Source organism: Streptomyces thermovulgaris (assembly GCF_002155915.1).
GTDB lineage: Bacteria > Actinomycetota > Actinomycetes > Streptomycetales > Streptomycetaceae > Streptomyces > Streptomyces thermovulgaris.
Window position 1 is genome coordinate 205 of the sequence record NZ_MUME01000021.1, and the last position, 49481, is coordinate 49685.

Sequence of the window (49481 nt, forward strand, 5' to 3'; positions counted from 1 at the left end):
GGCGCCGCCCGGAGACGGTCGGCGAAGCGATCCACTGCCTGGATCAGAGAAGTCGTGTCCACCACACCGCGAGATTACGCGTCGTCGCACGCCTGTTGCCAATGCGCAGGCACTCGGGCACGGTGACGTGAAGGACCGGCTACATCGAATGTGTCCGGAGGCGCCGATGTCCCACGTCTTCTCCGAGGAGACCCATCGCAATCTGCTCGCCCGCATCCCCCGCTGCACCGGTCGTGAGATCTCCGACTGGCTGCGCACCGTCGAAGAAGGTCCCGCCCTCGGCTTCGAGGAGAAGGTCCGCTGGCTCCGTCACGAACACAACCTCGCCTACGGCCACGCCAAGGCGATCATCCACGAGTACGACCTGAGGAGGGCCGCGCGCAGGCTGCGCTAGGAGGTGCCGTACGGATCCGGGCCGGCTCCGGTGCGCGGGGCGCCCCGCGGCCGCGGCGGGATCCGGACGCTCTCCTCCAGCTCCTGAGCACGTCCCCCGTGCCCGAGCGCGTACCGCCGCCCGGCACGACGAAGGGCCCCGGGAACGCTCCCGGGGCCCTTTCGTCCGTATGCGTCACAGGTGCCCGGTGCCTCGTCGAGGAACCGGCCGTGGTTCAGTCGTTCTGGTTGAGGATCGCGATGAGCCGCAGGAACTCCAGGTAGATCCACACCAGCGTCAGCGTGAGACCGAAGGCCGCGAGCCAGGCCTCCTCGCGCGGCGCACCGTAGGCGATGCCGTCCTCGACCTGCTTGAAGTCCAGGGCGAGGAAGCAGGCGCCGAGGATGATGCCGACGACACCGAAGAAGATGCCCAGCGGGCCGCTGCGGAAGCCGAGGCCGTCACCGCCGCCGAACACGGCGAACAGCAGGTTCACCATCATCAGCAGCACGAAGCCGAGCGTCGCCGCCATCACAAAGCCGTAGAACCGGCGGTTGACGCGGATCCAGCCCGCCTTGTACGCCACCAGCACACCGGCGAAGACCGCCATCGTGCCGAGCACGGCCTGCATGGCCGCGCCGCTGGCGACGTGGGTGTCGACAATGCTGGAGACGACACCGAGGAACACGCCCTCGACAGCGGCGTAGGCCAGGATCAGCGCGGGCGAGGCCTTGCGCTTGAAGGACTGCACCAGGGCCAGCACCATGCCGATCAGCGCGGCACCGATCCCGATGGCGTAGGAACGGCCGATGTTGGCGGCGTCGACCGGCAGCAGCGCCCAGGCGAGCGCGGCCGTCACGACCAGGGTGCCGAGCGTGGACGCCGTGCGCAGGACGACGTCGTCCATCGTCATCCGGCCGGCGGTGACCGGGGCCTGCGGCGGTGCGCCGTACTGCAGATCCTGCTGAGCGTAAGGGTTCTGCGCGTAGGGGTTGCCGACCGGCTGGGCGTACGGGTTGCCCTGCGCGTACGGGTTGCCCTGCGTGCCGACTGCGGGGCCCCCGGCCTGCGGCGCGGTGTTGAAGCCCGCGTAGCCGTTGTCGCGGCTGAACCCCCGTCGCGAGAAGACCGGGTTTCTGCTCCTCATCTCACTCCTCCATGGCCACACGGCGCGGCCTTGGTCCAAGAGTAATGGAAAGGCAAAGGACGGACCCTAGTACCTCAGAAGGATCTTTTTTCCTTCCCCTGCTGCCGAACACGCTACGCGACCAGGTGATTCCCGGCCACGGACGATCTCATTCATGACCAAGCCGCTACACGTCCGGAACCGGCCGGAGACACCGAACGGGTGTCCGCGCCGTCGCCCGTTCGCCGGTAGCCCGTCCGGCGGCCCGCCGGTCTGCCGGTCCGTCAGTCGAGCGGGAACCCGGTGTATCCCTCGGCGAAGTCGGCCGCTGCGGCCCGGCAGGAGCCGATGCGGTCCAGGCGGGCCAGTTGCAGACGCCGGTCGAACGGGGTGGCGCCGGGGGCCCGGTGCAGCATCGTCGTCAGGTCGTGGCTGAACCGCTCGGCCTGCCAGACACGCCGCGGGCAGGCCGCCGAGTAGGCGTCGAGCAGCGCGTCGGACCCGGTCTCCCGCCGGTGCACCAGCGCCCGTGCGAAGGTGACGGCGTCCCCGATGGCGAGGTTCAGTCCCTTGGCCCCGGTCGGCGGCACGATGTGGACGGCGTCCCCGGCGAGGAACAGCCGGCCGTGGCGCATGGGCTCATGGACGTAGGAGCGCACGGGGGTCACCGACTTCCGGGTGACCGGCCCGCGCCGCAGGGTCCAGGCGTCGTCCGTCTCGAGCCGCCGCTCGAGCTCGTCCCAGATCCGCTCGTCGCTCCACTCCTCGGCGTCGGTGTCCGCCGGCACCTGGAGGTGGAGACGGGAGACGGACGGGGAGCGCATGGACAGCAGGGCGGACCCGCGGTCGTGGCGGGCGTAGACCAGCTCGTGGTGCGAGGGGGCACGTCCGCGAGGATGCCGAGCCAGCCTAAGGGGTACGTCCGCTCGAACACCCGGGAGACCGAGGCGGGGATCGCCCTGCGGGCCACGCCCCGAAAGCCGTCGCACCCGACGACGTAGTCGCACACGAGGACGTCCTCGCGCCCCTCGTGGCGGAACCGGACGGAGGGCCGGTCGGTCCCGGCCCCCTCCACGGCCAGTGCCTCGGCCTCGAACAGCAGCGGGCCGCCCTCCTTGGGCTGCAGGGCGACGAGGTCCTTGCACACCTCGGTCCGGGCGTAGACCGTCACGGACCGCCCGCCGGTGAGCGCGGGGAAGTCGATGTGCTGCCGGCGCCGGTCGAAGCGCAGCTCGATCCCGTCGTGCCGGAGCCCCTCGCGGTCCATCCGCTCCCCGGCCCCGGCCGCACGCAGCACGTCGACGGTGCCCTGCTCCAGGACCCCGGCCCGCTGGCGCTGCTCGACATGGGCGCGGTCCCGGCTCTCCAGCACGACCGCGTCGATGCCGGCGTTGTGGAGCAGCCGGGCGAGCAGCAGGCCGGCCGGTCCGGCTCCGATGATGCCGACGGTGGTGCGCATCGGTCGTTCCCTTCGGGTGGGCGCCCGTGACCGAGGACGGAATCGAGCGCGTTCGCACGACGGACGGCTTTCGCGGGGGCACCCCCGGGATTCCGCCCGCCCCCACCCGCTGTCACCGGTGCCCGCACCCAGAGCGACCACCGGACGGCGGTGCGGGCCGGCGGGCCTGTCGGCACCGGTGGCCCGATCAGGACACGCGACCACGCACAGCGAAAGCATGCGCACGGCCTGCAAGACCTGACCCGAAGTCATGAATGGCTCTTTGAAGAGGAATTCAGTCCAAATCGGTTCAACACAACTCTCGTCTCGGAGAGTTGACCAGCGGCTTGATCCCGTCCGGGCCGGCTCAGCCCGGGGTCAGCGTTCGGGCCTGGGAGGCCGCTGCATCAGCGCGGCTGCGGCCTCGTCGAGGGCGATCTTCCCCTGGAGCAAGGCGGCCATCACCTCGGTGATGGGCATCTCCACGCCGTGGACACGGGCCAGGTCGAGGATCGCCGTGGCGGACTTCACGCCCTCGGTGGTCTGCCGGGTGGCGGCCGTCGCCTCCGCAACGGTCATGCCCTGGCCGAGGTGAGCGCCGAAGGTGCGGTTCCGGGACAACGGGGACGAGCAGGTGGCCACCAGGTCGCCCATGCCGGACAGCCCAGCCGGCGTCGCGGGACGGGCGCCCATACGGACCGCGAGGCGGGTGGTCTCCGCCAGGCCGCGGGTGATGAGCACCGCTGCGGCGTTGTCGCCCAGGCCCATGCCGGCAGCGATACCGACCGCGAGAGCGATGACGTTCTTCACTGCGCCGCCCAGCTCGCAGCCGATCACGTCGGTGCTGGTGTAGGGGCGGAAGTACGAGGTGCGGCAGGCCTGCTGAAAGCGCCGCGCGACGTCCTCGTCGGGGCAGGCGACGGTCGCGGCAGCGGGCCGGCCGGCCATGATCTCGCGTGCGAGGTTCGGCCCGGACAGCACCGCGATCCGGTCCGCGGGCACACCGGTCACCTGCGCGACGACCTGACTCGCCCGCAGCCCGGTGTCCGTCTCGATGCCCTTCATCAGCGACACGATCACGGTGTCCGGCCCGATGTGCGGCGCCCACACTGCGAGGTTGGCCCGCAGGGTCTGTGCGGGGACGGACAGCACGAGGTAGTCCGCGCCCTCCAGCGCGGCGGCCGGATCGGTGGTGGCCGTCAGAGAAGCGGGCAGGTCGACGTCCGGGAAGTAGTCCGGGTTCCGGTGCCGGGTGTTGATCCCGTCGGCGACCTCGCTGCGGCGGGCGTGCACGATCACATCGCTGCCGGCGTCGGCAAGGATCTTGGCTGCTGCGGTGCCCCAGGAACCGGCCGAGAACACCGCCGCACGGACGGGGCGGGGCCGGCTCACGGGAGGGTCCTTTCGCTGGGGGCAGGCCATGGTCGGGATGCCGACCGGGCCGGGCCATCGTATCGGTCGCGCCGGACACGGCCGGGACATTGCGGGGTGGCGCGGGGGCGGCAGGATCGCCCGGCCCTCGTGCACGACCGCCGAGGCGTGCAGCACCGCCCAGCCGTCACGCAGCAGCATGCCTCGCGGCATCTCGCGGGCCGGGCGGGCGGTCGCCGTGGCGACGGGCTCGACGTCACACCCGATGACCGTCAGGCTCGCCCCGGCAGGCTCGGACCGGTAGGCGAGCGCCTGGTCCGGCGAGACGGCCCGGACGACGCCGCTCTCCTCGCAGCGCGTCACAAGGAGCTGCGCCTTCGCGCAGACGGCGCTGGTGTGCGGGGCCTGTGTGACCGCAAGCGCGGCCTCCCCGTACGCGCCCGGGTCGATCTCGGCCAGCACAAGCGGGCCCGCACACACGCTCTGCGGCTCCACCTCGACCGCCTTCCACCACTGCCCGAAGTACCGGGCGCTCCAGTCGGTGACGGCCCGCTCGACGGACACGACGCTCACCTCGGCGCCGGCGGTCTCCAGACGTACGGCATGGCCGGTCGTCCTCAGTTCCTCCCGGATGGAGGCAGTCGGGCGGAAATACCACGCACAGCCGCATGGACAGCACGGAGCAGGAAGCCCCTCACGCAGCCCGGCGGCCATCGGAACGCCGCCGGCGTCCCGCCCCTTGCGCGCCGGCAGAAGTCCTTCACGGGCTGCTTCCGGCCTTCGCCGAGGGGACCGGGAAAGCGGCACAGGATCAGCGGACCGGAGCGACGCGGCACCCGTGGACGCGTGCCGTGCGCTCCCCGGGAACGCCAGAGCCCGCTCCCAACGGCTCATGTCCGTTCATCAGCGGGCTCTGCGGCCTCGGCTGCCCGGTGGCGTTGCTGGGCGAGCCGGACCACCGCCCACACCAGCCGCGGGTCGCACAGCTCTCCGGGGGAGTCCATGGGAACCGCCCAGTACGCACGCCCCTTCGGCTCCGTGCGGTCCACCGCCGGCACGCCCAGAAAGCAGTCCCGGCCCAGGCACTCCAGGCCGGGAAAGGCCCGGGGCGGACGCCGCCACGCGGTGGAGCCGGGAACCAGGACGTAATAGTGGTCCGCATACCTGCTGTGAATCACCGGACCGCCGTCCAGCGCACGACGGAGAAAGCCGTTCACCTCCGCCTCGTCGGCCGTCTGCGCCGCAGCACGCACCAGGTCCCCCGGCATCCGGACGGCGGAGAAGATCCCACCGCACGCCAGAAGCGCCGCACCGTGCGTCAGCCACTCGCGGCGGGCCACGTCCCGGTCCCGGGCGGCGGACAGAAGCCAGTACGCGACCGCGAGCTGCCGCTCCCACCCCGACACCTGGACGGCGTCCTCCACTGCGTGCTGTTCGTTCGGCGGCGTCGGACGGGTCACCGGTCGCTCACCTCTGCAAGGGCCGCGCAGTAGCTGGCGAGGGAGTGGCGGATCTTCTCGCCGGGGGTCAAGTCCCACGTTTCGTCTGCCTCTTCCTCCCGGGGCAGCGCATCCCCGCGCGTCCCCCGGCCCGGCGGGAGGGCGCCCCAGCCGTCCGGGCCGGTGCGCGCCTCCACCACCTCGTCGGCAAGCGCACACCGGCCGGTCGTCGGCAGAACGGACAGAGTGCGGGTATCCGGCTTGACGGCGTGGCAGGGCAACGGGACCTGCTTGCGGCCGTGCCCGGCCATGGCAGCCGAGCCGACCGGGCGCGGGACGAGGACAGCGCCCGCCGCAGGCGCGCGGGACTGCGGCAGCGGATGCACGCCCGGCACGGCACAGGCGAAGGTGCCGCACGTACGGCCTTGCCCGGGCCGGTACCGGTGGCCCGGAACGACGGACCACTCCAGTGCGGCCCACGCGCACACGACGGCGACCGGGGCGCGGGTGTCGATCGGCACCATCGCCGATACCCCCAGGTGATCAGTCAGACACGAACAGTGGCCACCTCAGGATTACCCGCAAAGGCGTTCCCAACCCTAAGAATTCCTCAGGGGCGCTCATCGGCAGGGATCACGCGCCCGTTGTGCACCCCGTGCCTAACTGACGAGTTCCATGTTCCGGATGAGCCCGGACAGTGTCGCCGCCTGCGAGGGCACCCCGACCCGGGCGAGGTCGGAGACCAGAGCGCGGGCCATCGGGTCGGCGTACACGTAGTAGGGAGCCTGTCCGGCGGCCTCACGCAGTTTGACGACGGCCGAAGCGCTGCGCCCCATGCGGTGCAGTGCCCGTGCTTCGTCGATCGCGAAGTGCGTGCGCCGCTCCTTGCTCGGAACCTTGGTGACGTCCGCGTGGGGCACTCTCTTCAGCCCGGCATCGGGCTGGTCGACCTCGACTCCGGCCTCCACCGCGTGGACGGCGACCGTGCCCCGTCCGAACACTGTCTGGGCTTCCAGGTCGTACCAGTCGGGACCGAGCCGGTCGGCGTCCTCCAGCGCCGCATCGATACGCGCCCACGCGTCATCGGCGCGCCCGCCACGCGCGTGACCGATCGCCGCCCGCAGATGCAGTGCGCCCCGCAGGGACACGGCCCGCTCGTCCGCGCTCCGCCCGCTCGCATACGGCTCCAGGTCCCGCAGCGCGGCATCCGCGACGGCGACCGCCTCCTTGAGCGTGGCCTGGTGCAGCAGTGCTCCGCACCGGTCCCACGCCACCGCGGCTTTCATCACAGGGTCACCGAGCTGCGTCGCCGCACCGGCCGCGACCTCCGCCGACACCCATGCGAGATCCGGGTAGCCGAGCTGGTTGAGACACATGCGCGCCGTACGGGCGGCGTCCGCCAGGAGCCGGAGCGCGTCCTCGCGGCCGGAGCCGTCGAGGAGCAGGAGCGCGGTGTTCAGATCCTCGACGAGCGGCGGCAGCACCATGGCCACACGCGGCAGATTCGCCGCCTGCCGTGCGCTGTTCGCCTCCTGGGTCCGGCGTCGCAACGCCTCCAGGTCGGCCGGCGCCCCCGAGGGACTCATGCCCGGATGCCCGGACAGAATCAGCCCGGACCGGCGCAGAGCCGTCCGCAGGGCGGGGATGTGGGCGTGCGCGAGGCTGCCGCCGTTGTGCTGAAGCCGGTAGGGCTGCCCGAGCAGCCACACCACGTCGACGTCACACCGCTCGGCGATCGCGGTGATGACGGAGAATCGGTCAAGCGCTAAACGACCGTTCTCGACTCCTGCGACCCAGTCGGCTGTGCGACCGAGGAAATCCCCCAGTTCGACCTGAGTCAACCCAGCCGCATTACGGGCGATCCGGACACGAGCACCGATGTGCTCGTCACTGGCGAGAGGCATATGGTGTCCTCCCTTCCGACCTCGACCCCCCGAACGGTACTCCGAGTTGACACCCCGCGACCCTTGAGTTCACGGGAGTTGACGTGTAGCACTCCAGTTCGCGGTCCTGCCGCAGAGCCAGGTTCGCCTCCACCTGGCCCGCCACCCCGCACTGCCCCTCCGGAAAGAGGAAGCCGCCTGCTCCGCCCCCACACCGACACAACCAAGACACGGAACCACCACAACGGGCGTATGCGCGCGGTTCGCAAGAGTTGACCCAGAGTGATGACCGATGCCCGGATTCGGGCTCGAACCGACATCACCCCACTGCAAAACCGCAGGTCAGAGCACTGACCTGCGGGTTCCTTCCCAGCTCACCCCGTCTCAGCCCACGTCTGGTGTTCCCGTGGGAACGCCGTTGCACATGGGCGGGAACACGCAACCCCGCCTCCAAGCAGAGCACATGGCCGAAACCTGTACAGCGCACGGGCATGGCCGTCGATCTGGGGTCAGTGCTCGGGCTTGGGAGGCCGCTGCATAGCGGCTTCACCCTCGTATACGAGGCGCGTATACACCGGCGCGGCCACCCGGGGAAGGTGGCCGCGCCTGTCTTGCTCCACGGGCCGCTGCGTGGCCGTCAGGCACGCGAGGACTCGGTCCCGTAGCGTGCGGGCCGTCGGCGCACATGGGCATCGGCGGTGTGCGGTGCGGTGACGACGCTGTGGTCGGGGATGGTGCGTGCGGCGAGGGTGACGCCGCTGGCGATCCGGCAGTCGCGGCCGACTGCGAGGCCGGGGCCGAGGCTGATGTTGTTGCCGGTCTGGACCCGGTCACCGATCAGAGCGCCGAACCGCGGTGTGCCGCAGCGGTAGAGGCCGTCGGGGGTACGCAGGACGATCTCCCGTTCCGGGGTGCGCATGTGGGGGCTCCACATGCTGATGGCCGCGACGGTCAGGTTGGCGGACAGGTGGGCGTCGGCGCCGACGAGGGTGCGGTTGAGGCCGATACGGTGGCCGAGGACGGTCCGCTCGCCGAGGAACGCGCGGGTGACCTCGCAGTTGAAGCCGACCGACACACCGGCACACAGCACGGAGCCGGCGCGGACGGTGGAGAACTCCCACACCCGTACGCGGGGACCAATGATCACGTCATCGCCGATGATCGCGGTCGGGTGGATCTGCGCGGTGGGGTGGATGCGGTGCGGGAGCCGGGCCAGGGCCTGGCGGTGCCAGTCCTCCCAGAGCGCGAGGAAATCGGCCAGCTCGGCCTTCTCCAGCTGCTCGTACGGGGTGCCGTCCAGCATTCCGCTGGTGGGGGCGGTGAGGTAGTCGCCGAGGCGGATGGTGGGCATGGTGGCCTTCCGGTATGTGGTCGGTGGCCGGCGCCGGACGGTTAGCATCACCGGCACCGGAGTCGAGGACGGGAGTTCATCCGTGCGTCATCCGCGCGTAGGCGTCGCCATCTTGACCATGGGCACGCGGTCCGCCGAGCTGGCCGACCTGCTGGAGTCGGTCGCCGGGCAGGACACGCCTGCCGCGCGGGTGGTGGTCGTCGGCAACGGAGCACCGCTGCCGCCTCTGCCCGAGTGGGTCACCGGTGTGGAGCTGCCGGAGAACCTGGGCGTGACCGGCGGCCGTAACGCCGCCCTGGCCCGGCTGCGGAAGTTCGGGGACGTCGATGTGGTGGTGAACCTGGACGACGACGGCCTGCTGATCAGCCCGGACGTCTTCACCCGGCTGACACAGCTGTACGCGGCGGACGAGCAGCTGGGCATCGTCGGTTTCCGCATCGCCGACGAGCGAGGCCGCACCCAGCGCCGCCACGTCCCGCGCCTGCGCGCATCGGATCCGACGCGGGGCGGGCCGGTGACGACGTTCCTGGGCGGCGGACACGCCCTGTCCATGCGGATGCTGAACCGGATCGGCGGCTGGCCCGAGCCGTTCTTCTACGCGCACGAGGAGACCGACCTGGCCTGGCGGGCGCTGGACGCGGGCTGGAAGGTGCTCTACGCGCCGGAGCTGGTGCTCCAACACCCGTGGACATCGCCGACCCGGCACGCGGTCTTCCATCGCATGGTCGCCCGCAACCGGGTCTGGCTCGCCAAACGACACCTTCCCGCCCCTCTCGTCCCCGCCTATCTGGGTGTCTGGATCGCGCTGACCGTGGCCCGCACCAGATCGGCGGCGGGGCTGCGGGCCTGGTTCGACGGGTTCGCCGAAGGCCTGCGCACACCGTGCCCGCCCCGTCGGCCGATGCGGTGGGCCACGGTGTGGCGGATGACCCGGCTGGGCCGGCCGCCGGTCGTCTGATCAGACGGCCGGGGCCTCGGCCCGCAGCCACGCGGGGATCGCCCCGGGAGTCCCCAGCCAGTCCACATAGCGGGCCACCCCCTCTGTGAGGGTGATCGTCGGCCGCCATCCGAGCACCGCCTCCATGCGGTGGGTGGCCGCGTAGCCGCCGAGCGGATCACCAGGCGGCATCGGCGTCTCCACCAGCCGGGTGCCCGGATACCGCTCGGCGATCAGCTCCGCCACCCTGCGGATGCTGGTGGGAATGCCGGCGCCGATGCTGATCGTCTCGTTGTGGGCTCGCGGGGCGACGAGGGCGCGCACGGTGGCGGCGGCGATGTCGTCGACGTGCACCAGGTCCCGGACCTGGTGGCCACCGCCGTTGAGATGCAGGGGCAGCCCTAAAGCGGCGCGGGTGGCGAACCAGGCCACCACCCACGAGTGGCTGTTCTTCTTGACCACCTGCGGATCGCCGTAGACGGAGAAGTACCGCACAACCGTGTACGAGGTGCCCACGGCGCCCAGGGTGAGAGCGGTCTGCGTCTCGCCCCACGCCTTGGTGTTGGCGTAGACGGACATCGGCCGCAATCGCGTGTGCTCGTGGAACTGCGGCGGCACCCGCCCGTACACGGCTTCCAGCAGCTTCCTGACAGTCCGGTACTCCTCGCACGGGCGGGCCCAGTCCTCCGGGTCGCCGTTGCCGTAGACGCTGGCCGAGGAGACGAAGACCAGCCGGCGGCTCCGCTCGCAGGCGGCTACCGCGTCGAGCAGAACCTGGGTGCCGCTGATGTTGGTGTGAATCGCCGCCATGGGCTTGCGGGTACAGGCGGCGACATCCGCCAGGGCGGCGGCATGGATCACGTAGTCGGACTCGGCCACCACCCTCTTCACCAGGTCCGAGTCCTGAACGCTGCCGACGACGACGTCCGGGTCGGACGGGTCGACACCGAACAGGTCCCGGTAGGTGTGCTGCGGGTAGGCGTCCAGCGTGCACAGAGAGATCGGCCGGGCCCCGACCTGGCGCAGGTAGCCGGCGATCCGGCTGCCGATCAGCCCGGCCCCACCGGTGACCAGCACGGTCCGGCCGGCGAGCTCTTTCAAGAGGGTGTCGTGCACAGTGCCTCCTAGCAGTAGCCCGGCCGCAGGTCCGGCCGGATTGACCATGTACGTGATCAGCAGGCGGCGATGGCAATCAGCCGTGTGACGGCGAACGGCGTGCAGAGGATGCAGCGGCCGGCCGTGCCTGCCCGGCTGACCGGCTTTCAACCCGCCCCAGAGTCGCCCGGGACGCCCTGATGGGCCTGGATGCCCGGCCGCCTTGTGTCTCCGGTCTCGAGGTGACGCCTGTCTCGGGGCGGGGCCATGGGGTCAGGTGGCAGTTCCGACGCGGCCCATTAGAAGGCGACGCCGACCACGAGCATGACGATCAAGAAGCACAGGATCGCCACGTACAGAGCTTGACCGACCGCGCTGTCGGGTCTCCAGTGGCTCATGGCTGCTCACCCGTGATCTCTGCGGCCTCGACGGCCCGTTGGCGTTCCTGGGCGAGCTGGACCACCGCCCACACCAGCCGCGGGTCGCACAGCTCTCCGGGGGAGTCCATGGGAACCGCCCAGTACGCACGCCCCTTCGGCTCCGTACGGTCCACCGCCGGCACGCCCAGAAAGCAGTCCCGGCCCAGGCACTCCAGGCCCGGAAAGGCCCGGGGCGGACGCCGCCACGCGGTGGAGCCGGGAACCAGGGCGTAGTACTGGTCCGAGTACCTGCCGTGGATCACCGGACCGCCATCCAGCGCACGGCGGAGAAAACCGTTCACCTCCGCCTCATCAGCCGTCTGCGCCGCCGCACGCACCAGATCCCCCGGCAACCGCACGGCAGCGAAGATCCCACCGCACGCCAGAAGCGCCGCACCCTGCAACAGCCACTCCCGGCGGGCCGCATCCCGGTCCCGGGCAGCGGACAAGAGCCAGTGCGCGACCGCGAGCTGCCGCTCCCACCCCGGCACCACGACGCCCTCGAGCGCGTGCTGTTCGTTCGTCGCGCCGCTCACTCCGCGGTCCCCCTTTCCGCCGCATGCAACAGCCACTGGTCGGTGCGCAGCGGCATGGTCGGGGCTGCGGACGACAGCCAGTGCTCAATCGGCGTGCGGGATGGTGCCGGCGCCCTATGCGGCCTGTTCACGATGGGAGCTCCCTCCGTGGACCTCCGTTCACATACGAGCCAACTCCCTTCCGCCACGCCGGTGTGGACGCCCGCCCGGACTTTTGGGCGGACTTTTCGCGTGAGTGGACATTCCACGTCTGCCTCTGCCGCTACGGTCGGCAGACAGGGAGCACCGGAGGTACGCCGTGGCCGAGACGCCATCGCTGTTCGAACAGGCATGCATCGCCCATGGCTGGGACACGCCCGCCAAATTCATCCGCGCCTTCGAGGAGACCGCAGTCTTACTCGCCGAGCCGACAACCGTGACCGCTCGTCAAGTCCGCCGCTGGTGGCGGGATGTTCCGCCACCCACACCACGCGCACGTGCCTGGCGTGTCATCCACGCCATGCTGGGCGTGAACCCCGTTGAGTTGGGCTTCCCCAACCCACCGCCCGGTGTCACCGTGGAGAGAGCACCACTCCTCGCACAGGAAGGCAGCAGCGTGGACCGACGGGCATTCCTCGCCGACTCGATCGGCGTCGTTGCAGCCACCGGTCTCCCCGAGCCCGTGGCCCACCTCTCCCCGGCTGGACGGCAGGGCGCCATCGGCACCACCCACCTGCTGGAGTTACAGGAAGGTCTGCGTTCCCTCTACCACCTGGACGACTCGTACGGTGGAGGTGACGTCCGTCCTCTGGCCGTCCGCCACCTCCACCGGATCCGCCGCATCATCAACACGTCGACGTACTCGGATGCCCTGGGTCGGCAGCTCCAGCTCCTCGCCGGCGAGACCGCCGAGCATTGCGCCTGGCTCTACTACGACGCCAACGACCAGGATCAGGCCCGCCGTTACTGGGGTGAGGCCCTGACGACGGCCACCATGCTGCGGGACACGTCCCTCGCAATCCTCGTCCTGGCCTCCCTGAGCTTGCAGGCCAGCAACGAGGGCCGCCCCCGCGATGGCTACGACCTGGCCCGGGCCGCCCAGGATCAAGCAACCCGTTTCGGCTCCCCCACCCTGCAATCCCTGCTTGCTTCCCGAGAGGCATGGGCTCTGTCCCTCATGGGTGATCACACTGGTGCCCGCAGGCGTCTGGCGGAGGCCATGCGCCTGCTGGATCGCTCCGGCCACGGCCGACCCTCCCCTGAGTGGGCGGCGTTCCACAGCGCTGCCGAACTCGACTACACCCAAGGGTTGCTCCACACCGAGAACGGCCACCACGACCGTGCCGTGCACTTCATGCGGGCCGCGCTGGAACACCAGGACCGCGCCTACGGCCGCAACCGTGTCCTGTACCGGCTCACACTCGCCCGCACCCTGATCCAGGCCGGTGACGCGGACGAGGGCGCCGGCCATGCCAGGGATTGCCTCGGGCACCTCGACGAGATCGAGTCAGGGCGCGTCATGCAGCGTCTCTCGGAGGTCGCCGACCTCCTCGACCGGGTGGACGCCGCCGACGTCCGGGACACCGCCCAGCAACTACGCGAGTACGCCCACGCCCGGGGAGCCGCCTGATGCACGAGATCCACTACACCCGGCACGACGGCCAGGCCGCTGCCGGGCAGCTCGACGCATTCCTGTCGGCGTACGAGGAGGTCTACGCAGAGCCGCCCTACTGCGAAGGGCCGCGCGATGTCGCCGAGTTCATCGACCACTACCAGGTCCACGTCCGCCGCCCCGGAATGCGGCTCATCCTGGCCTGGGACGCGGAGGAGGTGGTGGGCTTCACCTACGGCCACCACCTCGCCCCGGAGACCCGCTGGTGGCACAGCCTCCAGGACGTCACGCTGCCGGACAGCTTCGTACGGGAGGACGGCCGCCGCACCTTCGCCGTCATCGAACTCGCCGTGCGCAAGCCCTGGCGCCGCCGCGGCATCGCCGCTGCCCTGCACACGCGGCTGCTCGACGACCTGGATGTCGAGCGCGTCACCCTCGCCGTACGGCCCGAGCCGGAAGCCGCAGCAGCCCGCGCCGCCTATCAGGCATGGGGGTACCGCAAAGTCGGGACGTCCCGCCCCTGGCAGGACGCCCCGCTGTACAACTGCATGATCCGCGAGCTGCGCTGATCCCAGCCCACGCCACCTCACCGCACCAGGTGCACGCAGGTACCGGTACGTCCTGCGGGCGTCCGACAGCGGGGACACCGGACCGCCCGGCCCACCGTCTCCCGTCGGCACGGCGTTGGACACGGCCAAGTTGAAGGAGAACAAGGTCCGTTCACATGCCAGAGCTGCCGCGCGGATGACGGCGCCGCCCTCGGCGTCCACCGCTTCCGTGCGCCGTGCGCACCGCGCCCCGCCCTGCCCTGCGGGGCATGAGGAAGCCGCCTTCCCCGGCTCCCCCACGCCGACGCTTCCAAGACACGCGACCACCACAACGAGCGCATACGCACGGTCAACAAGCATTGACCGTGCGTAATGAGCGGTGCCCGGAGCCGGACTCGAACCGGCACGCCCGCGAAGGGGCAGCGAGGTTTAAGCTCGCCGTGTCTACGTTCCACCATCCGGGCAGGCCATGGGGTCCACGCTGGGGCTCCGAGCCTATCGGGATGCTTTCCCCCGGCAGAGGGCGGGTCGACTCATGTTGTCTTATTTCATTGGTAACTGATGGTGCGTCAGAACCTAGAAGCAGCCATCGGTACTCGCCAATAGCCTTGCCCATCGTGGTCGGCCACATACACGGAATGACGGAATCTCGTCGTCCAAACCGGGGCGCTCCCCCCGTTCTTGGCGCCCCCGCCCGGACGTGCGCCCCGGGGCGACCGTCATCCTCCAGTCCGGGGCGGCCGTCAACCTCCGGTATGACTCGCCCGGGCGCGGTCCGCCCCTGGTCGTCCTCCGGAACCGGAACTGCGGGTGACTCCAGCGGCCCGATCGGCCACGACGATGGTTCACATCCCCGAGAACCTCGTCGTTCCTTCAGGAGCACACCTGTGACCACTTCCTCCATCGCCGGCCGTACCACCACCGTGGCCGCATGCGCCAGGGATCTGTCGAAGATCTACGGAGAGGGCGAGACCCGGGTGGTCGCCCTCGACCGGGTCTCGGTCGACTTCCGGAAGGCCGAGTTCACGGCGATCATGGGGCCGTCCGGATCCGGCAAGTCCACGCTGATGCACTGTGTGGCGGGCCTGGACACCTTCTCCTCCGGTTCGGTGCGCATCGGTGACACCGAGCTCGGCTCACTGAAGGACAAGCAGCTCACCAGGCTGCGCCGGGACAAGATCGGCTTCATCTTCCAGGCGTTCAACCTGCTGCCGACGCTCACGGCCCTGGAGAACATCACCCTCCCGATGGACATCGCCGGCCGCAGGCCGGACCAGGAGTGGCTGAAGTCCGTGATCGACATGGTGGGGCTCGCCGACCGGCTGAACCACCGGCCCTCCCAGCTCTCCGGCGGTCAGCAGCAGCGCGTCGCCGTCGCCCGCGCCCTGGCCTCCCGGCCGGAGATCATCTTCGGTGACGAGCCCACCGGGAACCTCGACTCGCGCGCCGGCGCCGAGGTGCTCGGCTTCCTGCGCAACTCCGTGCGCGACCTCGGCCAGACCGTGGTGATGGTGACCCACGACCCGGTGGCGGCGTCGTACGCGGACCGAGTCGTCTTCCTCGCGGACGGCCGGATCGTGGACGAGGTGTACGACCCCACGGCGGACGCGGTCCTCGACCGGATGCGGCGCCTTCCCGGAGGGACCTCCCGGCCCCTCGAGTCCGACGGCGCCGGCCGCGCCGGCTGATCCCCCACCTTCGCACACGCACCTCTGGACTGAGACAGAACCATGTTCCGCACCGCCTTGCGCAACGTCCTCGCGCACAAGGCCCGGCTCCTCATGACCGTGCTCGCCGTGATGCTCGGCGTCGCCTTCGTGTCCGGGACCCTCGTCTTCACCGACAGCCTCTCGCAGGCGTACCAGAACGGCTCCGCCAAGGGCTACAGCCATGTCGACGTGGCCGTACGGCCCGTGCACCAGCAGAGCAAGGGCGACCGGCTCGGCAAGGAGACCGAACTGACCCGGGCCCTGCTGGACGACAGCGCCCGCGTACCGGGAGCCGCCTCCGCCATCGGCGTCGTCCAGGGCTTCACCGCGATCGCCGACAAGAACGGCAAGCTGATCAGCGAGAACTTCCCGTCCCGGGGCGGCAACTACTGGGGCGGCAAGGACCCCCGGTACCCGCTGAAGTCCGGCACCGCCCCGCGGGGCGAGGACCAGGTCCTCATCGACTCCGAGACCGCCCGCCGCGCCGGCTACAAGGTCGGCGACACCATCCGCATCTCCGTCGACGGCCCCGTCCTCACCCCCACCGTCACCGGCATCTTCACCACCGACGACGGTCATGTCGCCGCCGGCGGCAGCCTCGCCCTGTTCGACACGGCGACCGCGCAGAAGCTGTTCGACAAGCCGGGCACGTACGACGAGATCGCCGTGAAGGCGAAGGCGGGCGTCAGCCAGGCGGAGCTGAAGGCGCAGCTGGACCGGGCGCTGCCCCGTGACCGGGTCGAGACGGTCACCGGCAAGCGGCTCGCCGAGCAGGAGGCGCGGACGATCGAGGCCTCGATGAGCGGAATGAAGCGGGGCCTGCTGGTCTTCGCCGGGATCTCGCTGTTCGTCGGTACGTTCATCATCGCCAACACCTTCACCATGCTGGTCGCCCAGCGCACCAGGGAACTGGCGCTGCTGCGCGCGGTCGGCGCCTCCCGCCGGCAGATCACCCGGTCCGTGCTGATCGAGGCGTTCGTGGTGGGCGCGGTGGCCGCCGTGACCGGTCTGATCGCCGGCATCGGTATCGCCGAGGTGCTGAAGTCCCTGGTGAAGGCGCTGGGTGCCGTCATCCCGGAGGGGCCGGTGGTCATCGCCCCCGGCACCGTCCTCAGTGCCCTGGCGGTCGGTGTCCTGGTGACCATGCTGGCCGCATGGCTGCCCGGCCGGCGGGCCGCCAGGATCCCGCCGGTGGCGGCGATGAGCAGCGTGCACGCGAAGGCCACCACCAAGTCGCTGGTGCTGCGCAACACCGTCGGCGCCCTGTTCTCGGCGGCCGGTGCCACCGCGATCCTGGCGGCCACGACGATGGACACGAACACCGCCCAGACCGTCATGGCGCTCGGCGCCGTGCTCCTCATCACCGGTGTGTTCGTCCTGACGCCGCTGCTGTCCCGCCCGCTGATCGCCGCCGCGGCCCCGGCCCTGCGCGCCTTCGGGGTCGCCGGCAAGCTGGCCCGGCAGAACGCGGTGCGCAACCCGCGCCGTACGGCGGCCACCGCGGCCGCGCTGATGATCGGCCTGACCTTGATCACCGGCATGACGGTGACGGCGCTCAGCCTGCAGCGCGGGATCGACAAGATGGCCTCGTCCGCGCTCCGCGCCGACTACGTGGTGTTCATGGCGAACGGCAACTTCCTCTCCCCGGAGGTCGAGAAGAAGCTGCGCACCGTCGAGGACGTCACCGCCACCAGCCCGCTGCGCAACTCGCCCTCCCGCATCGAGGGCCAGACCGAGTACCTGACCGGTGTCGACGGCGCCGCCTTCGGCAAGCTGACGAACCTGAAGGTCAAGGACGGCTCCTTCACCATCGGCGGCACCCGGGTCGTCGTCGATGAGAAGACCGCCAAGTGGTACGGGTGGAAGGCCGGTTCGCGCTTCACCGTCACCTATGAGGACGGCAAGAAGCAGAAGCTGACGGTCGCCGGGCTCTACGAGGGCAACGAGATGATCCGCGGGATCATGCTGGACAACGCCACCCTCTCCCCGCACCAGTCCGACCCCACCGACATGCAGGTCCTGGTCAAGACCGCCGACGGTCCGTCCGACGCGACCAAGGACAGGCTGGTCAAGGCCCTCGGCTCCAACCCGGGCATCAAGATCCAGGACAAGAAGGGCCTCTCCCAGGAGATCGGCCAGATGTTCAGCCTGATGCTGAACATGCTCTACGGCCTGCTCGCCATGGCGGTGATCGTGGCGGTCCTCGGAGTCATCAACACCCTGGCGATGTCGGTCTTCGAGCGCGCCCAGGAGATCGGCATGCTCCGTGCGATCGGCCTGGACCGCAGGGGCATCAAGCGGATGGTCCGTCTGGAGTCCCTGGTGATCTCCCTGTTCGGCGGGGTCCTCGGCGTCGGGCTCGGTGTGTTCTTCGGCTGGGCCGCCGGAGAGCTGCTCTCCACCAAGCTCGAGACGTACGAGCTGATCCTGCCCTGGGAGAGGCTGGCGGTCTTCCTGCTGCTGGCGGCGACGGTCGGTGTGCTGGCCGCCCTGTGGCCGGCCCGGCGCGCGGCCCGTATGAACATGCTGCAGGCGATCAAGGCGGAGTAATCAAGGCGGGAGTAGCCGCACCCGTACGGCGAAGGGCCCTGTTCCACGTGAAACGGGGCCCTTCGCCCCTGTGTCCGCCCGGCGGTCCGCGCCGGATGATCCGCACGCCTCCTGCACGGGCCGTTACGCGCCCCAGGTACGGGACCGCAGCGGCATCCCCGAGTCGCCGGACTCGGGGGTCCTCACCGCCAGCACCTGGTTGACGCCGATGCGGTTGCGCTCGAAGGCGACGGCCGAGGCCGCCATGTACAGCTTCCAGACGCGGGCACGGCCGGGACCGGCGAGCTGCACCGCGCGGTCCCAGTGCGTCTCCAGGTTGGCGACCCAGCGGCGCAGGGTGAGCGCGTAGTGCTCGCGGAGCGACTCCAGGTCGCGCACCTCGAACCCGGCGCGTTCCAGCTGGGTGACGGTGGTGCCGACGGGGGCGAGTTCACCGTCGGGGAAGACATAGGCGTCGATGAACTCGTCCACCCGGTACGCCGACTCGTCGCGCTGCGGGCGGCGGCCGATCTGATGGTTGAGAAGCCGCCCGCCGGGCCTGAGCAGGGAGTGCAGGACCCGCGCGTACTCCAGATAGGGGGCGGCGCCGACGTGTTCGGCCATGCCGATGGAGGAGATGGCGTCGTACGGCCCGTCGTCCACGTCCCGGTAGTCCTGGACACGGATCTCCACCCGGTCGGTGAGCCCTTCGTCGGCGGCGCGTTTGCGGGCGTAGGTGGCCTGTTCCCGGGACAGGGTGACACCGACGGCGCTCACACCGTGCTCACGGGCCGCGTGCAGGACCAGGGAGCCCCAGCCGCAGCCGACGTCGAGAAGACGCCGACCGGGTTTCAGGTCCAGCTTGCGGCAGACGAGTTCGAGCTTGTCCTGCTGGGCCTGCTCGAGGGTGGCGTCGGATCCGGAGGCGGGCCAGTAGGCGCAGGAGTACACCATGGACGGGCCGAGGACGAGTTCGTAGAAGTCGTTGCCGACGTCGTAGTGGTGGCTGATGGCCCGTCTGTCGCTGCGCCGGGTGTGCACGGGGCCGCGGCGCCGGCGGACCTCCTCGCGGGGCGGGGCGGGCGGCAGCGGGGGCCCGGCCAGCCTCACCAGTCCCCGCACGGCGGTCCGTGCCTCCGGGTCGCGCAGCACCCGGGCGAGCCCGGGGGCGTCCTCCCCGCGCTCCCAGATCAAGCCGGCGAGCAGGTCGAGAGCGGTGAAGAGATCCCCCTCGACCGTCAGGTCCCCGGCCACCCAGGCGCGGGCCAGGCCCAGTTCACCGGGTTTGAACAACAGCCGCCGCAGGGCGCGGCGGTTGCGCACGACGAGCACCGGTGCCCCGGGCGGCCCGGCCTCCGAACCGTCCCAGGCACGCACACGCACCGGGAGCGGAGCCCCCGCCAGCTGTTCGAGGGATCTCGTGAGCCGTGACGCGGCGTCGGGCATGGTGAACACCTCCGTGACGACGAACGCCGGATGTCACCCACCACGTAAACACCGGGACACCCCCGGCGCAGCCCCCGCAACGGCGTCACGCGGGGCAAACACCCCGAAGGGCCCTCCGCACCACGGACGGCGGAGGGCCCTTCGGCCGGTTCGGTGACCGATGGAGAGTCGGATGAGAGTCGGATGGAGGTCAGGACGCCTTGGCCTTCTCCCCGACCTTCTCCTCGGTCTTCTTCTCGGTCGGCACGGCAGCCGGCGCCGGCTTGGCGACCTCGTAGAACCCCTCGCGGGGGTTCTCCACCGCGCCGAGGGAGACGACCTCGCGCTTGAGGAACATGGCGAGGGTCCAGTCGGCGAAGACGCGGATCTTGCGGTTCCAGGTCGGCATGGCCATGCCGTGGTAGATGCGGTGCATGTACCAGGCGAGGCGGCCCTTGAGCCGGATCTTCGCCTTGCCCATGACGATCATCGCCACGCCCTTGTGGAGGCCGAGGCCCGCGACCGCGCCCTTGTTGGCGTGCCGGTAGGGCTTCTGCGGGAAGCCGCGCATACCGGCGATCACGTTGTCGCCGAGGACCTTGGCCTGGCGCAGCGCGTGCTGGGCGTTCGGCGGGCACCAGGCGTTCTCGTTGCCCGCCTCACGGCCGACGAGGTCGGGCACCTGGGCGTTGTCGCCGGCGGCCCAGATGTAGTCGGTGCCGGTGACCTGGAGGGTCGGCTGGGTGTCGATGTGGCCGCGCGGACCGAGCGGCAGGCCGAAGTCGGCCAGCGCCGGGTTGGGCTTGACGCCGGCGGTCCAGACGATCGTGTTGGAGTCGACCTCGAGGCCGTTCTTGAGCACCACGTGGCCGTCGACGCAGGACTCCATGGAGGTGGAGAGGTAGACCTCCACACCGCGGCTCTCCAGGTGCTCCTTGCCGTACTGGCCGAGCTTCGGGCCGACCTCGGGGAGGATCCTGTCGGCGGCGTCGACGAGGATGAAGCGCATGTCCTCGCGGGACACGTTCCGGTAGTACTTGGCCGCGTCCCGGGCCATGTCCTCGACCTCGGCGATGGTCTCGGCCCCGGCGAAGCCGCCACCGATGAAGACGAAGGTGAGCGCCTTGCGGCGGACCTCCTCGTCCTGGGTGGAGTCGGCCTTGTCGAGCTGCTCGAGGACGTGGTTGCGCAGGCCGATGGCCTCCTCGATGCTCTTCATGCCGATGCCCTGCTCGGCGAGGCCGGGGATCGGGAAGGTGCGGGAGACCGCGCCCATCGCGATCACCAGGTAGTCGAAGGGCAGTTCGTAGGAGTCGCCGACCAGCGGGGCGACCGTGGCGACCTTGCGGTCCTGGTCGATGGCAGTGACCCGACCGGTGAGGACCTCCGCCTTGGGCAGGACACGCCGCAGCGGGACGACGACGTGGCGGGGGGAGATGTTGCCGGCGGCGGCTTCGGGCAGGAAGGGCTGGTAGGTCATGTACGACCGGGGGTCGACGACCGTGACGGTCGCCTCGCCGTAGCGCATCTTCTTCAGGATGCGCCGAGCCGCGTACAGGCCTACGTACCCACCGCCCACGATGAGGATCCTGGGACGCTCCGTGGTGCTCATGGCATCGAGTATCCCCCCACCCCAGATGGGGGGCTCGTGCGCCCCTTCACAAGCTTGGGCAAGGCCCGAGTTATAATGCGCGCCCCGTTTTGCGCAGGATCCGCCGCCGAACGGCGGTCACCGTCCGGTTCGGACCGTTGTCAAGACCGCGTGAGCTGCTCCTCTGCAGGGACCGAAGGTCCTACGGGAAAGGGCCGAAGGTCCCTTGTGCACCTCCCGCCGACCCTCTTCCGAGCGCCGTTTCCCGCCCACCGGGCCTCCTGAGGGGCCCTCGGGGGCGCTTTTGCCCGTGCACCGGGCCGACTTCCTTGTGAATAACTTCACGAAGCTTTCCGGAGGGTCGTGCCCAGGGGCGTCCCACAGGCCCCTCTGAGCACCGCCTCTACGGTATCCGACCTGCTCACACAAATGCTACTGACCAGTAGCCTAGGGGCTCGCGCCACCGGCCGTGCGACGCGGCCGAGAGCCGTGCGACGCGGCCGAGGGCCATGGGGCGCCACCGGGGCCACGCGTGAGCGCGGTCCCTGAATTCCGGGCCGTGCGCGCACATGGACGCGTACGTCGGCCGCCCGACCGGGCGCCCCGTGACCGCACGGGAGGCCGGCGCGCATCCCGCCGCCCACGTCGACGGGGCCGGGGAAGGCGCTCCGGCCGTCGTCGCGCGCGGCGGCACTCCGGTGGCGGCGACGGTCCCGGTCGCGGGCTTCGAAGCGCTGGAGGAGGCGGCCGGCCTCATGCCCGCGCGCGAAGCCGAAGCGGTACCGGCCGGGGAGGGCCCGACCGCGACGACGGCGGAACCACTGGCGGCCCTGTTCACCGAGCAGGACGGCGAGAAGGTGTGACGCGCGCCGGCCGCCTCACCGGGCGGTGCAGCGGCACCGCCCGGCCGGCCCCCTCAGCGGACCTCGGCCGCCGTGTGGAAGGCGATGCCGTCGAGGATGTCGTGCTCGCTGACGACGACCTCCCGCGCACCGATGCGCTCCATGATCGCCAGCAGGACCAGGGAGCCCGCGCCGATGACGTCGACACGGCCCGGGTGCAGGGACGGGATGGCCGCGCGCTCGGCGTGCGTGGAGCGGAGCAGCTCCTCCGTGATCTCCCGGACGCGGTCGAGGGAGACACGGGAGTGGTGGATGGCCGCCGAGTCGTACGCGGGCAGGTTCTGGGCGATCGCCGACACCGTCGTCACCGAGCCGGCCAGGCCCACCAGCGTGCGCGCCTCGCGCAGCGGGACCGCCTCCTCGGCGCGGTCGAGCGCGGCCTCGATGTCGGCCCGCATGGCGGCGATCTGCTCCTCGGTGGGCGGGTCGGCGACCACGCCGTCCCGTACCAGGTGGCGCTCGGTCATACGGACGCAGCCCACGTCCACCGAGCGGGCCGCGCGCACATGGTCGTCGCCCACGACGAACTCCGTCGAGCCGCCGCCGATGTCCACCACCAGGAAGGGACGGGCGAGATCCGTGCGCCTCGTCAGTTCCTTCGTGGCGCCCGTGAAGGAGAACTCCGCCTCCTGGTCGCCGGAGATCACCTCCGGCTCGACACCGAGGAGGTCCATCACCCCGTCGACGAACTCCTGGCGGTTCTCGGCGTCCCGCGAGGCGGAGGTGGCCACGAAACGCACCCGCTCGGCGCCGTGCTCCTTGATGATCCCGGCGTACTCGCGGCAGGCGGCGAAGGTCCGCTCGAGCGCCTCGGGGGCGAGCCGGCCGGTGCGGTCCACGCCCTGGCCGAGCCGCACGATGGTCATCCGGCGGTCCAGGTCGACGAGTTCGCCGGTGTGCGGGTCCACGTCCGCCACGAGCAACCGGATGGAATTCGTACCGCAGTCGATGGCGGCGACCCGCGTCACTGCTCGTTCTCCTTCTCTTCCCCGCGCTCTTCCTCGCGGCCCTCGGTCTTCGCGCCTGCCGCGGTCTTCGCGCGTGCCGCCTGCTCCGCGGGTTCGCCGTGTTCGCCGGACACCGTCACGCACGGCCCCTTGCGCCACCACTCGGGCAGCATCGCGAGGGCCTCGTCGCCGAGCGGGTTCACCCCGGGTCCGGCGGCCAGCGCGTGGGCGACCAGGACGTGCAGGCACTTGACCCGGTCCGGCATGCCGCCCGCGCTCGGGAAGCCGGGCAGCTCCTCGATCTCGTCCCGGCGCCGGATGTAGTCCTCGTGCGCCGCCCGGTACGCCGCCGCCAGCTCGGGGTCGGCGGCCAGCCGCGCGGTCATCTCCTTCATCACCCCGCCGGCCTCGAGCGTGCCGATGGCCGAGGCGGCGCGCGGGCACGTCAGGTAGTACAGCGTCGGGAAGGGCGTGCCGTCGGGCAGCCGCGGGGCCGTCTCCACGACGTCCGGCTGCCCGCAGGGGCAGCGGTGCGCGATCGCGCGCAGTCCGCGCGGCGGCCGCCCGAGCTGCTGGGTGCAGGCCTCTACGTCCGCCTCGGTGGGCTCGGTGCGCGGGGTGGGCGGCGGTGGGGTGTGCATGCCTTGTCTACGTCTCTCTGTGGGGTCACTGGCCGGAGGCGTCGGACTTGTCGACGCCGTCCCAGACATTGGCGTACCAGGGGCGGCGGGCCGTGCTCTGCTCGGGGCGGGACTGCCTGGCCCGGCTCGGGTCGATCACGACGTAGCCGATCTCCCCGGGCCTGACATAGTGCAGGCGCTCCCGGATCTGCTGCTCGGCGTAGGCGTCGTCCTGCCAGCGTGCCTTGAGGTCGCGCAGTTCCTCCACCCGCTGCTGGGCCTGCCGCTTCTGCCGCTCGAGCTCGGCGATCTCGGCGCGCTGGGAGAGGTACTGCCGCATCGGGTACGCCAGGGCGACCACCAGCGAGCACACCACCAGCGCGAGCAGCGCCGCACGGCCGGTGAGCCGGGAGCGGCGGGCCTGGCGCCGGGTCTGCGAACGGTAGACGCGGGCCGCGGTCTGCTCGCCGAGCAGTCTGAGCCTGGTCGCGGTGGAGAACCGGTCCCGGTCCTTGACGGCCATCGTCCCCGCCTCCCGTTCATGCGCCTTCATGCCGCCCACATGTGCGTACGTCCCCGCACACGGTACGGGACCGGGTACGGGGACGTACGGACGACTGGCTCACGACCGGCTCAGACCGTGCCCTGGTGCGGCCCGGTCCCTGCTGGGCCCGTCAGTTCGAGGGGCGGAAGCGGGGGAACGCGCTGCGGCCCGCGTACACCGCCGCGTCGTCCAGGATCTCCTCGATGCGCAGCAGCTGGTTGTACTTGGCCACACGCTCGGAGCGGGCCGGGGCGCCGGTCTTGATCTGGCCGCAGTTGGTGGCGACGGCCAGGTCGGCGATGGTGACGTCCTCGGTCTCGCCGGAGCGGTGGGACATCATGCACTTGTAGCCGTTGCGCTGGGCCAGCTCGACGGCGTCCAGGGTCTCGGTGAGCGAGCCGATCTGGTTGACCTTCACCAGCAGGGCGTTGGCGGCGCCCTCCTCGATGCCGCGGGCCAGACGCTCGGGGTTGGTGACGAACAGGTCGTCGCCGACGAGCTGGACCTTGTCGCCGAGCTTGGCGGTGATGGTCTTCCAGCCCTCCCAGTCGTCCTCGAACAGCGGGTCCTCGATGGAGACCAGCGGGTAGGCGGCGACCAGCTCCTCGTAGTAGGAGATCATGTCGGCCACCGAGCGCTCCTTGCCCTCGAAGACGTAGGAGCCGTCCTTGTGGAACTCGGAGGCGGCGACGTCGAGGGCGAGGGCGATCTGCTCGCCGGGGGTGTAGCCGGCCTCCTTGATCGCCTCGAGGATGAGGTCGAGGGCCTCGCGGTTGGAGCCGAGGTTGGGGGCGAAGCCGCCCTCGTCGCCGAGGCCGGTGGACAGGCCCTTGCTCTTCAGGACCTTCTTCAGGGTGTGGTAGACCTCGGCGCCCCAGCGCAGGGCCTCGGAGAAGGACTCCGCGCCGATCGGGGCGATCATGAACTCCTGGATGTCCACGTTGGAGTCGGCGTGCGAGCCGCCGTTCAGGATGTTCATCATCGGCACCGGCAGCAGGTGCGCGTTGGGGCCGCCCAGGTAGCGGAAGAGCGGCAGGTCGGACGCCTCGGCGGCGGCGTGCGCGACGGCGAGGGAGACTCCGAGGATGGCGTTGGCGCCCAGCGAGCCCTTGTTGTCGGTGGCGTCCAGGTCGAACATGGCCTGGTCGATCAGGCGCTGCTCGGTGGCGTCGTAGCCGACGAGCTCCGGGCCGATCTGCTCGATCACGGCGAGAACGGCCTTCTCGACACCCTTGCCCTGGTAGCGGTTGGGGTCGCCGTCACGCAGCTCGATGGCCTCGAAGGCGCCGGTGGAGGCGCCGGACGGAACGGCGGCACGACCCGTGCTGCCGTCGTCGAGGCCGACCTCGACCTCGACCGTGGGGTTGCCTCGGGAGTCCAGGATTTCCCGGGCTACGACGACGTCGATGGACGGCACGAGCATCTCCTTCGTGGATATGACGCTTTGAAGTGCGGGGCGTGTGGGTCTTGCGCCTAGAGCCTATCCGTCCGGGGCCGCCGACCGGCCGACCGACCGTCCCTTGGACAGGCGGGGGCAGGCCGACGGTACCCTTTGTTTCCCTCCGGAACAAACAGGGGACGGAAACGGGCCCCGCCCCGGCGCGCACGGGGAACGCTCGCCGGGGCGGGGTCCGCGGGGACGGGGCCGGTCGCCTCAGCCGGTCACTTCAGGTGCAGCAGCTGGCCCGGGTAGATGAGGTCGGGGTCGTCGATGACGTCCCTGTTCAGCTCGTACAGCTTCTGCCAGCCGCCCCGGACGTCGTGGCGCTCGGCGATGCCGCTGAGGGTGTCGCCGGGGACCACCTCGTACTCGCCGTCGCCCTTCCCGGCCTTCTTGCCGGCCGGGGCGGTGACGGTCTTCTTCTGCGGGGCCTGCTTGCGCGGGGCCGGACGCGCCGCCGAGCGGTCGGAGCGCTGCTCGGTCGAGCGCTTGGCGGTGCCGCTCTTCGCAAAGCCGCCGGAGCCGCCGCCCTGGGAGCCGTTGCCGGAGGAGGCTCCGCCGTTGTAGGGGGCGCGGGAGAGCACCTTGCCGCAGACCGGCCAGGCGCCCTTGCCCTGGACCGCGAGGACCTTCTCGGCGACGGCTATCTGCTGCTCCTTGGTGGCCAGGTCGGCGCGCGGTGCGTAGGCGGTGCCGCCGAACGCGGCCCAGGTGGAGGCGGCGAACTGCAGGCCGCCGTAGTAGCCGTTGCCGGTGTTGATGGACCAGTTGCCGCCGGACTCGCACCGGGCGACCGCGTCCCACTCGGAGGCGGTGGCGGCGGAGGCGTTGCCGGAGGCCAGCAGCGGCGCGGCGACGGCGGCGCCGGTGATGCCGGCGAGCTTGACGGCACGGGTGGGCCTGGACGGGCGACGGTGTCTGCCCTTGCCGGAGAACAGCATGGTTGGATCCCCTCACCGACGCCTGCGAGGTGAGCTGTCGGGTTCGGGCCGGTTGGGTTGCCCGGCCGTGCTCCTCGCGCAAGACACGGCTTGCGCCAGGCACGGCTTCACCCCAAGCCGCTCCGTCAGCAGTCCGCAGCGGCACTTACCTTGGGTCCCCCGCTCCTGCCCGCGGCGCTTGACGCGACGACCGTTCCCGGGCTGCCGCCGGCAGGATTCGGCGTTCGCGGCAGCCGGGGCTCGCGGTGGCGAGCGGTCATGACCGTAGACACGCGTTCTGCCGAATTCAAAGACGATCGGGGCCTTTGAGACTCATCCCACACTTTCACCGAAAGAGACATTCGGCGAAAGTGCGGGCATGAACTCCTGCCCTTTTCAGAGGCTTTCGGCAGGGATGTCCGGGATCTGACCGACGGTGAGGTCGCGCGGGCCGGCACCGGCCGTCTACCGGTTCGCGCCGTACGGCACGCCCCAGCCGCCCTGGAGGTCGTAGTGCCCGGCGGTGGACCCGAGGGAGTCGCCGGAGTGGACGGGGTAGGAGTCGGCCGACTTGGTGCGCACGTCGCTGCCGCCGCGCGCGGCGGAGCCGCCGTCGAGCGCACCGGTGTCGACCAGCGCCGAATCACCCTCGAAGTAGACGGAGTTGCCCGCATAGCCCCATTCGGGAGCAATGGGGGGAAGGAAGCTGGGAAGTGCGGGAATGACCACCTTCTCCTCGGGCGAGGCCTCGGCCTCGGCCGGCTTCTTCTCCTGGTCGGACGAGGAGGAGGAAGGGGACGGCTCCGTCGGAGTCGCGCTCGGCGATCCCGTCGGCTCGGGAGTGGCGGAGGGCGAAGCAGAGGATTCGGGCGAGCTGGGCGACTCGGGCGAATCGCTCGGCTGGTACGTGGGGGTGGACCGGCCGAGGCCGTCCGACAGGGAGGGAGCGGGCGTTTCGGGCGAGGCGGAGGATCCGGGCGTACCGCCCTCCGTGCCGGTGCCGTCGTTCTCCGCGGCGGCCCTCTTGGTGAGCCCGGAGAGCGGCCCGCAGGTGGGCCAGGCCTCGGGGCCCCGGTCGGCGAGCATCTTCTCGGCCACGGCTATCTGCTGGGAGCGGCTGGCCTGGTCGGCGCTCGGGGCGTACTCGAGACCCCCGTACTTCTCCCAGTCCTCCTGGGTGAACTGCAGCCCGCCGTAGTAGCCGTTGCCGCTGTTGGCGCTCCAGGAGCCGCCGCTCTCGCACTCCGCCACCTTGTCCCACGTGGTGCCGTCCGCCGCGCTGGCGCCGGAGGCGCCCATCAGCGGGATGGCGATGGCGGACCCGGTCACTCCGGCCGCGACGAGGAAAGCCGGAGCCTGACGGGGGCGACGATGACGACCATTCCCGGAGAGCATGCGAAGCCCTTTCAACCGACAGTATCGATCACGAAGCGGCAGACTTGACCGAGCAGCCGCTGCGTTGATGGGTGAAGGTAGCGGCTGCCGATCACGCATTACAAGTCAATGCCGCGCAGATCACGCGCAGATCACATAGTTGAGCACGCGTCATCTTCGCGTGCGCCGCGAGACGGCCGCACGGCCGGGGAGCCCCCGATCATGACTCCTTGTCCGCCTTTGTCCGGACGTGGGGGCGTGGGGTGAACCGCACGGGCAGGGTCCGCAGCCCTCGCATGATGAGCCCGCCGCGCCAGCGCAAGTCGCCTGGTTCCGCGTCGAGTTGGAGATCGGGAAGGCGGCTGAACAGAGTGGCGAGGGCGGTGCGGCCCTCCAGGCGGGCGAGCGGGGCGCCGAGGCAGTAGTGGATGCCGTGCCCGTACCCGAGGTGTTGATTGTCACGTCGGCCGAGGTCGAGGACGTCGGGGTCGGTGAAGCGCTCCGGGTCCCGGTCGGCGGCGGCGAGGACGACGAGGACCGGGTCGCCGGGGGCGATCTCCTGCCCGCCGATGGTGAGCGGCCGGGTGGCAAAGCGCCAGGTGGCCATCTCCACGGGACCGTCGTAGCGCAGGAGTTCCTCCACCGCCGTCTCCAGCAGGTCCGTCTCCTGCCGGACGAGGGAGGCCTGCAGCCGGTCGCGCTGCTCGGGGTGGGTGAGCAGGGCGTAGGTGCCGTTGCCGATGAGGTTGACGGTGGTCTCGAAGCCGGCGAAGAGAAGGATGAAGGCCATGGCGGCGGCCTCCTTCTCGGTGAGGTGCTCGCCGTGGTCGGAGGCGCGGATGAGACCGGAGATGAGGTCCTCGCCGGGGGTGGGCTCGGGCGGCAGCGCCTGGCGCTTGCGGTGGATGAGGTCGGCGAGATAGCCGCGCATCTTCTGCACCGAGCGGGCCACTCCCCCGCGGGGCCCCTTTCCGTGCCGGATCATCATGCCCGCCCAGTCGCGGAAGTCGTCCTGGTCCTCGCGCGGGACGCCGAGCATGTCGCAGATGGCGTAGATGGGCAGGGGGAAGGCGAACTCGTGGATGAGGTCGGCGGTGCCGCGGCCGGCGAAGGCGTCGATGAGGCCGTCGGCCAGCTCCTGCACCCGGGGGGCGAACTCGGCGACACGGCGCGGGGTGAACGCCTTGCTCACCAGCCGGCGCAGACGGGTGTGGTCCGGCGGGTCGATGTTGAGCAGGTGCGTCATCAGCTCGGCCTTGCGCTCGCCGGGGATGCCGGTCTTGCCCTTGGCGTGGGCGGGCTCGTCGTGATGCGCCGGATTCTTGGAGAGACGGTTGTCGGCGAGGGCCTGCCGGGCGTCGGCGTACCGTGTGACCAGCCAGGCCTCGACCCCGCTGGGCAGCCGCGTCCAGCGCACGGGCGCGTGCTCGCGCAGCCAGGCGTAGGCGGGGTAGGGGTCGCTGGCGAACTCCCAGGTGAAGAGCTCGGGGGCTTCGGGGGTGGTGCTGGAGGGTCGAGGCTGGTCGGTCACCCTTCGACGGTATCCGGCCCCTGCGGACACCCGCCTTCGAGGGGACCGGACCGAGAGCGCCGCGGGTCACCGCCCCTTGTGACTGTCCGCGGGCCCGCCCGGCCGTGTCCGACGGGCGCGACGCCGCTTTCGCAGGGTCCACATCCCCTTGGCCATCAGCGCACTGAGAACAGAGGCGTGGACGCCCACCGCGAAACAGGGGACGGCGAACCACCAGTCTCCTGCCCGTGCGGCCAGAACTCCGTTCACCAGACCGATGGGCCCGATGCCGAACTGAGCCATGCCCCAGCGGTGCAGCATGTAGCCGGCCGGCACCCGGTCGCCATTCGGCAGAAACGGCAGTCATCTGCAGGTGACACGCACAGAAAGGCTTTCCCTGTCCCGCCGTTCCTCGGAATCCCCGGTCACCTCCACCCCCTGAACGAACGCCGCGCCCCGCCGGGAAACCGCTCCGCGCGCCTGCGCCGCCCGCGCAGCTCCAGAAGCCCCTTGTCCATGATCACGCCGTCCCGGGGAATCCGGCCGTGCTCAGCCACCGAACAGGGAGAAGGACAGAAGGCCCCAGGTCACGATGCCGATCAGCAGGACCCACACGACCCAGGACGGGGGCTCGTACTCCTTGGAGTCGATCTTCTCGCCGGCCGCCTTCCTCCGGTTGAGCTCCTTGCGCCGCCCCCACGGGAAGAGAAGCATCAGGCTGAGCAGGGCCATGCCGCCGCCGAGGCTGAACAGGATCATGTCGAGCGACTCGCCCTTGAACAGCCCGATGCCGATGCCGCCGGCGAGCGGGACGAGTATCCACAACAAGGGTTTCCGCTGCCGCCAGTTGACGGTGACCGCGCAGTAGACGAGCGCGAAGACGGCCATGCCGACGACGAAGGCCACAAGGGCGACCGCGCTGGACGCGTGAGACATCGTGCGAGTCCTCGACTGTGTGATGCGATGGGTGAACCGAATGCGGAAAGGGGCCGCGGCCCCTCCCAGGATGCATGGGCGGGGTGCCCGGAGTTCTCCGGGCACCCCGCCTCGGCGGCTTCGCCGACGCTGATCAGCAGGTGATCACTTGGAGACTTCCTGCCCCAGGCCGATCCAGCCGCCCACATTGGCAGCCGCGGTCTTCAGAGCGATGGAACCGCGTCCGATTCCCCGCTCCACCGCGTTCGTCCCATTGCGGACGAGCCAGACACCGACCCAGTTCGAGCCGTCGCCGACCGCCGCGCGGAATCCCCGCGCCACGGCTCCGCTGCCCCTGATCAGGTTGGCCGCGGAACCGGCGCCGGTCAGCATGATGGCCATCGTGGTGCCGGCGAGCTGGGTGCCCGCCTTGTCGTACTGGCCGTTGAGGGCGTAGACCCCGGCGGACGCGAGGCCCGTGCCGGCGGAGACGGCGGCGAGACCGGCGGCGATTCCCTGGCCACCGGGGATCATCGCCGCAACGCCCGCGAGCGTTCCGGTGACGGTGCTGACGTGCCCCAGGATCTCCGCGAACCGCTCACTGGTGGCCGCCTTCCAGGCTTTCTTGGCACCGTCCGCTATGGTCCTCCCCACCTTCTTGGCGACCGAGACGGCCTTCTTGGCCACGGTTTTCACCTTGGCCTTGACCTTGGCATAGGTGCGCTTGACGGCCTTGTAGGTCTTCTTGGCGAATTTCTTCACCGCCCGTACGGCCCGCTTGACGACCTTCTTGACCGCCCGCGCCACCTTCTTGACGGCCTTTTTGACCTTCTTGACGGCCCTCTTGACGACCTTCTTGACCTTCTTGACGACCTTCTTGACCTTCTTGACGGCCTTCTTGACGACCTTCTTGACCGTCTTGACGACCTTCTTGACGGTCTTCTTGATGGCGTTCTTGATCTTGCCGAAGAAGAGGCCGTCCGGGTCGGAGAAGGTGACCGGGTTGTTGTTGGCGTAGGCGTAGGGGTTGATCCGCTGGGCCTCGGTGTAGTCGACCAGCGGGTCCACACTGATGAACCGCCCCAGCGCCGGGTCGTAGGCACGTGCGCCCAGCTGGGTCAGGCCCGTGCCGTCCATGATGCCGCCGACGAAGCCCCGGTCCACCGGCCAGGGGCTGGAGTGCGCTCCCCGCTCGACACCGAACGGGTCGAGCCAGCGGTGGACGACCTCCTGGGTCGTCGCGTCGATCGCCGTCGTGCCCGTGCCGTGGTGGTCGCCGAAGAGGAACTCCAGGTCGTCGCCCGTACGTACCGCGACGGTCTCCCCGTCGAATTCGTAGTAGCGGACTCCCGTCTTCTTGCCGTTCGGCTGGAGCAGCAGCTCGTTGCCGCCGGGCAGGTAGAGCGTGGTGCCCTCGCCGTCCTTGCGCAGCAGGCGCTCGCCGTTGGTGTCGTAGATGTACTCGGTGGTGGCCTTGCCCGGCTCCTCCACCTTGGCGAGCTGGTTCTCCGCGTCCCAGACCAGGGTCTGGTCGCGGCTGCCCGTCTTGCGCGTGACGGTGTTGCCCGTCTCGTCGTAGGTGAAGGTGTCGGTCTCCGTCTTCCCGTCCCTGGTCGTCTCGACCGAGGTCAGGGCGTTCGGGCCGCCCTTGCCCTCACCCTGCCCGCCGTAGGCGTAGGTGCGCACGGTGTCCTTGGCGGGGTCGCCGTTCGTGTCGTGGTGGACCTCCTTGATGCGGTTGCCCAGGGCGTCGTAGGTGTACGACATCCAGTAGGGCCGCGGACCGCCGACGGTCGACCGGGACGGGCCCTCCGCGCAGTCGTCGGTCGCGGTCCACGCCTCGGTCAGACGCTGCAGCGCGTCGGTGACGAAGCACTGCGTGTCGGTCTGCTGCTCCTCGCCCTGACCGGTGGTCGTCTTGATGCGCTTGACGTTGCCGGCCAGGTCGTAGGTGTAGTGCGTGTCGTCGACCCGCTGGGGCGCCATCGTCCGGTCGGTGGTGACCCGCAGCAGCTCACCGGTGTGCTCGTCGTAGGACCAGCTGCGGTAGATGCGGCGGAGCTGGTCGTTGTACTCGGTGCGCAACGGCCGCCCGAAGGGGTCGTACGTGGTCGAGTTGACCAGGATCCGGCCGCCCGCGGTCAGGCCCTGGGCCTGGTCGTCCGCGTCGTAGCGGGTGACCACGCGCTCCGCGGGCAGGTCGCCGAGGGCGGGCTGCTCGATCCCGGTCAGCAGCCCCGTCTTGTCGTTGTAGTCGAACTCCCAGGTGTACGTGCCGGCCAGGGCACCCTCCGCGGAGGGGATGGTGACCTGTACGCCGGTGGGCTGGTAGTCGTCCGTGTAGCCGGTGATCCTGTGCGTGTAGGCCTGCCCGTTCACATACCGGCGGGCCTCGGTGATCTCACCCTTGGCGACCGTGTCGTACACCCACTCGGACCGGAGCTCGGACCCCTCCTTCACGGCGGTCGTGCGGCCCAGCGCGTCGTAGACCGTCGTCAGGGTCACGCCCCGGGCGTTGGTGGCGGACACCTTGCGGTCCATGACGTCGTACGTGTAGGTGGTACGGCCCTGGTCCGGGTCGTCGGAGCGGATCTCCCGGCCGCGCGCGTCGTAGGCGAAGGTCCGCACGGTGCCGGCCGGGTCGGTGACGCGCTCCAGCAGGCCCCGGGCGTTGTACGCGTACTTCGTCGACTGCGAGGCGGTCCGGGCCTCGTTGGTGTACTCGATCTCCTCGATCGGACGGTTCAGCGCGTCGGTGACCGTGGTCCGCGCCGTGCCGCCCTTCGGCGGGATGACGGTGGTGTGGTTGCCGTCGTACACCGTGGTGACCCGGCGGGTCTCGGTGCCGTACTTCAGGGCGATCGTCTTGGTCTGGCGGCCCGCCCCGTCGTACTCGATCCGGACGGCTGCCGGCGCCTTGGTGTCGTCGCCCGCCACGAGGGTGGGCTCCGGGTCACCGGTGGCGTAGTAGTGGTCGTAGATCTTCCACTCCAGACCGCGCGAGTCGTAGAGCGTCTCGGTGAGCACCCGGCCGGACTTGCCGAGCGCGGGCATCTGGACCTGGCGCTCGCGCAGCAGACCGTCGTAGAGCGTGTAGCTGGTCTCCGTCGAGCCGTCGCCGCGCAGCTCCCGCGTGGTGATCGCGGGCGCCTCGGTACGGGAGATGCGGTACTCGTACGCGGCGCTCGGGGAGTCGGGGTACCGGCTCTTGCTGCGGCCCGGCTCCCACACCTTGGTCACCCGGCCGAGAGCGTCGTAGGCGATGTCCGTGCGCTTGCCGTTGGCGTCGATCTCGGCGACCGGCACACCGCGCTCGGCGTCGAGCTCGGTGGTGAGCGTGTGCCCGAGCGGGTTGGTGACGACCATCCTGGTCGGCATCCCGGTGGCCGGGGTGTACTCGGTGGTCATGGCGCGGTTCTGCGCGTCGGTCACCTTCACCGGCCGCCCGTAGGCGTCGTACGACGTGGTGGCGACGGTGATGAACCCCGTGCCCTTGTCGTCGTTCTCGTCCTGACGCGTCGCGTTGCCCCGGGTGGGCGCCGCGCCCAGCGTGGTGGAGCCGTCGTAGTACGTGCGCTCCTCGGAGATCAGCTCACCGGGGTCCGCGCAGGTACCGGCCGTGGTCTTCTCCGACGCCTCCAGCTCCAGGATGTTGGCCCCGGTGTTGCGGGCGTACGTCATCGTGGTGCACGTCTCGTCGCCGGTCTTGGCGGTGTCGCCGTGATCGGTCTCCGAGGCGAGCATGCCGTACTCGTCGAAGGTCCGCTCCGACTTGGTCCGCTGCCAGCCTCCGCCCTTGAGCGGGCTGCGGGTGGTCTCCACCGCCACGTCGGTCATGTACGCGGTGAGCGCGGACAGGCCGGGGCGGGCGCGGCTGGCCGTGGGGCCCTTGCGCCAGGGGGTGGTGGTCTCCTCGCTGATGAGCTCGCCGTCGTCGTACTCGGCCTCGGCGCGCTCCATGCCGGCGAAGGCCGGGTGGTCGTCGACCTCGTTGCCCTCGAAGTCGGCGACCTTCGCGCCCTCGATGCCGCGGAAGTAGCGGGTGCGCGTGTCCAGCTTGGGACCGTCGGTGCCGTTGCCGACCTGGGTGCGGACCTCGCCGTAGCCGCGGAAGTCGCTGTAGGTGCGGTGCTCGGGCTTGGTGAGCTCGTCCTCGCTCTTGGCCCAGGCCGCGCCGCCCACATAGGTGTAGTCGGTCTGCTGGGCCGGGGAGCCGCCGACGAGGTCGTCCTCCAGGACGCGGGTGACGACGTACTTGTGGAACCAGTCCTTGACCGGCTTGTAGTCGGCGGCCGGGGAGTCGGCCGACGACCAGTACACCGGGTAGCAGCGCTTGGTGTTGGTGGCCTCCGCCGGCAGGTTGCCCGGGGTGCACTCGGGCTCCGAGTAGGTGACGTTGATGGCGGAGCCGGTCTCGGTGTTCACCTGGCGGACGCGGTAGCGCACGATCGGCGGGATGCCGTCACCGGTGGTGTCCACGCGGTTGGCGAGCTGCTGGCCGAGGAAGGTGACCTCGGGCAGCTTCTGCGAGGAGCCGGCCGTGTGACCGGCACGCGTGATCCCCGCCAGCCACAGCGTGGGAGTGGAGCCGTCGCCCGGGTCGGGAAGCTCGTGACGCAGCTCCCAGCTGTCCACCGGCGCGTAGGTGCCGCCGGCCAGCACCTTGGTGGTGATCTTCGTCAGCCGCTTGGTGGTCCAGAACGTCGGGGCGATCTTCCCCTTGCAGTCCTCGCCCTCGCGGCAGTACTGGTCCACCGGCACGTCGGGCCAGCGCTTGGCGTTGGCCGCGGTCATCTTCGACGGCGCGCAGTCGAAGGAGTCGTCCGGCAGGCAGCGCTCGGCGACGGTGAACTCCACCTTCGCCATCGCCGCGTCGGTGTCGTAGACGTTGTCGGCGCGCAGACCGTACTCGATGCGCAGCGGGTGACCGCCGCGCTCGTACGCGGTCACGGTGCCCAGGCCGGTGGCGGCATTGGCGTTGCGCGCGTAGCGGTTGGTCTCGGACGCGTAGTAGTAGGCGGTGGCGTTGCCGTTGGGGTCGACGACGTAGTCGAGGTTCCAGCGCCAGGCCTGCTTGCACCAGGAGTCCGCGAAGGCGGTCTTGTGGCAGGGCTCGCCGGACTGGTTGCCGTAGACCGGCACGGTCCAGGTGGAGTCGGTCTCCGGCTTGCCGGACGTCCAGCCGGGCAGCCGGTTGTAGCCGAAGTAGTACTGGGTGCCGTCGGTGGTGGTGATCCGCCAGTACTCGCCGTCGTTGTCACCGTTGCCCCGGGCGGTGTCCTTCAGCCGCTCGATCCGGGTGCCGTCGTCGTCCTTGAGCTTCCAGGTGCCGGTGGCGTCGTCCCTGACCAGCTCGTGGGACTGGCCCTCGAGGGACATCGTGGCGTTGTCGCTGTGCCAGCACAGTTCGCCGTTGTTGGCGGTGTTGTTGCCGCCGGTCTTGTCGTCGTTGCAGGAGATGTAACGGCGCTCGATGTAGTTCTCGGTCAGCGACCAGCCGTCGCCCACCCAGTTGGCCTGGTTGTTGGTGGCGGCGGTACGGCCGTCCAGGGACTGGGAGTTGTAGGAGAGGGACAGCTCCGGCTCGAGCCCGCCGGGCGTCTCGGGGGTCTGGATCCCGTAGGCCCAGGTGAAGCCGCCGGACGAGGTGCCGGCCGTCCAGCGGCCCGAGGGACTGAGGGGGGTGGCCTTGTAGTCGCCGCCGGCGCCGGACGGAGCGGCCGTCGCGGCGAGCAGGGTGACGCCCTCGGCGGCGGAGGCGAGCATGGTCTTCGGGCCGTTCCCCGCCGCGTCGCCGGACGGTTCGGCTGTGGCGTCCACGGGGACGTCGGCGGTCAGGGTCCGGCTGTCCGTGTCGTTGTCGGTGGCCAGCGGCTCGGTCCGGGCGCACTTGGGGTCGTCCGGTTTCTCCAGCGCGCAGGCCGGCAGCCGGACGAAGGAGAGCCGGGAGGCCCAGCCGGCGCCGTAGGCGTGCTCGAAGCCGGAGTAGTCGAGGGTGACGCGGACCCGGCCGTCCTCGCCGCCTCCGGTGCCGCGCACCGCGAGGACGACGCCCTCGACGCCGAGCTTCTTGGTGGTCGCGCGGTCGAGGACCCGTATCTCGGCGCTCTCGGGCGGCGCGGTGTCCTTGGCCGCCTTGGCCTTTCCGTTGCTTTCCGGAAGACCGACGAGGACCGGCAGTTTGCCCGCCCTCCGGGTCGCCCCCCGCCGTTCGGGCAGTTCGGCCTCGGCGGTGGCGGCCTGGGGCCAGGTCACCTTCGGGGCGCCCCTGCGGGCGTCCCGGGCCGCGTCGTCACGGCCCCCCGCCTTCTTGGTCTTCACCTCGGAGACCGGGACCGGCTTGACCTCGTCGAGCCGGGGCAGCGACAGCTTCCCGGCCGCCGCCGCGATGTCGGTTCCCAGGATTCCGCCGAGCATGACGGCCGCTCCGGTGACGGCCGTCGCCCGTATCCACCGCCGCTGTGTCATGGGCGGTTTTTTGCGCCGCTTCCCCATCGCGACGCGCAAGGGATTGAACACTTCCTCCCCCTGTCTGCGTTCAATAAAACGGGGGCATATTACCGGCGCTTTACGGAGCACGAAACGCCCATAAAAGGACCTATCGCGCAATCGTGATCAACAGTCGAGAAAAGTTTCTGACATGTAATCAGGTGGAGGCGAAGGGCGTTCTGTCCGTATGAGCGTTTACCCTTGTGCCGTTTTCTGATCCGCCCGACGCGGCATCAAGTCGCGTCGTCATGCCTCTGCCTGACTGCAGGTCAGAGCATCAGGTAGAGGCTTCGGGAGGGGAGAATTTTGAGAAAGCAACCGCCTTCACGCGGCCGTAGACCGGGGGAGATGAGCCGGCTTTTCGCATGCGCGATCGTTGCCGGTCTGGCGGGCGCCGTCCTGCCCGTCACATCGTCGACAGCCGCGGAAGGAATTATTCCGCAGGCGGAACAGACACCGGCCGAGCGCGCCTTGAAACAGGCCGCCGACACCGGACGGCGAGTGGAAGTGGTCTCGGAACGCACCGAGTACTCCACCACATTCGCCAATCCCGAGGGCACCTTCACCCAGGAGACTCACGTCGTCCCGATCCGCGTCCGCCAAAACGGGCGGCTGGTCACGGCCGACCCGACCCTGGTCAAGGGCAAGGACGGTGTCGTGCGTCCCCGGGCGAGCGCCGTCGGCATCGAGTTCTCCGGCGGCGGCGCCCCCGCCGACGCCCCCATGGTCACCATCACCCGGGACGGCCGCAGCATGTCGCTGGACTGGCCGGGCACGCTTCCCGAGCCGGTCCTGGACGGCGACACCGCCACCTACCCCGAGGTGCTGCCCGGCGTCGACCTCAAACTGCGCGCGAGCGTCACGGGCTTCCAGCAGGTCCTGGTCGTCAAGTCCCGCGAGGCCGCCGCCCACCCCCAGCTCAAAAGGCTCAGCTACAGCCTGAGGACCGACGGCGTGCGGGCCCGTACCGACGAGGCCGGCAACCTGACCGCCGTCAACCCGGCGGGCCAGGAGGTCTTCACGGCCCCCACCCCGCTCATGTGGGACAGCTCCGGCGTCCCCGACGGGGCCGCGCCGAGCACGCTGCGCTCGGCCGGCGAGGCACTCGCCGCCCCGCAGAAGACCCAGGGTGCGAAGGCCGACGCGGCGAACAGCTTCGACCCGGCCATCGGCGCCAAGCAGGCCGCGCTGCCGGCCAAGGTCGAGGACGGCGCCCTGAAGCTCACCCCGGACGAGGATCTGCTCACCTCGCCCGACACGGTGTACCCGGTGCACATCGACCCGTACGTCTCCGGGGGCCGCAACAACTGGGCCGCCGTCTCGAAGAACTACCCGACCACCTCGTACTGGAACAAGTCCGACAACGTCGCGCGGGTCGGCTACGAGTCGCAGACCGGCACCACCTGGCGGTCCTTCTTCACGATGGACTCCCGGAACCTGCACGGCAAGAAGATCGTCAGGTCCACGTTCCGGATCAAGAACACGCACTCCTGGTCGTGCACCAAGAAGCCGGTCACCCTGTACCTCACCGGCTCCATCAGCTCCTCCACGACCTGGAACAAGCAGCCGTCGTGGAGCACGGCGCAGGCGACCGTCACCGACTCCAAGGGCTGGTCGTCCTCCTGCCCGGCCGGGAACCTGGAGTTCTCCACGCTCGACGCGGCCACCAAGGCCTCGGCGAACAAGTGGAACACCATCACCCTCGGCCTGAAGGCGAACGAGAGCGACACCTACGGCTGGAAGAAGTTCGACGCCTCCACGGCGGTCATCTCCACCGAGTACAACACCCCGCCGGCCGCACCGTCCGCGCTCGACACCATCCCCAGCACCAGGAACAGCGCGGGCTGCGGCGACACCGCCCCGTACGGCTACATCGGTGACACCGACATCTACCTGACCGCCAAGGCCAGCGACCCCGACGGGGGCACGGTCAACGTCAAGTTCCACCTGTGGGCGACCGGCCACCACCCCAACGACGATCCCAACGGGGTCCTGATCGTCAACCAGACCGTGTCGGTCACCTCGGGCTCGGTCGCCAAGCTCAAGGTGGCCAAGAGCACACTGCTCCCCCACCTCCAGACGGCCGACGGCAACTTCTCGTGGAAGGCCCAGGCGAGCGACGGCTCCCTCTCCTCGGACTGGACGCCGCCCCAGGGCGCGCCCGGCTGCCGCTTCGTCTTCGACCCGGAGCGCCCGAGCACTCCGCCCACCGTGAGCTCCGTGCAGTTCCCGAGCGGTGACGACGGCTGGCCGGTGAACACCAGCCCGGTGCGCACCACGGGGCAGTTCGTCGTCACGCCCGGCGGCGCCACCGACGTGGCCGCCTACGAGTACTGGTCCACCCAGGACACGACCGTGCGCACCGCCACACCGGCGACGCTCAACGGCACCGTGACCATCGAGCTCACCCCGACCAAGGCGGGCGCGCACTACCTGTACGTGCGCAGTGTCGACCGCGCACAGAACAAGTCCGACCTGATGGCCTACCTCTTCTACGTCAACGGCGCCGCCGCTCCCGACAAGCCGGGCGACCTCAACGGCGACGGCCACCCCGACCTGTGGGCGGTCGACGGCACCGGCACCCTGCAGCGGTACTTCGGCGACGGCACCGGCACGGCCGTCAAGGCGTCCCAGGCGGCCTCGGCGAACGGGCAGTACACGGACACGAAGACCACACGGCGCGGCGACTGGACCGACGACGGCTTCGAGGACCTGATCGTGCTCAAGCACGACGCGACCGAGCAGCGCGACCGTCTGTGGGTCCACGCCAACGACGGCACCGGCGGGATCGACCAGGCCAACGTGCGGGAGCTGAACGTCTGGGGGCCGGAGAACGACCACTGGCAGGGCGCGGACCAGATCCTCGCCATCGGTGACGTCGACGGTCCGCTCGACCTCGACGGCGACGGCACGATCGGCCCGAACGACCGCCCCGGCCACCCCGACCTGCTCGTCAGGAAGGGCGACCAGCTGTGGCTGTACTTCGGTTCGCCGTCCGGCTACCTCGACGAGTACGTGGAGCAGCCCCCCGTGCTGATCGGCGACGAGGGCTGGTCGGGGCTGGAGCTCTTCGCTCCGGGCGACGCCACCGGTGACGGCCGCGTCGACCTGATCGCCCGCGACACGTCCACCGGTGTCCTGTACCGCTACAACAGCACGGGTCCGAACGGCGAGGGCCTCGGCGCCGACCCCGTCCAGATCGGCACCTCCTGGACCCTGACCAACCGGCCGCTGGTCACCTCGGTGCCGGACGTCCAGGGCGACGGCCAGCCGTCCGTCTGGGCCACCGACGCCTCCGGGAACCTGCTCTTCTACCCGCAGATCAAGGGCGGCGGCAATGTCGTCGGCTCGGGCCTGTCCGGCTTCCGGTCCCTGACCTGACCGACCGGTCCGCTCCCCGACGGCGTGCGCCCCGGAGCCGTGGCTCCGGGGCGCACAGCCGTTCACGGGGGCCGGTCTCAGGCCTCGTGCTCCTCGAGGCCCTCGGGCTCCCCGGGCTCCCCGGGCTCCCCGGGGTCCTTCTGCTCCTTCTTCTGCTTCTCCTCGACGGCCCGGATCGCGTCCCGGTAGGCCCGTGCCGCCGCCCGCAGTGCCGCCTCCGGGTCCACGCCCTCCGCCTCGGCCCGGACCGCCAGTGCCAGCAGCTCGTAGCCGATGCCCTCGACGGGGGGCAGCGGAACGTCCAGCCCCGCCGTGCGGACCCGGGACGCCAGCTTCGCCGCGAGGGCGAGGCCGGGCTGGCCGAGCGGGATGCCCTCGGTGACGGAGGCGCGCCGCTTCTCGACGGCCTTGGTGCGCAGCCAGTGCGCCCTGACCTCCTCCGGAGTCCTCGCGGTCTCCTCGCCGAAGACGTGCGGGTGCCGGTGGATCAGCTTGTCGACGATGGTGCCGGCCACGTCGTCGATGGAGAACGGCTCCTCGGGGTCCTCCTCGGCGATACGGGCGTGGAAGACCACCTGGAGCAGTACGTCGCCGAGCTCCTCGCGCAGCTCCTCCCGGTCGCCGTCCTCGATCGCCTCGACCAGCTCGTACGCCTCCTCGATGCCGTACTTCGCCAGTCCCTTGTGGGTCTGCTGCGACGACCAGGGGCACTCGGCGCGGATGCGGTCCATGACCTGGACGAGGTCGAGCAGACGGGCGCCCGGCAGGTCGTAGGAGGCGGGCAGCAGCTCCAGCTCCGGCATCCTCGTCCGGCCGGAACCGGCCAGGCGGGCCAGGCCGTCGGTCACGGCGGGCTCGCCCTCCCCGGTGGCCACGACCACGACCGTACGGCCGCCGGCGCACGCCTCGACCAGCTCCTCGGCGGTCGGGGACGCCTCCTCGACCGTCACCCCGGCCTCCCGCAGATACGGCAGCTGCGGATGCGCCCCGTCCGCGCACAGCACGCGGTCGGCGGTGCGCAGCGCCTGCCAGGCGGGCCAGGACAGCAGGCCGGGGGCGACCCGGTGACTGGTGGTGAGCAGGACGATCCGGCCCGGGGCCGTTTCGGGGGTGGTCGCGCTGGTGGTGTTCACGCTCCGAACGTAACGCACCAGGCCGGCACCGCCCCGGGGCAGCCCGAGCGGACCCGGACCGGCCAGGGCCGACGCCGGCCGGCACCGATCGGACGTGAGTCAGCCGCGGATCAGCTGACGGCCGAGACGTCCTTCAGCCACGGCGTCTTCGCCTCCACCCGGCTGGGCTGCCGGCTGTCCCAGCTGCCGTAGCGCGGGTTGAGGTCGATGTCCAGTTCGTCGGAGGCCTTGGACAGCGCCTTCCAGAAGTCCGGCCGGCTGGTGTCGGTCCCCAGCCGCTCCGCGAGCTTCTGCGCCTTCAGCTGCAGACGCAGGTTCTCGTCGAGGCGCTGCGGCGGCACCCCGAACTGGTTCAGCCAGTTGGTCTCCAGCGCCTTGGCACCGCCCGTGCGCTGCTCCATCTCGGAGCGCAGCTGCTGGACCTCGCGGCGGGTGACCTTGACGCCGGCGCTGTCGGCGGCGTGCTCGAGCACCCGGTCGAGGACCATCTGGTGCAGGGTGTCCCGGGTGAGGGTGCTGGTCCTGGCGACGATCTGCTGGTACTGCGTCTCGTCGGCCACCGCGGACCGCTGCGCCTGGCGTACCTCGTTCACCCTGTTCTGCAGCTGCGCCACGGTGATCCGCTGTCCGCCGACGATGGCCGCCGCGCCGGGATGCGCGTCGCTGCCGCAGGCAGTGAGCAGGGGGGCCGCCGCGACGATCACGGCGGACAGGACGAGCGCGGTGCGACGGCGGCGGTGCAAGGAAACCTCCCGAGGAGTTTGTGCGGTGGTGCACAAGGTCTTGCGGTGATCGATGGTAGGCAGCGGCCGTGCTCCGGCCAAGCCATTGGACCAACGATTCATCGCGACTTCGGGCACCGCCGCCCCAATCCCGCCGGTGGCGTCCGGCCGGGCCGGCCCGTGATCGCCCCCGGCGCGGATCATCACGTTCTCGAAGCGGTCCTCCCGGCCGGGGCCGTCCGCCCCCTCCCGTGGTCTGGCCTTGCCCTCCGTACCTGCTTGGAGGGTGGAGACGGAAAAGCGCCTGGAGGCCGGCTGGCTCCAGCGGATCGTCCGGTCGGTCCTGGTGCGGGGCTCGGTGGGCCTGCTGGTGCGGGTCCCGTTCCTGTATGCGGCGATCCGCCGCGGCCGGGGCTCGGACTGGGGGCGTTCGCGGCGTTCGCCCTCCGCAAGTGCGTGACGCTCTCGTGGAGGGGCCTCACGTCCCGAGGCGACGGCGACCCGCTCCTGGGCGTCGTCGTCCTGCTGTGCCTGCCGGCGGCGACGCTGATGCCGCTGTTCGCCGTCTTCGACAAGCGGCAGCCGGCGCAGCAGGCGCAGACGGCGTACGGGACGCCGCCGGCGCCTGTTCAAGACAGGCGCACGGCTGCTCGTACGGGCGGTAGGGGCAGCCCCGGCTCCGGTCACAGCCGGCGGGTGCGGCGCAGGATGCTGACGGCCGGCCAGCTCACCAGGCCGGTGAACCCCCACAGGAAGGCCGAGATGGCGATCCACTCACCTGTGCTGAGCTCGGGATCCTCGGCCCCGAAGACCGTGAACGAGAGAGCCAGGAAGGCGCACAGGGCGCCGAGCAGCCCGAAGACGACCACGGCCACCGTCTGGAGGGCGGTCCGCCGGGGGAGCGCGGCCCGCTGCGACGAGCCGGCGTGGGGCGCGCCGCTTCCGTCGGGGGCCGGTCCCGGTTTCGGCACGGGCGGCCGCTCCCTGGGCGGCATCCCCACCACCGCGGCCGGCGGCACGGCGGCGGCCACGGCCGCCATGGTGGGGGCGTCGACGCCGTACAAGCCGGGCTCCACGTCGACGATCACACCGTCGGTGCCGATGAACCGACGGCCGCCGTCCGGCCAGCTCAGCACAGCCGCGCACGCACGGTAGAGCACGGTCGCCGCGCGTTCCGTGCCGTCCTGCGCACGCGTCGTCACGCTGACCCCCTCCTCCCCCACGATCAGCGCCGAGCCGTCGTTGCTCTTCGAGGCGAACCGCCGTCCGGTCACGGCGTGCGGCGAGCTCGTCGGGGCCGCCGTGTACCCGGCCCAGTCCGCGCTGTGCCCACCGGGCACCTGCATCAGAGCCGTTTCCGCCGCCTCCAGAGCCACCTTGTGCACGTCCTCGGCTGTCACCGCCCGCAGCTCGGCGCGCAGCTCGTCGAGGGTGCGCAAGGACCGCCCGGCGAGCAGGTCCTCCGCCATGGCGGGCAGCCGCCGTACGGCCGCGTCGGGCGCGGTCAGCGCACTGTCGGCCCGGGTGCGGACCGCGTCCAGGTCGCCCTGGCCGATCCGGCCCACCTGGAGCGCGGCGAGGACGTCGACGAAGCCGCCGAGCACCGCGTCCTGCTTGGACGGCAGGGCGTCCGCGAAGGCCGTCACCACGGCGAATCCGTCACGGCGCGCGGTGCAGTCGGTTGCCGCCGTGTACGAGAAGCCGCCTTCCTGGCGCAGGGCACGGGACAGCTCCCTCTCGAGGACACCCGCGTACAGCTGGGCGGCGGCGCTGTCGGTCACGACGGCGTCCAGCAGCACGCCGCCCGTGCCTTCGGAGAAGTAGGCGGGGGTGGTGGGAAGGGCGGAGGTGACGGCGGGCAGGGAACGGCGCTGACCGGCGGGCAGCTTGAGCGTGAGCCCCTCCGGCAGGCGCTCACCGGCGACCCACAGCACGGCGTTGCCCTGGGTGAACCAGGTCTGCGCCCAGGCCTCCACCTCCTGCGGCCCCAGGTTCCGCACGCCCCACTCCGGGTAGCTGACCAGACCGTATCCCTGGGCGCCGTAGCGCCACAGCGGCAGGAGAGGGAGCTCGCGCCGCGCCTCCTCGGTGCGCAGGATCTCCTTCTCGGTCTCCAGGCGTTCCATGGGCAGAGCGGTGAGGGAGTCGCAGACGCCCTGGAGGTAGGCGACCACCTCGTGTTCGGTGCCCTCCACGTGGAAGTGGGTGAAGGCGGCCTTGGTGGCGCCGTTGAAGTGGTAGTCGGCCAGGCCCTGGCGGTGCAGGGCCAGGTGCTCCACCAGGTGGGTGACGCCGGCGCGGGCCAGCGTCTCGTCGGCGATGCCGACGCGGAAGACCAGTCCGGCGCGCATCGGTCCGGCGGCCTGTGCGAAAAGGGTGGGTATGCCGTCGGTCTCGGTGAGGCGGACGGTGGCCTGTGGGTTCATCGTCGGTCCCTGTTCGGGGTGTTTGTCACGTTGGCGAGGTCAGGGGTGCCCGGCGGCTCCGGGGGTGCCTGATGGGCGCGAGGGGCCCGGCGGCTCCGGCGTGCCCGGTGGCGCGGGCCGTCAGCCCCCGGCGAGGGCGGCGTCGCGGTACTTGACATAGGCGTCGGCCGGCTTGCCCAGATAGCTCCACGGGTATTCCGAGGCCAGGTTGCCCAGCCCACGGAAGTGCACGGCGGCCCGGGCACGGTCCCCGATCAGCGAGAAGAGGGCGGCGAAGCATCCCTGGACCGTGACCCACCCATAGGCGTGGGCGGGCCGGAAGTCCGGATGGAGCACCGAGCGCTCGGCGGCCTCGACGAGTTCGGCGTGGACATGGGGCTGCCGCAGGTACGCGGCGCGTTCCTGACTGGTGCGCAGATCCGCCCAGTGCTCCAGGTGCGCCTCCGCGACCAGGCCGCCGTTCAGCGCTCCGTCCGGTGCGTTCCGCAGGCACTCCTGGGCGAAGCCGTGGGCGGCCTGCCAGGTTCCGCCCCACTTGGGGCACAGCTGCTGGAGCAGACGTGCCTGGCCGGTGAAGTGGTGCGGATGATGAGCGGCCAGCCGGTCGTACCGGCGCCGCGCCTCGTTCTGCCCGAGCTCCAGTCCGCGAGCGGTGTTGAGCCGTTCGGCCCAGGCCGCGTCGTAGGACGGGTCGAGGGCGGTGGCCCGTATGAGCAGTTTCTCGGCCTCCCGCAGGTGCGCGTGGAAGGCGGCGAACTGCTCACGGCTGACGTCCTTGGCCCGCGCGTCGGTGCGGATCTCCCAGCCGGCCTCGATCTCACGGGAGCCGAGCACGGTCAGGGCGAACACGTCGTCCGGATCGGCCGCGACCAGCTCGCGCAACGACTGCTCGACGCCCGGGATCTCGGCCAGCACGCTGGTCGCGAAGGACCGGTCGGTGCCCTGCGGCAGGGAGTCGACGTACTGACGCACCGAGGCCCAGTCCCCCGCGGCGGCGTCCTGCCGCAGTCGGACGGCCTCGGGGAAGGCGGAGGCGACCTCGAAGTCGGGCGACGGCAGCGAGGACGCGGAGGAGGTGAACGACATGCGCGGATCCTAAGGGAGACCTGTGACAGTGCCACCGACGGGAAGCCCGCAGGCCGGGCGGTGCGCGGCGGCGTTTTTCCGGTGACGCGCCGCCCTGTCGGTCAGGCGGTGGCCAGCTCGCACCAGACGACCTTGCCCCGGTTGCCCTCCCTCGCCAGCGGCTGCCACCCCCACAGGTCGGCACAGGCCCGCACCAGCGCCAGCCCCCGCCCCTCCTCCAGGTCGGCGGCCTGCTCCAGGGGCACGGGCGGCTCCGGCGGCGCGGGGTCGGCGTCCCACGCCCCGATCCGCAGGACACCGGCCGACCAGCGGACACGGAGCGCGGCGGGCCCCTTGGTGTGCCGTACGGCGTTGGAGACCAGCTCGGCGGCGAGCAGTTCGGCCACGTCGACCAGACGGATCAGCCCGTGCAGGGTGAGGATCAGACGGAGGGTACGACGGCTGACCGTGACGGCACGTGGGTCGTTGGGGATGGAGAGGCAGTACTCCCAGGGGTCGGTCGTGATGCCGGTTTCGGGCATGACTCAGCTCCATGAGGTGAGGTGAGAGAGGTAACGGTGATGAGCGGCGGATGCGGGCGGTGGCCTGCCGCAGCCGTCATGGCAGGACGGAGCGGTGCGCTTCCGGGGTCCCGGGATTCCGCAGCGTGTGCGTCGCGTCACCGACGGTAGGGCCACAATTTGGGACGCCGCAAGCCGTCACCGTCACATGCCCTCGAACGGGTCACGGCACCACCGCAGTTGAGGGCGAGGAGGAAGTCATGCCGCGCAGGCGACAGCCCACCGCACGTCAAGAGCGCCTGGGTACTGAACTGCGTAGACTGCGTGAGGCCGCCGGGCTCAAAGGGCGCGAAGCCGCAGCACTGTTGGGCACGGACTCAGCGCAGATGAGTCAGATCGAGTCCGGCGCAGCAGGTGTGAGCGAGGAGCGCGTGCGACGCCTTGCTGCTCACTACGCCTGCACCGACGTCGAGTTGATCGATGCACTGGTGGCCATGGCCACCGATCGCACGCGCGGCTGGTGGGAGAAGTACCGGGGCGCGCTGCCCACACGGTTCCTCGACCTGGCCGAGCTGGAACACCACGCCACGTTCCTCCGAGAGGTGCAGTTCCTGTTCATCCCCGGTCTGCTCCAGACAGAGGAGTACGCCCGCGCCGTCTTCTCCTATCGAGTTCCCGAACTTCCCGCTCCGGAAATCGACTTGCGCGTCCAGCATCGAATGCAACGGAAGGTCGTCCTTGAAGGGCCGGCCGCCACTCCCTACGAAGCAGTCATCCACGAGGCGGCGCTGCGCATCAGAACCGGCGACCGTGCCGCCTCACGCACGCAGCTCACCCGCCTCCTGGAGCTGTCCGAGGCGGACCACATCAGCGTTCGTGTCATCCCCTTCGACCTGGACGGGTTCGCTGGTGCCGCGAGCGCCATGCTGTACGCGGGCGGCCCCGTCCCCAGGCTGGACACCGTTGTACGCGACGGACCTCATGGTGCGGCCTTCATCGACTCCGAGGCTCAACTCGGCGCATGCCGAGGGCTCTTCCATAAAGTGGTAGCGACCTCACTCGAAGTCGAACAGTCGCGCGACTTCATCCACAAGATGGCGAAGGAGCTGTGAGGCATCCATGGGCACCATCAGCAACTGGCGCAAGTCGTCCTACTCAGGCCCTGGTGACGGCGATTCCTGCGTGGAGATCGCCCACTCTCGCACCCACGTAGCCATACGCGACTCCAAGACCCCGGCCAGGGCCATCCTCACCTTCCGGGCCGGAGCCTTCACCACCTTCATCGAAGCCCTCAAGAACCAGGGCCTCTCGACGGGGACCGGCCTCACCGGATCCCACGACTGATCAGCCTGGGACAGCCACGCGGGAACTGGAAGCGCCAAGGCGCAGCCAGATCCATACCAGCAGGATTGATCGTTGCGTGCAGAACTGCTGTATGTGCTGGGCACGTGAGCGTGAAGAACACCAACACCAAGAGAACCTGAAGAGTCCGGCTCTGATCACTAAGAAGCTGTGAGGTACCCATGGGCACCACCGGCACCTGGCGCAAGTCGTCCTACTCGGGACCCGGCGACGGCAACGAGTGCGTCGAGATCACGAACTCCTCCACCCACATAGCCATACGCGACTCCAAGACCCCGGCCAGGGCCGTCCTCACCTTCCAGGCCGGAGCCTTCACCACCTTCATCGAAGCCCTCAAGAATCAGAGCCTCTCGACGGGGACCGGCCTCACCGGATCCCACGACTGACCGGTCCGGGACGACTGCGCCGACCCCGCGAATGGGTTGACCAGGTCGCGCTACGCGCTGCGGGCCGCAGTCGCGGACCGCCTGCCGGCGCGGAGGATGGCGATGGCGCGGGCACGGTCGAAGGCGGCGACGGGATCCCTGTGATACGTCCAAGGCTGCGCACCCACCCACGGCTCCAGCAGCCGGAACTGCTCAAGAGCCTCACGGCCCCGCCCGGCCTGGGCCAAGGCGGCGGCGAGCGTATGCCGGGCCAGCGGCAGCCGCGGGTCGTCGGCGGGTGCGGCGGAGACCGCGTCCAGAAGGGCGTTGATCGTGGATTTCGAGTTCCGGCCCGCGAACGGCATGAGGCCGGGGCCTTGCAGCGCCTGCTCGAAAGAGGCCATCAGCGGCAGCACGGACAAGAGCGTGTGCGCGGGGGCGGAGGCGGCGGCTTCCTTCGCGAAACGGTAGGCCAGCTGGTCCGAGCCGCACCACTTGGCGCACCAGTACTGAAGGGCCTCGAGGTGCCCGAAGAAGTGGTGCGGGGCGCGGGCGGTCAGCTCGCTCCACAGCTGGCGGAACTCCTCGTGCGGCAGGACGAGTCCGCGGGCTGCGGCGACCATCGTGACCCAAGGGGACGGGTCGTGCGGCGCCAGTGCGGCGGCCTCCTGAGCGGCGTACAGGGAGGCCGGCAGCAACTGCTGGAACTGGGCCATCCGTTCGGCGGGGACATCCTTGGCCAGGCCGGCACCACGGACGTCCCCGGCCCGATAGAGCAGCGCCTGCGCGTACACGGCCGCCGCGTCGGGATCCTTGGGCCGCTCGGCCTGCCAGGCGCTCAGCCACCGGTCGTCCTGGGAGGCGACAGAGGCGAGCGCACAGAGCCGGTCCCACCGCAGATCCCACTCCTGGCCCGCTGCGGCGAGCAGATCCGCACCCGGGCGCCAGTCGCCCTCCCGGGCCGCCTTCACGGCCTCGACCACCTCCGGCACAGGCGGGCTGTCCCGTGTCGGATCCAGCTCCGCACGCGGCAGAAGCCCGTACGCAGCGACGTCGACCCCGGCCGTCCCTTTCCGGTTGGCCCTGGCCAACCGGGTACTGCTCCACAGGGCCCAAATGATGACGGGGGTTCCCAGGATGCCAAAAATGTTCAGGAGCTCAGGGGACATGGCTTGCGGCGCTTTCGGATCAGCGTGCGAACGAATGACGCACACGATCATCTCGAACGGATGATCACAAGAAGCACACAGATCAGAGAAGATTGCATACGAACTACGCCTGGGCGCGAAGATCGTTCGCTTCTCTCAGGCCCTCCTCGATCACCACCTGAAGGAAATACGTGAAGGAGGCATACCGTGATCGACTGAGAGCTGTACCTGCCGACCTGCTGGATCGAGGTTCCGGCCCACCGGGCGAACAACCGGACCAGCGACGGGGCCGCCTTCGCCACCAAGCCGGTCCTCGCCTAAGGGCTGTCCCGTAA

Annotated in this window: 37 protein-coding genes, 1 tRNA gene, 1 pseudogene and 1 riboswitch; of the genes and pseudogenes, 12 read left to right on the forward strand and 27 right to left on the reverse strand. The window is 70.5% G+C overall.

Translation table 11 applies throughout. The annotated features are described in order from the left end of the window. Window positions 1-166: 166 nt before the first annotated feature. Entirely contained in the window at window positions 167-394 is a 228-nt protein-coding gene (locus tag CCN35_RS02790) for a DUF4287 domain-containing protein (RefSeq protein WP_067396851.1), read from the forward strand. Between the two features lie 214 nt (window positions 395-608). Here the strand turns inward: CCN35_RS02790 and CCN35_RS02795 are convergent, their stop codons facing one another. The 7 genes and pseudogenes from CCN35_RS02795 to CCN35_RS02825 all read right to left on the reverse strand — a co-directional run bounded on the left by CCN35_RS02795 (window position 609) and on the right by CCN35_RS02825 (window position 8981). Then, window positions 609-1520, reverse strand: a complete 912-nt coding sequence (locus CCN35_RS02795) for a Bax inhibitor-1/YccA family protein (RefSeq protein ID WP_067396795.1) — start codon at window positions 1518-1520, stop codon at window positions 609-611. 263 nt (window positions 1521-1783) lie between these two features. Next, a pseudogene (locus CCN35_RS30035) lies at window positions 1784-2958 on the reverse strand (4-hydroxybenzoate 3-monooxygenase). A gap of 357 nt (window positions 2959-3315) precedes the next feature. Next, window positions 3316-4359 (reverse strand): NAD(P)H-dependent glycerol-3-phosphate dehydrogenase, encoded by a 1044-nt coding sequence (locus tag CCN35_RS02805; RefSeq protein ID WP_067396852.1) that lies wholly within the window; start codon window positions 4357-4359, stop codon window positions 3316-3318. 839 nt (window positions 4360-5198) lie between these two features. Then, window positions 5199-5768 carry a hypothetical protein gene (locus CCN35_RS02810; RefSeq protein WP_236560648.1) on the reverse strand — a complete coding sequence of 190 codons (570 nt, stop codon included), beginning with the start codon at window positions 5766-5768 and terminating at the stop codon, window positions 5199-5201. After that, on the reverse strand, window positions 5765-6271 hold the full coding sequence (locus tag CCN35_RS02815) for a hypothetical protein (protein ID WP_086791402.1): 507 nt from the start codon (window positions 6269-6271) through the stop codon (window positions 5765-5767). The genes CCN35_RS02810 and CCN35_RS02815 overlap by 4 nt, the downstream gene beginning before the upstream one ends. Window positions 6272-6406: 135 nt before the next feature. Beyond that, a complete protein-coding gene (locus CCN35_RS02820) occupies window positions 6407-7651 on the reverse strand; it encodes a helix-turn-helix domain-containing protein (RefSeq protein ID WP_079129815.1) in 1245 nt (414 codons plus the stop codon). Between the two features lie 616 nt (window positions 7652-8267). Continuing rightward, window positions 8268-8981, reverse strand: coding sequence for an LbetaH domain-containing protein (locus tag CCN35_RS02825; protein ID WP_086791404.1), 714 nt, complete (start codon window positions 8979-8981; stop codon window positions 8268-8270). An 82-nt stretch (window positions 8982-9063) separates the two neighbouring features. On the opposite strand from CCN35_RS02825, the gene CCN35_RS02830 reads away from it, so the two are divergent. Next, a complete protein-coding gene (locus CCN35_RS02830) occupies window positions 9064-9939 on the forward strand; it encodes a glycosyltransferase family 2 protein (RefSeq protein WP_086791406.1) in 876 nt (291 codons plus the stop codon). On the opposite strand, the gene CCN35_RS02835 is transcribed toward CCN35_RS02830, so the two are convergent. Then, on the reverse strand, window positions 9940-11034 hold the full coding sequence (locus tag CCN35_RS02835; RefSeq protein WP_086791408.1) for an NAD-dependent epimerase/dehydratase family protein: 1095 nt from the start codon (window positions 11032-11034) through the stop codon (window positions 9940-9942). Between the two features lie 373 nt (window positions 11035-11407). Beyond that, on the reverse strand, window positions 11408-11968 hold the full coding sequence (locus CCN35_RS02840; protein WP_245862988.1) for a hypothetical protein: 561 nt from the start codon (window positions 11966-11968) through the stop codon (window positions 11408-11410). A 298-nt stretch (window positions 11969-12266) separates the two neighbouring features. Between CCN35_RS02840 and CCN35_RS02845 the strand changes: the two genes are divergently transcribed. After that, window positions 12267-13577, forward strand: coding sequence for an NsdA family TPR-like regulatory protein (locus tag CCN35_RS02845; protein ID WP_079129816.1), 1311 nt, complete (start codon window positions 12267-12269; stop codon window positions 13575-13577). Then, window positions 13577-14128 (forward strand): GNAT family N-acetyltransferase, encoded by a 552-nt coding sequence (locus tag CCN35_RS02850; protein WP_067396808.1) that lies wholly within the window; start codon window positions 13577-13579, stop codon window positions 14126-14128. The genes CCN35_RS02845 and CCN35_RS02850 overlap by 1 nt, the downstream gene beginning before the upstream one ends. Before the next feature lie 359 nt (window positions 14129-14487). On the opposite strand, the gene CCN35_RS02855 is transcribed toward CCN35_RS02850, so the two are convergent. Beyond that, window positions 14488-14571 (reverse strand) — tRNA-Leu (locus tag CCN35_RS02855). A gap of 423 nt (window positions 14572-14994) precedes the next feature. On the opposite strand from CCN35_RS02855, the gene CCN35_RS02860 reads away from it, so the two are divergent. Next, window positions 14995-15795, forward strand: a complete 801-nt coding sequence (locus CCN35_RS02860) for an ABC transporter ATP-binding protein (protein ID WP_086791410.1) — start codon at window positions 14995-14997, stop codon at window positions 15793-15795. Window positions 15796-15837: 42 nt separating this feature from the next. Then, the gene (locus CCN35_RS02865; protein ID WP_086791412.1) at window positions 15838-18366 is read left to right on the forward strand and encodes an ABC transporter permease; all 2529 of its coding nucleotides are present in this window, start codon (window positions 15838-15840) and stop codon (window positions 18364-18366) included. Between the two features lie 123 nt (window positions 18367-18489). Here CCN35_RS02865 and CCN35_RS02870 read toward each other — a convergent pair whose 3' ends face one another. Together CCN35_RS02870 and CCN35_RS02875 are read right to left on the reverse strand one after the other, a co-directional pair. Next, on the reverse strand, window positions 18490-19791 hold the full coding sequence (locus CCN35_RS02870) for an SAM-dependent methyltransferase (protein WP_086791415.1): 1302 nt from the start codon (window positions 19789-19791) through the stop codon (window positions 18490-18492). A gap of 190 nt (window positions 19792-19981) precedes the next feature. Next, window positions 19982-21382, reverse strand: coding sequence for an NAD(P)/FAD-dependent oxidoreductase (locus CCN35_RS02875; RefSeq protein WP_067396815.1), 1401 nt, complete (start codon window positions 21380-21382; stop codon window positions 19982-19984). A 584-nt stretch (window positions 21383-21966) separates the two neighbouring features. Here CCN35_RS02875 and CCN35_RS02880 point away from each other — a divergent pair. Beyond that, the gene (locus tag CCN35_RS02880) at window positions 21967-22224 is read left to right on the forward strand and encodes a type II toxin-antitoxin system Phd/YefM family antitoxin (RefSeq protein WP_236560650.1); all 258 of its coding nucleotides are present in this window, start codon (window positions 21967-21969) and stop codon (window positions 22222-22224) included. A 53-nt stretch (window positions 22225-22277) separates the two neighbouring features. On the opposite strand, the gene CCN35_RS02885 is transcribed toward CCN35_RS02880, so the two are convergent. The 9 genes from CCN35_RS02885 to CCN35_RS02925 all read right to left on the reverse strand — a co-directional run bounded on the left by CCN35_RS02885 (window position 22278) and on the right by CCN35_RS02925 (window position 37002). Next, the gene (locus tag CCN35_RS02885) at window positions 22278-23231 is read right to left on the reverse strand and encodes a Ppx/GppA phosphatase family protein (protein WP_067396818.1); all 954 of its coding nucleotides are present in this window, start codon (window positions 23229-23231) and stop codon (window positions 22278-22280) included. Next, window positions 23228-23851 carry a DUF501 domain-containing protein gene (locus CCN35_RS02890; RefSeq protein ID WP_245862989.1) on the reverse strand — a complete coding sequence of 208 codons (624 nt, stop codon included), beginning with the start codon at window positions 23849-23851 and terminating at the stop codon, window positions 23228-23230. The genes CCN35_RS02885 and CCN35_RS02890 overlap by 4 nt, the downstream gene beginning before the upstream one ends. A gap of 25 nt (window positions 23852-23876) precedes the next feature. Further along, on the reverse strand, window positions 23877-24353 hold the full coding sequence (locus CCN35_RS02895; RefSeq protein WP_067396856.1) for an FtsB family cell division protein: 477 nt from the start codon (window positions 24351-24353) through the stop codon (window positions 23877-23879). A 151-nt stretch (window positions 24354-24504) separates the two neighbouring features. Beyond that, the gene (gene eno / locus CCN35_RS02900) at window positions 24505-25791 is read right to left on the reverse strand and encodes a phosphopyruvate hydratase (RefSeq protein ID WP_086791429.1); all 1287 of its coding nucleotides are present in this window, start codon (window positions 25789-25791) and stop codon (window positions 24505-24507) included. 245 nt (window positions 25792-26036) lie between these two features. Beyond that, the gene (locus CCN35_RS02905) at window positions 26037-26756 is read right to left on the reverse strand and encodes a transglycosylase family protein (protein ID WP_067396822.1); all 720 of its coding nucleotides are present in this window, start codon (window positions 26754-26756) and stop codon (window positions 26037-26039) included. 4 nt (window positions 26757-26760) lie between these two features. Next, a riboswitch (cyclic di-AMP (ydaO/yuaA leader) is annotated at window positions 26761-26943 on the reverse strand. Window positions 26944-27200: 257 nt separating this feature from the next. Then, window positions 27201-28064 carry a transglycosylase family protein gene (locus tag CCN35_RS29915; RefSeq protein WP_281254787.1) on the reverse strand — a complete coding sequence of 288 codons (864 nt, stop codon included), beginning with the start codon at window positions 28062-28064 and terminating at the stop codon, window positions 27201-27203. Between the two features lie 265 nt (window positions 28065-28329). After that, window positions 28330-29640 (reverse strand): cytochrome P450 family protein, encoded by a 1311-nt coding sequence (locus CCN35_RS02915; RefSeq protein ID WP_086791417.1) that lies wholly within the window; start codon window positions 29638-29640, stop codon window positions 28330-28332. A 528-nt stretch (window positions 29641-30168) separates the two neighbouring features. Then, window positions 30169-30555, reverse strand: a complete 387-nt coding sequence (locus CCN35_RS02920) for a hypothetical protein (RefSeq protein WP_067396826.1) — start codon at window positions 30553-30555, stop codon at window positions 30169-30171. A gap of 144 nt (window positions 30556-30699) precedes the next feature. Next, window positions 30700-37002 (reverse strand): RHS repeat domain-containing protein, encoded by a 6303-nt coding sequence (locus tag CCN35_RS02925; protein WP_245862990.1) that lies wholly within the window; start codon window positions 37000-37002, stop codon window positions 30700-30702. Between the two features lie 369 nt (window positions 37003-37371). Here CCN35_RS02925 and CCN35_RS02930 point away from each other — a divergent pair, with 369 nt between their 5' ends. Then, window positions 37372-40404, forward strand: a complete 3033-nt coding sequence (locus CCN35_RS02930) for an FG-GAP-like repeat-containing protein (protein WP_086791419.1) — start codon at window positions 37372-37374, stop codon at window positions 40402-40404. A 77-nt stretch (window positions 40405-40481) separates the two neighbouring features. Here the strand turns inward: CCN35_RS02930 and CCN35_RS02935 are convergent, their stop codons facing one another. After that, window positions 40482-41537, reverse strand: coding sequence for a nucleoside triphosphate pyrophosphohydrolase (locus CCN35_RS02935; protein WP_245862991.1), 1056 nt, complete (start codon window positions 41535-41537; stop codon window positions 40482-40484). A 110-nt stretch (window positions 41538-41647) separates the two neighbouring features. After that, a complete protein-coding gene (locus CCN35_RS02940) occupies window positions 41648-42280 on the reverse strand; it encodes a SurA N-terminal domain-containing protein (protein ID WP_086791421.1) in 633 nt (210 codons plus the stop codon). A 265-nt stretch (window positions 42281-42545) separates the two neighbouring features. On the opposite strand from CCN35_RS02940, the gene CCN35_RS28840 reads away from it, so the two are divergent. Further along, window positions 42546-42719, forward strand: a complete 174-nt coding sequence (locus CCN35_RS28840; protein WP_211285482.1) for a hypothetical protein — start codon at window positions 42546-42548, stop codon at window positions 42717-42719. A gap of 223 nt (window positions 42720-42942) precedes the next feature. Here the strand turns inward: CCN35_RS28840 and CCN35_RS02950 are convergent, their stop codons facing one another. The 3 genes from CCN35_RS02950 to CCN35_RS02960 all read right to left on the reverse strand — a co-directional run bounded on the left by CCN35_RS02950 (window position 42943) and on the right by CCN35_RS02960 (window position 46292). Next, window positions 42943-44685, reverse strand: coding sequence for a peptidase M16 family protein (locus CCN35_RS02950; RefSeq protein ID WP_086791423.1), 1743 nt, complete (start codon window positions 44683-44685; stop codon window positions 42943-42945). Window positions 44686-44805: 120 nt separating this feature from the next. Then, window positions 44806-45771, reverse strand: coding sequence for a tetratricopeptide repeat protein (locus CCN35_RS02955; RefSeq protein ID WP_086791425.1), 966 nt, complete (start codon window positions 45769-45771; stop codon window positions 44806-44808). 101 nt (window positions 45772-45872) lie between these two features. Continuing rightward, the gene (locus CCN35_RS02960; protein WP_086791426.1) at window positions 45873-46292 is read right to left on the reverse strand and encodes an ATP-binding protein; all 420 of its coding nucleotides are present in this window, start codon (window positions 46290-46292) and stop codon (window positions 45873-45875) included. Window positions 46293-46531: 239 nt separating this feature from the next. On the opposite strand from CCN35_RS02960, the gene CCN35_RS02965 reads away from it, so the two are divergent. From CCN35_RS02965 to CCN35_RS02975, 3 genes are all read left to right on the forward strand, one after another. Continuing rightward, entirely contained in the window at window positions 46532-47383 is an 852-nt protein-coding gene (locus CCN35_RS02965) for a helix-turn-helix domain-containing protein (RefSeq protein ID WP_067400646.1), read from the forward strand. A gap of 7 nt (window positions 47384-47390) precedes the next feature. After that, window positions 47391-47615, forward strand: a complete 225-nt coding sequence (locus CCN35_RS02970) for a DUF397 domain-containing protein (protein ID WP_067400650.1) — start codon at window positions 47391-47393, stop codon at window positions 47613-47615. 179 nt (window positions 47616-47794) lie between these two features. Then, the gene (locus CCN35_RS02975; protein WP_067400653.1) at window positions 47795-48019 is read left to right on the forward strand and encodes a DUF397 domain-containing protein; all 225 of its coding nucleotides are present in this window, start codon (window positions 47795-47797) and stop codon (window positions 48017-48019) included. Window positions 48020-48069: 50 nt separating this feature from the next. Here CCN35_RS02975 and CCN35_RS02980 read toward each other — a convergent pair whose 3' ends face one another. Continuing rightward, the gene (locus CCN35_RS02980; protein WP_086791427.1) at window positions 48070-48990 is read right to left on the reverse strand and encodes a hypothetical protein; all 921 of its coding nucleotides are present in this window, start codon (window positions 48988-48990) and stop codon (window positions 48070-48072) included. Between the last annotated feature and the right edge of the window lie 491 nt (window positions 48991-49481).

What these genes read in the sequence shown, in the direction of transcription:
- CCN35_RS02955 (WP_086791425.1), bottom strand. Translation starts at nt 45,771, where the DNA reads ATGTCGTTCACCTCCTCCGCGTCCTCGCTGCCGTCGCCCGACTTCGAG.
- CCN35_RS02975 (WP_067400653.1), top strand. Translation starts at nt 47,795, where the DNA reads ATGGGCACCACCGGCACCTGGCGCAAGTCGTCCTACTCGGGACCCGGC.
- CCN35_RS02950 (WP_086791423.1), bottom strand. Translation starts at nt 44,685, where the DNA reads ATGAACCCACAGGCCACCGTCCGCCTCACCGAGACCGACGGCATACCC.
- CCN35_RS02805 (WP_067396852.1), bottom strand. Translation starts at nt 4,359, where the DNA reads ATGGCCTGCCCCCAGCGAAAGGACCCTCCCGTGAGCCGGCCCCGCCCC.
- CCN35_RS02820 (WP_079129815.1), bottom strand. Translation starts at nt 7,651, where the DNA reads ATGCCTCTCGCCAGTGACGAGCACATCGGTGCTCGTGTCCGGATCGCC.
- CCN35_RS02790 (WP_067396851.1), top strand. Translation starts at nt 167, where the DNA reads ATGTCCCACGTCTTCTCCGAGGAGACCCATCGCAATCTGCTCGCCCGC.
- CCN35_RS02930 (WP_086791419.1), top strand. Translation starts at nt 37,372, where the DNA reads ATGAGCCGGCTTTTCGCATGCGCGATCGTTGCCGGTCTGGCGGGCGCC.
- CCN35_RS02960 (WP_086791426.1), bottom strand. Translation starts at nt 46,292, where the DNA reads ATGCCCGAAACCGGCATCACGACCGACCCCTGGGAGTACTGCCTCTCC.
- CCN35_RS02965 (WP_067400646.1), top strand. Translation starts at nt 46,532, where the DNA reads ATGCCGCGCAGGCGACAGCCCACCGCACGTCAAGAGCGCCTGGGTACT.
- CCN35_RS02890 (WP_245862989.1), bottom strand. Translation starts at nt 23,851, where the DNA reads ATGCACACCCCACCGCCGCCCACCCCGCGCACCGAGCCCACCGAGGCG.
- CCN35_RS02815 (WP_086791402.1), bottom strand. Translation starts at nt 6,271, where the DNA reads ATGGTGCCGATCGACACCCGCGCCCCGGTCGCCGTCGTGTGCGCGTGG.
- CCN35_RS02850 (WP_067396808.1), top strand. Translation starts at nt 13,577, where the DNA reads ATGCACGAGATCCACTACACCCGGCACGACGGCCAGGCCGCTGCCGGG.
- CCN35_RS02895 (WP_067396856.1), bottom strand. Translation starts at nt 24,353, where the DNA reads ATGGCCGTCAAGGACCGGGACCGGTTCTCCACCGCGACCAGGCTCAGA.
- CCN35_RS02925 (WP_245862990.1), bottom strand. Translation starts at nt 37,002, where the DNA reads ATGACACAGCGGCGGTGGATACGGGCGACGGCCGTCACCGGAGCGGCC.
- CCN35_RS02920 (WP_067396826.1), bottom strand. Translation starts at nt 30,555, where the DNA reads ATGTCTCACGCGTCCAGCGCGGTCGCCCTTGTGGCCTTCGTCGTCGGC.
- CCN35_RS02865 (WP_086791412.1), top strand. Translation starts at nt 15,838, where the DNA reads ATGTTCCGCACCGCCTTGCGCAACGTCCTCGCGCACAAGGCCCGGCTC.
- CCN35_RS02905 (WP_067396822.1), bottom strand. Translation starts at nt 26,756, where the DNA reads ATGCTGTTCTCCGGCAAGGGCAGACACCGTCGCCCGTCCAGGCCCACC.
- CCN35_RS02825 (WP_086791404.1), bottom strand. Translation starts at nt 8,981, where the DNA reads ATGCCCACCATCCGCCTCGGCGACTACCTCACCGCCCCCACCAGCGGA.
- CCN35_RS02795 (WP_067396795.1), bottom strand. Translation starts at nt 1,520, where the DNA reads ATGAGGAGCAGAAACCCGGTCTTCTCGCGACGGGGGTTCAGCCGCGAC.
- CCN35_RS02870 (WP_086791415.1), bottom strand. Translation starts at nt 19,791, where the DNA reads ATGCCCGACGCCGCGTCACGGCTCACGAGATCCCTCGAACAGCTGGCG.
- CCN35_RS02875 (WP_067396815.1), bottom strand. Translation starts at nt 21,382, where the DNA reads ATGAGCACCACGGAGCGTCCCAGGATCCTCATCGTGGGCGGTGGGTAC.
- CCN35_RS02970 (WP_067400650.1), top strand. Translation starts at nt 47,391, where the DNA reads ATGGGCACCATCAGCAACTGGCGCAAGTCGTCCTACTCAGGCCCTGGT.